This window comes from Staphylococcus sp. 231237_7MaSpsaltlick, assembly GCF_043107035.1.
Genome location: NZ_JBICNX010000018.1, coordinates 1 through 57671 on the forward strand (window position 1 = coordinate 1; position 57671 = coordinate 57671).

General features: G+C 33.0%; 59 protein-coding genes, 1 other RNA gene, 1 pseudogene and 1 other annotated feature (1 of these 62 running past the window's edge). Of the genes and pseudogenes, 4 read left to right on the top strand and 57 right to left on the bottom strand.

Features of this window, described 5'->3' with window-relative positions; genetic code table 11:
* From mtnN to sal(D), 22 genes are all read right to left on the bottom strand, one after another.
* Nucleotides 1-486, bottom strand: a 486-nt coding sequence (gene mtnN, locus ACF91D_RS23190; RefSeq protein WP_392437778.1) for a 5'-methylthioadenosine/S-adenosylhomocysteine nucleosidase, incomplete at its 3' end; no start/stop codon positions are given.
* A gap of 285 nt (nt 487-771) precedes the next feature.
* On the bottom strand, nt 772-936 hold the full coding sequence (locus ACF91D_RS23195) for a hypothetical protein (RefSeq protein ID WP_157946391.1): 165 nt from the start codon (nt 934-936) through the stop codon (nt 772-774).
* Nucleotides 937-1226: 290 nt separating this feature from the next.
* The gene (locus ACF91D_RS23200) at nt 1227-2459 is read right to left on the bottom strand and encodes an NRAMP family divalent metal transporter (RefSeq protein WP_042738534.1); all 1233 of its coding nucleotides are present in this window, start codon (nt 2457-2459) and stop codon (nt 1227-1229) included.
* Between the two features lie 5 nt (nt 2460-2464).
* Nucleotides 2465-3223, bottom strand: a complete 759-nt coding sequence (pxpA, locus tag ACF91D_RS23205; protein ID WP_042738533.1) for a 5-oxoprolinase subunit PxpA — start codon at nt 3221-3223, stop codon at nt 2465-2467.
* Nucleotides 3223-4581: an acetyl-CoA carboxylase biotin carboxylase subunit gene (locus tag ACF91D_RS23210; RefSeq protein ID WP_107527925.1), complete on the bottom strand. Its 1359-nt coding sequence runs from the start codon at nt 4579-4581 to the stop codon at nt 3223-3225. The genes pxpA and ACF91D_RS23210 overlap by 1 nt, the downstream gene beginning before the upstream one ends.
* Nucleotides 4582-4603: 22 nt before the next feature.
* Nucleotides 4604-5047 (bottom strand): acetyl-CoA carboxylase biotin carboxyl carrier protein, encoded by a 444-nt coding sequence (locus tag ACF91D_RS23215; protein WP_107589623.1) that lies wholly within the window; start codon nt 5045-5047, stop codon nt 4604-4606.
* 2 nt (nt 5048-5049) lie between these two features.
* Nucleotides 5050-6054 carry a 5-oxoprolinase subunit C family protein gene (locus ACF91D_RS23220; RefSeq protein WP_119624414.1) on the bottom strand — a complete coding sequence of 335 codons (1005 nt, stop codon included), beginning with the start codon at nt 6052-6054 and terminating at the stop codon, nt 5050-5052.
* Nucleotides 6044-6778, bottom strand: a complete 735-nt coding sequence (pxpB, locus tag ACF91D_RS23225) for a 5-oxoprolinase subunit PxpB (RefSeq protein ID WP_107528070.1) — start codon at nt 6776-6778, stop codon at nt 6044-6046. The genes ACF91D_RS23220 and pxpB overlap by 11 nt, the downstream gene beginning before the upstream one ends.
* Nucleotides 6779-7872: 1094 nt before the next feature.
* Nucleotides 7873-8349, bottom strand: a complete 477-nt coding sequence (gene greA, locus ACF91D_RS23230) for a transcription elongation factor GreA (RefSeq protein ID WP_042738529.1) — start codon at nt 8347-8349, stop codon at nt 7873-7875.
* A gap of 27 nt (nt 8350-8376) precedes the next feature.
* Complete coding sequence (gene udk, locus ACF91D_RS23235; protein WP_042738528.1) at nt 8377-9000, bottom strand: uridine kinase; 624 nt, start codon at nt 8998-9000, stop codon at nt 8377-8379.
* Nucleotides 9000-10271 carry a peptidase U32 family protein gene (locus tag ACF91D_RS23240; protein ID WP_042738527.1) on the bottom strand — a complete coding sequence of 424 codons (1272 nt, stop codon included), beginning with the start codon at nt 10269-10271 and terminating at the stop codon, nt 9000-9002. Before ACF91D_RS23240 ends, udk begins: the two co-directional genes overlap by 1 nt.
* A gap of 13 nt (nt 10272-10284) precedes the next feature.
* The gene (locus tag ACF91D_RS23245) at nt 10285-11208 is read right to left on the bottom strand and encodes a peptidase U32 family protein (RefSeq protein WP_107527868.1); all 924 of its coding nucleotides are present in this window, start codon (nt 11206-11208) and stop codon (nt 10285-10287) included.
* Nucleotides 11205-11846, bottom strand: a complete 642-nt coding sequence (locus ACF91D_RS23250; RefSeq protein ID WP_107527867.1) for an O-methyltransferase — start codon at nt 11844-11846, stop codon at nt 11205-11207. Before ACF91D_RS23250 ends, ACF91D_RS23245 begins: the two co-directional genes overlap by 4 nt.
* 586 nt (nt 11847-12432) lie before the next feature.
* A complete protein-coding gene (locus ACF91D_RS23255; RefSeq protein WP_042738524.1) occupies nt 12433-12762 on the bottom strand; it encodes a DUF1292 domain-containing protein in 330 nt (109 codons plus the stop codon).
* 17 nt (nt 12763-12779) lie between these two features.
* A complete protein-coding gene (gene ruvX, locus ACF91D_RS23260) occupies nt 12780-13208 on the bottom strand; it encodes a Holliday junction resolvase RuvX (RefSeq protein ID WP_042738523.1) in 429 nt (142 codons plus the stop codon).
* A 3-nt stretch (nt 13209-13211) separates the two neighbouring features.
* Nucleotides 13212-13472 (bottom strand): IreB family regulatory phosphoprotein, encoded by a 261-nt coding sequence (locus ACF91D_RS23265; RefSeq protein WP_107527555.1) that lies wholly within the window; start codon nt 13470-13472, stop codon nt 13212-13214.
* A gap of 72 nt (nt 13473-13544) precedes the next feature.
* A complete protein-coding gene (gene alaS / locus ACF91D_RS23270) occupies nt 13545-16175 on the bottom strand; it encodes an alanine--tRNA ligase (protein WP_119624415.1) in 2631 nt (876 codons plus the stop codon).
* A 361-nt stretch (nt 16176-16536) separates the two neighbouring features.
* Nucleotides 16537-18927, bottom strand: a complete 2391-nt coding sequence (recD2, locus tag ACF91D_RS23275) for an SF1B family DNA helicase RecD2 (protein WP_107527556.1) — start codon at nt 18925-18927, stop codon at nt 16537-16539.
* Nucleotides 18928-18929: 2 nt separating this feature from the next.
* Entirely contained in the window at nt 18930-19595 is a 666-nt protein-coding gene (locus ACF91D_RS23280; RefSeq protein ID WP_042738519.1) for a tetratricopeptide repeat protein, read from the bottom strand.
* A 138-nt stretch (nt 19596-19733) separates the two neighbouring features.
* On the bottom strand, nt 19734-20846 hold the full coding sequence (mnmA, locus tag ACF91D_RS23285) for a tRNA 2-thiouridine(34) synthase MnmA (protein ID WP_392437785.1): 1113 nt from the start codon (nt 20844-20846) through the stop codon (nt 19734-19736).
* Complete coding sequence (locus ACF91D_RS23290) at nt 20847-21989, bottom strand: cysteine desulfurase family protein (protein ID WP_042738517.1); 1143 nt, start codon at nt 21987-21989, stop codon at nt 20847-20849. It lies immediately after the preceding gene.
* A 60-nt stretch (nt 21990-22049) separates the two neighbouring features.
* Complete coding sequence (sal(D), locus tag ACF91D_RS23295; protein ID WP_107589619.1) at nt 22050-23684, bottom strand: ABC-F type ribosomal protection protein Sal(D); 1635 nt, start codon at nt 23682-23684, stop codon at nt 22050-22052.
* A 283-nt stretch (nt 23685-23967) separates the two neighbouring features.
* Between sal(D) and ACF91D_RS23300 the strand changes: the two genes are divergently transcribed.
* Entirely contained in the window at nt 23968-24981 is a 1014-nt protein-coding gene (locus ACF91D_RS23300) for an LLM class flavin-dependent oxidoreductase (RefSeq protein ID WP_042738516.1), read from the top strand.
* 137 nt (nt 24982-25118) lie between these two features.
* Here ACF91D_RS23300 and ACF91D_RS23305 read toward each other — a convergent pair whose 3' ends face one another.
* From ACF91D_RS23305 to cymR, 3 genes are all read right to left on the bottom strand, one after another.
* Complete coding sequence (locus ACF91D_RS23305) at nt 25119-25277, bottom strand: hypothetical protein (RefSeq protein ID WP_162846333.1); 159 nt, start codon at nt 25275-25277, stop codon at nt 25119-25121.
* 43 nt (nt 25278-25320) lie between these two features.
* Nucleotides 25321-25503, bottom strand: coding sequence for a CsbD family protein (locus ACF91D_RS23310; RefSeq protein ID WP_042738515.1), 183 nt, complete (start codon nt 25501-25503; stop codon nt 25321-25323).
* A 173-nt stretch (nt 25504-25676) separates the two neighbouring features.
* Nucleotides 25677-26096: a cysteine metabolism transcriptional regulator CymR gene (gene cymR, locus ACF91D_RS23315; protein WP_042738514.1), complete on the bottom strand. Its 420-nt coding sequence runs from the start codon at nt 26094-26096 to the stop codon at nt 25677-25679.
* Nucleotides 26097-26182: 86 nt separating this feature from the next.
* Here cymR and ACF91D_RS23320 point away from each other — a divergent pair, with 86 nt between their 5' ends.
* Nucleotides 26183-27466, top strand: coding sequence for a replication-associated recombination protein A (locus ACF91D_RS23320; protein ID WP_182475603.1), 1284 nt, complete (start codon nt 26183-26185; stop codon nt 27464-27466).
* An 86-nt stretch (nt 27467-27552) separates the two neighbouring features.
* Here the strand turns inward: ACF91D_RS23320 and ACF91D_RS23325 are convergent, their stop codons facing one another.
* From ACF91D_RS23325 to ACF91D_RS23440, 24 genes are all read right to left on the bottom strand, one after another.
* A complete protein-coding gene (locus ACF91D_RS23325; protein ID WP_042738512.1) occupies nt 27553-28326 on the bottom strand; it encodes a tRNA threonylcarbamoyladenosine dehydratase in 774 nt (257 codons plus the stop codon).
* Between the two features lie 155 nt (nt 28327-28481).
* A non-coding RNA gene (ssrS, locus tag ACF91D_RS23330) (6S RNA) lies at nt 28482-28672 on the bottom strand.
* 71 nt (nt 28673-28743) lie between these two features.
* Nucleotides 28744-30510: an aspartate--tRNA ligase gene (aspS, locus tag ACF91D_RS23335; protein WP_107527516.1), complete on the bottom strand. Its 1767-nt coding sequence runs from the start codon at nt 30508-30510 to the stop codon at nt 28744-28746.
* 12 nt (nt 30511-30522) lie between these two features.
* A complete protein-coding gene (hisS, locus tag ACF91D_RS23340; protein WP_107527517.1) occupies nt 30523-31785 on the bottom strand; it encodes a histidine--tRNA ligase in 1263 nt (420 codons plus the stop codon).
* Nucleotides 31786-32120: 335 nt separating this feature from the next.
* Nucleotides 32121-32996 carry an N-acetylmuramoyl-L-alanine amidase family protein gene (locus ACF91D_RS23345; RefSeq protein WP_107511909.1) on the bottom strand — a complete coding sequence of 292 codons (876 nt, stop codon included), beginning with the start codon at nt 32994-32996 and terminating at the stop codon, nt 32121-32123.
* Nucleotides 32993-33445 carry a D-aminoacyl-tRNA deacylase gene (gene dtd, locus ACF91D_RS23350; protein ID WP_042738508.1) on the bottom strand — a complete coding sequence of 151 codons (453 nt, stop codon included), beginning with the start codon at nt 33443-33445 and terminating at the stop codon, nt 32993-32995. The genes ACF91D_RS23345 and dtd overlap by 4 nt, the downstream gene beginning before the upstream one ends.
* A gap of 13 nt (nt 33446-33458) precedes the next feature.
* Nucleotides 33459-35648, bottom strand: coding sequence for a RelA/SpoT family protein (locus ACF91D_RS23355; RefSeq protein ID WP_107527518.1), 2190 nt, complete (start codon nt 35646-35648; stop codon nt 33459-33461).
* A 346-nt stretch (nt 35649-35994) separates the two neighbouring features.
* A complete protein-coding gene (locus tag ACF91D_RS23360; RefSeq protein WP_042738506.1) occupies nt 35995-36513 on the bottom strand; it encodes an adenine phosphoribosyltransferase in 519 nt (172 codons plus the stop codon).
* A 12-nt stretch (nt 36514-36525) separates the two neighbouring features.
* Nucleotides 36526-38805 carry a single-stranded-DNA-specific exonuclease RecJ gene (recJ, locus tag ACF91D_RS23365; RefSeq protein WP_119624417.1) on the bottom strand — a complete coding sequence of 760 codons (2280 nt, stop codon included), beginning with the start codon at nt 38803-38805 and terminating at the stop codon, nt 36526-36528.
* Between the two features lie 473 nt (nt 38806-39278).
* Nucleotides 39279-41555: a protein translocase subunit SecDF gene (gene secDF / locus ACF91D_RS23370; protein ID WP_107527225.1), complete on the bottom strand. Its 2277-nt coding sequence runs from the start codon at nt 41553-41555 to the stop codon at nt 39279-39281.
* 284 nt (nt 41556-41839) lie between these two features.
* A complete protein-coding gene (gene yajC / locus ACF91D_RS23375; RefSeq protein ID WP_042738503.1) occupies nt 41840-42100 on the bottom strand; it encodes a preprotein translocase subunit YajC in 261 nt (86 codons plus the stop codon).
* Between the two features lie 16 nt (nt 42101-42116).
* Nucleotides 42117-43256: a tRNA guanosine(34) transglycosylase Tgt gene (gene tgt / locus ACF91D_RS23380; RefSeq protein WP_042738502.1), complete on the bottom strand. Its 1140-nt coding sequence runs from the start codon at nt 43254-43256 to the stop codon at nt 42117-42119.
* 21 nt (nt 43257-43277) lie between these two features.
* On the bottom strand, nt 43278-44303 hold the full coding sequence (queA, locus tag ACF91D_RS23385) for a tRNA preQ1(34) S-adenosylmethionine ribosyltransferase-isomerase QueA (protein ID WP_042738501.1): 1026 nt from the start codon (nt 44301-44303) through the stop codon (nt 43278-43280).
* A 1-nt stretch (nt 44304) separates the two neighbouring features.
* Nucleotides 44305-45306: a Holliday junction branch migration DNA helicase RuvB gene (ruvB, locus tag ACF91D_RS23390; RefSeq protein WP_042738500.1), complete on the bottom strand. Its 1002-nt coding sequence runs from the start codon at nt 45304-45306 to the stop codon at nt 44305-44307.
* 32 nt (nt 45307-45338) lie between these two features.
* Entirely contained in the window at nt 45339-45941 is a 603-nt protein-coding gene (gene ruvA / locus ACF91D_RS23395) for a Holliday junction branch migration protein RuvA (protein WP_107589615.1), read from the bottom strand.
* Nucleotides 45942-45953: 12 nt separating this feature from the next.
* Complete coding sequence (locus ACF91D_RS23400; RefSeq protein WP_042738498.1) at nt 45954-46409, bottom strand: ACT domain-containing protein; 456 nt, start codon at nt 46407-46409, stop codon at nt 45954-45956.
* A gap of 11 nt (nt 46410-46420) precedes the next feature.
* Nucleotides 46421-47713 (bottom strand): GTPase ObgE, encoded by a 1293-nt coding sequence (gene obgE, locus ACF91D_RS23405; protein ID WP_042738497.1) that lies wholly within the window; start codon nt 47711-47713, stop codon nt 46421-46423.
* A 130-nt stretch (nt 47714-47843) separates the two neighbouring features.
* Nucleotides 47844-48128 carry a 50S ribosomal protein L27 gene (rpmA, locus tag ACF91D_RS23410; RefSeq protein WP_042738496.1) on the bottom strand — a complete coding sequence of 95 codons (285 nt, stop codon included), beginning with the start codon at nt 48126-48128 and terminating at the stop codon, nt 47844-47846.
* Nucleotides 48129-48139: 11 nt separating this feature from the next.
* Nucleotides 48140-48460 (bottom strand): ribosomal-processing cysteine protease Prp, encoded by a 321-nt coding sequence (locus tag ACF91D_RS23415; RefSeq protein WP_042738495.1) that lies wholly within the window; start codon nt 48458-48460, stop codon nt 48140-48142.
* A 2-nt stretch (nt 48461-48462) separates the two neighbouring features.
* Nucleotides 48463-48771, bottom strand: coding sequence for a 50S ribosomal protein L21 (gene rplU / locus ACF91D_RS23420; RefSeq protein WP_042738494.1), 309 nt, complete (start codon nt 48769-48771; stop codon nt 48463-48465).
* A gap of 12 nt (nt 48772-48783) precedes the next feature.
* Nucleotides 48784-48857: a sequence feature (ribosomal protein L21 leader region), on the bottom strand.
* A gap of 35 nt (nt 48858-48892) precedes the next feature.
* Nucleotides 48893-49411, bottom strand: a complete 519-nt coding sequence (gene mreD, locus ACF91D_RS23425; protein ID WP_042738493.1) for a rod shape-determining protein MreD — start codon at nt 49409-49411, stop codon at nt 48893-48895.
* Nucleotides 49411-50253, bottom strand: coding sequence for a rod shape-determining protein MreC (mreC, locus tag ACF91D_RS23430; RefSeq protein WP_107527228.1), 843 nt, complete (start codon nt 50251-50253; stop codon nt 49411-49413). Before mreC ends, mreD begins: the two co-directional genes overlap by 1 nt.
* 281 nt (nt 50254-50534) lie before the next feature.
* The gene (locus ACF91D_RS23435) at nt 50535-50687 is read right to left on the bottom strand and encodes a hypothetical protein (RefSeq protein WP_107527229.1); all 153 of its coding nucleotides are present in this window, start codon (nt 50685-50687) and stop codon (nt 50535-50537) included.
* A gap of 69 nt (nt 50688-50756) precedes the next feature.
* Nucleotides 50757-51218, bottom strand: a complete 462-nt coding sequence (locus ACF91D_RS23440; protein ID WP_042738491.1) for a DUF4930 family protein — start codon at nt 51216-51218, stop codon at nt 50757-50759.
* Between the two features lie 150 nt (nt 51219-51368).
* On the opposite strand from ACF91D_RS23440, the gene ACF91D_RS23445 reads away from it, so the two are divergent.
* On the top strand, nt 51369-51548 hold the full coding sequence (locus ACF91D_RS23445; RefSeq protein WP_082039180.1) for a hypothetical protein: 180 nt from the start codon (nt 51369-51371) through the stop codon (nt 51546-51548).
* A 206-nt stretch (nt 51549-51754) separates the two neighbouring features.
* Here ACF91D_RS23445 and ACF91D_RS23450 read toward each other — a convergent pair whose 3' ends face one another.
* The 6 genes and pseudogenes from ACF91D_RS23450 to ACF91D_RS23475 form a co-directional block, all read right to left on the bottom strand.
* Complete coding sequence (locus ACF91D_RS23450) at nt 51755-52036, bottom strand: hypothetical protein (RefSeq protein WP_107527230.1); 282 nt, start codon at nt 52034-52036, stop codon at nt 51755-51757.
* A gap of 204 nt (nt 52037-52240) precedes the next feature.
* Entirely contained in the window at nt 52241-52918 is a 678-nt protein-coding gene (gene radC / locus ACF91D_RS23455; RefSeq protein ID WP_042738489.1) for a RadC family protein, read from the bottom strand.
* Nucleotides 52919-53719: 801 nt separating this feature from the next.
* On the bottom strand, nt 53720-53884 hold the full coding sequence (locus tag ACF91D_RS23460; RefSeq protein ID WP_182475623.1) for a hypothetical protein: 165 nt from the start codon (nt 53882-53884) through the stop codon (nt 53720-53722).
* A 197-nt stretch (nt 53885-54081) separates the two neighbouring features.
* Nucleotides 54082-54372 carry a hypothetical protein gene (locus tag ACF91D_RS23465; RefSeq protein WP_107528128.1) on the bottom strand — a complete coding sequence of 97 codons (291 nt, stop codon included), beginning with the start codon at nt 54370-54372 and terminating at the stop codon, nt 54082-54084.
* A gap of 114 nt (nt 54373-54486) precedes the next feature.
* Entirely contained in the window at nt 54487-54735 is a 249-nt protein-coding gene (locus ACF91D_RS23470) for a hypothetical protein (RefSeq protein WP_107528127.1), read from the bottom strand.
* Between the two features lie 1044 nt (nt 54736-55779).
* Nucleotides 55780-56565, bottom strand: a pseudogene (locus ACF91D_RS23475) (SDR family NAD(P)-dependent oxidoreductase).
* Between the two features lie 110 nt (nt 56566-56675).
* On the opposite strand from ACF91D_RS23475, the gene ACF91D_RS23480 reads away from it, so the two are divergent.
* Nucleotides 56676-56771 (top strand): MerR family DNA-binding transcriptional regulator, encoded by a 96-nt coding sequence (locus ACF91D_RS23480; protein WP_220452764.1) that lies wholly within the window; start codon nt 56676-56678, stop codon nt 56769-56771.
* 472 nt (nt 56772-57243) lie between these two features.
* Here the strand turns inward: ACF91D_RS23480 and elxI1 are convergent, their stop codons facing one another.
* Together elxI1 and ACF91D_RS23490 are read right to left on the bottom strand one after the other, a co-directional pair.
* Nucleotides 57244-57486 (bottom strand): epilancin biosynthesis-related protein ElxI1, encoded by a 243-nt coding sequence (gene elxI1 / locus ACF91D_RS23485; RefSeq protein ID WP_119624533.1) that lies wholly within the window; start codon nt 57484-57486, stop codon nt 57244-57246.
* Nucleotides 57483-57671, bottom strand: the 3' portion of a protein-coding gene (locus ACF91D_RS23490) for a VraH family peptide resistance protein (protein WP_119624534.1). It continues 45 nt past the right edge of the window; the window shows 189 of its 234 coding nt (coding positions 46-234); the start codon falls outside the window, past its right edge; its stop codon occupies nt 57483-57485. Before ACF91D_RS23490 ends, elxI1 begins: the two co-directional genes overlap by 4 nt.

The window sequence follows — 57671 nt, forward strand, 5'->3', positions numbered from 1 at the left end:
CTCCTTAATAGTCGCACGTTGTTCAAATGTACCAATAAAACTATCACCACTGACAATAAGTCCAATCTTGGCAGTTAATTGCTGTTCTTTAATAGCCTCAGTTGCCTTCTGTAATAAATTACTATCACTATCGAAACTTGCTGGCATTTGTGGAATTTGTCCCAATTCATATCCAAATGCTCTAGCATCTGCATCATGATACATTACACGATCACTTACAACGACATCTCCAACATTTAACGCTTTGTCTAACGCACCTGCAGAACCAGTATTAATGATTAAATCGGGTTTAAACTGTTCGATTAATAACGTTGTAGAAATCGCAACATTAACTTTACCAATTCCACTTTGCGTTAAAACGATATCTTTACCTTCTAATTGTCCTTTATAAAAAATAACATGCGCTATTTTTATTTCTTCTAATGCATTAATTTTATTTTTTAAGATTGCTACTTCCTCTTCCATAGCACCTATGATACCTATCATTATAATTCACCTCATCTTAAAATCCTAGCCTTTGCTATTCTACCATATTTATATTCATAGCTCGATCTTAGATACAATATTTTCGCTGATTTCATGCAATTTCAGTCACATTCATCTCCATACAGTATTAATATAATCGAATTTATTTTTTACAGTAAAAAACAGATAAAAACAATTTTTTATCTGCCTCGAAAAATTTATTAATTTAAAAAGTATAGACCATCTTTGCAAACTGGTCAAATATTCATTCAAATTACATTACTTAACATTAAAAGTCCTCTAACATTAGTAGTATCTTCGAGGAAACTCATAAGACATTCTCGGTGTTTCATATACACTGTGCCATGTCATTCGTAATAATGGCATCACACTTGCCATTGCCATACAAACTAGTGATATGAGTACAATACCAATAATAAGTACAATTACAAAATCTATAATTCTTTCCATCTTAAACATCCCTTACTATTGAAAACATAGCTATAAAATATAATACATTATATTTTAGCAATACATTTTATAATATACTACATTAAATAAAATAGTTAAATGTTTGAGCTAATTATAAATGTAATTAAATAGTCGATTTTTTGCACAATCTAAATTTTCAATAATAAAAAAACTGTCAACATAGGTTTTATGTCGACAGTCTATAAGTTCTAAACAAAACCTCTGTAATCCATTTTTTGAAAGTATTGCAGAGGGTTTGTTTGATAATTAACTAATGCATTATAGAAATCTTAAGATCCCCATAATTCTGTTAAACCTTGCAGTGAGAACACCCCTGTTACAATCGTAACAATGACTGCAATAATACCAAATACGAGCATCCAAGTTGGGTGTTTATAGTCACCAACGATAGATTTACGTTTACTTGCGATAAGGATTGTTCCTAATGTTATTGGTAAGATTAAACCATTTAACGCACCTGCTACAATTAATAATGTAACGGGCTTACCTAAGAACAAGAATACGAGTGTAGATACAACAATAAACGTGATAACAATAATATTTGTTTTATTATTTACAGATTTGTGTAAAGTTTTCAAGAATGTTGCACTTGTATAAGCAGAGCCAATCACTGATGACATAGCGGCAGCAAATAATACAATACCGAATATGTTTCTACCAATCGGACCTAACACATGTTCAAATACTGATGCTGGTGGGTTCTCAGAGTTTAAAGTTACACCTGTTACCACAACACCTAATACCGCTAAGAATAACAGTGTTCTTAATACACCAGTTGTTAAAATCCCTGCCACTGCAGCTTTATTAACAAACGGCAAAAATGATTTTCCTTCTACACCTGAATCTAAGATTCTGTGTGCACCAGCAAAGGTAATGTATCCGCCTACAGTACCACCAACTAAGGTAATAATTGGTAACACTAATGCAAGTGGTTGCTCTGGCATTACCATATGTGTTGCTGCTTCTAAATAGGGTGGGTTTGCTTTAAACATAACAAACGCTACTACAGCAATCATTAATACACCTAAGAACATTGTTACAACATCCATTATTTTTTGTCCACTTTTACTAATGAAAATCGCAATTGATAGTACTGCTGTGATTGCCGCACCTATTTTAACGTCTATTCCAAAAATTGCATTTAATCCTAAACCAGCTCCAGCAATATTCCCAATATTAAAGGCAAGTCCTCCAATACCAATTAATATTGAAATGAAAGTGCCAAGGCCTCCTAAAATTTCGTTGGCAACTTCTTGACCACGTTTTCCAGTAACAACTAATATTCTCCAAATATTAATTTGAGCACCAATATCAATTAGTATTGATAATAAAATGGCGAATGCAAAACTTGCAGTGAATTGTGCTGTAAAAACTGCAGTTTGAGTTAAGAAAGCGGGTCCTATTGCAGATGTTGCCATTAAAAATACTGATCCTAACAGTAACCTTTTATGATTTTTTGTGAAACTTTCCTCTGTTGCTTTCGGCTTTAATTTATCTCCCATTTTGTTTATCCCCCTATTTTGGTAATAGAAATACCTTCTTTCGTTAAACGCTCTCTAATTTGAGATACGAATTCCAATGCATGTGCGCCATCCCCATGGACACAAATTGTATCTGCTTGTATGTCTATTTCATTTTTGTTCTTTGTAATTACTTTTTGCTCAGTTACCATTCTCAATACTTGATTGATAGCCTCTTCAGTATCTGTTATCAATGCGTCATTATCTTTCCTACTTACTAACTGACCATCATCTTCATAACGTCTGTCAGCAAATACTTCAGAAGCCGTTTTCAACCCAACTGCTTGTGCTTCTGAAATCAATAAAGTATTGGACAAACCTACATAAATCAATGTTTTATCAAAGTCATACACTGCTTGGGCAATCGCATTAGCAATTTCTTTGTTTCTAGCACCCATTTGATATAATGCGCCATGTGGTTTAACATGATTTAATTGCACATCATGAATTTTACAGAACCCATTTAATGCACCAAGTTGATACACTACGACGTCATAAACTTCATCTGGTGTTAAATCCATATTTCTTCTGCCAAAGCCTTGTAAGTCAGGTAAACCTGGATGAGCACCTATACCAATATGATTTGCTTTAGCTAGTTTAATCGTTTCATTCATTACGTGTTGATCACCTGCATGAAATCCACAAGCGATGTTAGCAGAAGTAATTAACGGTATAATATCTGTATCTCCACCGAATGAGTAATTACCAAATGCCTCTCCTAAATCACAATTTAAGTCGATTTGCATTATGATTCCCCCTTGATAATTTGATGTCTATCTAAGAATTTTATATCAACATCTCTTGCATCACCTTCAGCATATAACGGATATGAAAGCACTGCATATAAAAAGTCAGCTGTAGTTGTAAATCCATCAATAACCATTTCATCTAATGTTACTTTCAATTTATGAATTGCTAAGTCACGATTGTCAGCCTTTACAATTACCTTCGCGACCAATGAATCATAATTTGGTGACACAGTATAGCCTGGGTATAACAGACTATCTACTCTTACGTTAAACCCTTGTGGTAAATGTAATGCATTTACTTTACCTGGTGAAGGTTGGAATTGCTTTTCTGGGTTCTCTGCATTAATACGCGCTTCAATAACGTGCCCATCAAATTGCACTTCAGACTGATTAAATGGCAACTCATTATGTTGCATCAGGTAAAGTTGTGCTTGCAACAAGTCTCTATTTGCACGCATTTCTGTAACGGTATGTTCTACTTGAATACGTGCGTTCATTTCAATGAAATAATAACTATCTTCGGTCACTAAAAATTCTATTGTTCCCGCACTACGATAGTTTGATGCTTTGGCAACTTTTACTGCATCGTTACAGATTGCAGTTCTTTTTTCTTCAGTTAATGCTGCACAGGGCGATTCTTCAATTAACTTTTGATTTTTTCGCTGAACAGAACAATCGCGTTCTCCTAGATGTATATAGTTAAATTGACCATCACCTAGCACTTGTACTTCAACATGTTTCGCAACAGGTATAAATGCCTCTACATAGATACGATCGTCATCAAAGTATTTTTTCCCTTCACTTTTAGCTTCTTTAAACAGTTTTGGTAGTTCAGATGCTTCTTTCACTATGCGAATACCTTTACCACCACCACCACTCGCTGCCTTAAGCACAAGTGGATAACCAATTTCTTCAGCTATATGTTTTACTTCTTCAACAGTTTTCACATCATCTGTTGAACCAGGAATGATAGGTACTCCAGCTTGATCAACGGTTTGTCTTGCGGTGATTTTATCACCCATTAATTCCATTGTTTTATATGTTGGTCCGATAAAATAGATATCATTTTCTTCAACTTTTTTAGCGAAAGACGGACTTTCTGATAAAAATCCATAACCTGGATGAATTGCATTTGCGCCGGTTATTTCTGCAGCGCTAATAATTCGATCTTGATTTAAATAACTATCTAACGGATTTGCTTCTCCAATACAAATTGCTTGATCAGCTAAGCTGACATGCAGACTGGATTCATCCCCTTTGGCATAAATAGCAACTGTCTCGATTCCTAATTCTCTACATGCACGGATGATGCGTACAGCAATTTCACCTCTGTTTGCAATTAAACAACGATACAATGCAAACGCCCCTTTCAGAAATTTATTTTACTTTGATAATGGCTTGATCATATTCGACAGTAGTTCCGTGTGATACTAGAATTTCATCAACCACACCTTCTACATCGCTAGTCACTTCATTTAGGACTTTCATTGCTTCAATATAACCAATTGTATCGCCTTTCTTGATTTCATCTCCTACATTGACTAAAGGATTTGTAAGTTCCTTTTCATCTTGTAAGAAAAATGTACCGACCATCGGTGCTTTCACATAGTCAACGCTTTCATCTGATGCTGTTTGCTGTTGAGTTGTACTTGGTTGTGAATCTAAACTCTGCGGTTGAGTGGCCGCATTTCCCACACTTTGATTAATCTGATTGTCCGTAAAATCAAATTCAATTTCTTGCTCATAATCTTTATATTTAAATTTCTTCATGTCATTATCTTTAACAAGTTTTATTAATTGCTCTATTTTTTCAAAATTCATCATTATTCCCCTTTTAATAAATTCTTAATTCTTGAAGCTGTAGATCTTAATTGCTTCAAATCATATATTGGTTTTTGCTCTATGTTTGTTAACTCTTGAAGAAATTTATGTTCTTTCTCTTTTAATTGTTCAGTTGCTTGTTCAACAGATATCCATTCAAATTGAATTTCAGATCCAGGTTGTTTTTGTGCAAGAACTTGTAAATCCATGGCACAAACTGTTGCAATTTTTGTATATCCACCTACTGTTTGTTTATCATTAAGTAAAATAATTGGATTACCATCATTTGGTACTTGGATACTTCCTAGTGCTACAGGTTCAGAAATAATATCGGCCGACGATATTGGTGGAATACTATCACCTTGTAGTCTATAACCCATACGGTCTGACTGCTCTGATATTTTAAATACAGATGATGTAAGCGCATTTATTGATGTTTCTGAAAATGCATCGATCTGAGGCCCTTCAACGATATAAATAATCTGTTGGTCGAATATCTCTTCATTGTAATTTGCACTTAGACCAATGCGCGTTGTATAATTCTTCACTTTTTCTGTTGTTAATACGTCATCTTTTTTTAACGTTCTACCTTGATAACCACCAATTTGACTTCTTGTGTGTGTCGAATAGCTACCTGCGATTTTAGGTAATTGTAATGGATTAGCAAAATTTAAATAGCCTCGAGCACCTTTCGTTACTTGACCGATTTCTAAAACATCACCCTTTTTCACGTTAATGACTGTATTCTGATCAATATTGTCGCTATTTAAGGTAACGTTAAAACGGGCTCCCGTCATAACAATAGCATTATCTGCTAAAAATTCTATAGTAGGTCCAATTACTGTATATTCAATTGCTGGTCCTTCATGGTTCAATAACGCTTGACCTAATCGAAGTGCATTATCATCTAATGCACCCGCAGACGAAAATCCTTGATCCTGATAACCTACTCGACCTTTATCTTGGACGGTACTAAATAATCCTGGTTTTAATATTTTAATGCTCATAATCAAACTTCACCCACTTTTCAATATTAAAATCATCTTGTGTTTGTTCCTGTTCAATTTGTTGATAAGTGTCTTTATCAATTGAATAAAATTGAATCGAATCTCCTGCTTCATACAAACACATCGGTTCACGATTAATATCAAATACATTGATAGGTGTTCGACCAATAATTTGCCAACCTCCAGGTGATTGCTTCGGATATAATCCAGTCTGATTATTTGCGATACCTACCGAACCAGCTTCTATCTTTGTTCTTGGCTCTTTGCGTCTAGGTGTATGCAAATTAGCATCTAAGCCTCCTAAAAATGGGAACCCTGGCATGAAACCGAGCATATAAATTAAATATTTATTGCTGCTATGTATTTTGACAACCTCTTCTGTTGTTAAATCATTGTAAGTTGCAACTTCTTCAATATCCTGACCATATTCCCCTCCATATAGTACAGGTAAATGAATCGTCTTATTTCTTAATTGTTTCTCATTTATTGAACTTATATCCAATTGTTCCAAATCCAAGTCATTTAATACTTCGTTCAACGTTGAAATATTAGTATCAACATATAACATAATTGCTCTATAAGAAGGTATTATCTCAGTTATTGACTGAAGTTGTTTATCCTTAATATATTGAGACACATGTTGTACCTTTGCGAACGTTTTAGGATCAATTTGATTTTCAAAGTAAATCATAATTGTTTGCTCGTTAATTAATTTAAATTCCAAAAACATTCTCCCCTTTATGTTATTAACAATTCGTTTTTGTAAAATATTTAATTGTACGCTTAACATTTTAATTATATCATCAATTTAAGTTATATGTTTAATTACAAAAAATTATAATTGTTAATAACCTATCCTAATCATATAACTTAAACTTGTAATAATCTTTACTTTTAGAAAATTTAGAAAATAAAGTTTATTATTAGTAATAATTTACCAAATCGCACAGCTGTCGTATAGATATTTCTTGCTAAAGTGTAAAATCCCACCTTAAATAACCTATTCATATTTACTAAAATTCAATTTTTTAATTTATAGCACTTTAGTCATATGAGAATACTTCAATATGTAACTAAAAATATAATTGTTATTTAATCATGTCATCATGCTCAATTGAGTTCACTTTAAATGGATTAATTGTTCTATAAACAGGAGTTTGTTTTTGTGCTAACCATTATCATTCGAATGCGATCAGTTAAAGCACTTTCGATTTTGCATCTGGAGAAAATCGCTTGGATTTATATATGTAAAAAGGATGATTTTTAACAACATTTTAGGATAATAAGAAGAAACTCCATAGGAATAGTTCACTTCGTCGACTTCACTGTCTGAAATAATTTCTACTAAATGCTCTTTACAATGTGTGCGCTATCGTTTTTAATGATTAGCCTTTCTGTTTCCATAGGTAGAGTAAATTGAGACATATTCTAATTTTTATACATAAGACACCTCGTTAATTTAGTTTAGTGGAATTTATTTAATTATAAGTATATGTCTTACTTTTTTAGTAATAACATATTAGAACTTCATATTGTTTGCGAATGACTGTGAGCGTAGTATGCGTGTCGAGACGGAATTCGATCGAGCACCTTGGTAAGTGAGCAATAAAATTACAGATTATTGAAATAAATAATAAGCCCATCAAAGATTTTAGACCTTTGATGGGCTTAATGCTACGTATTTAAGTTCCAGATTCATTATAAACATGTTAGAGTCGTTCATGTTCTGAAACTATATGTTATACAATCAAATAGTGACCGGTTATGCTCATACTTTTATCAACATGAGTAATAGTTTAGACAGTATTTTGATTATTATTATTTGATATTGACGATCTTAACGTTAATTTCTCCACCATTTGGTAATGGTACACGTACTTCGTCTTCTAATTTTTTACCAATTAAACTTTTAGCCATTGGTGATTCATTAGAGATTTTACCTTTAAATGCATCTGCCTCTGCAGATCCAACGATTTGATAACTTTCTTCTTCATCACCTGGTAATTCGATAAATGTAACTGTTTTACCAAGTTGTACTTGATTATTGTCACCAGTATCTTCGATGATTAACGCATTTCTTAACATATGTTCAACACGTTGGATATCTTGTTCGATAAATCCTTGCTCGTCTTTCGCAGCATCATACTCAGAGTTCTCAGATAAATCACCGAAAGAACGCGCTACTTTAATTTTTTCAACGACTTCAGGACGTTTTACTGTTTTTAATTCTTCAAGTTCACGTTCTAATTTCTCAAATCCTTCTTGTGTCATTGGATATTGTTTTTGATTTTCCATAGTGTCATCTTCCTTTACATATACATACTATTGTTTACTTACTAATGTTTGAATCTTTGTTGTCATTATATCGATAGCTACTTTATTACTTCCACCTTCTGGAATAATAATATCTGCATATCTCTTTGTCGGTTCAATAAATTGATTATGCATTGGTCGAACCACATTTAAATATTGATTAATTACAGACTCCATCGTACGACCTCTTTCTTCTGTATCACGTAAAAGTCTTCTTAGAATACGTAAGTCTGCATCTGTATCGACATAAATCTTAACATCCATTAAGTCTCTTAATGTTTTATTTTCCAATGCAAAGATACCTTCTACGATAATAACATCTTTTGGCTCAAATGCAATCGTTTCATCACTTCTCGTATGATTTGTGTAATCATACGTAGGTACTTCAATTTGTTTACCATTACGCAAGTCATTTAAATTTTCGATTAGCAAATCGTTATCGAAAGCAAATGGATGGTCGTAATTTGTCTCCAAACGTTCTTCAAATGTTAAATGCGATTGGTCTTTATAGTAATAGTCTTGCGCTAATAATGCAACACTATGACCTTCTAAATTTTTCATAATTTCATTTGTTACAGATGTTTTACCTGAACCTGAGCCACCAGCAATACCAATAATTGTCGTACTTTTCATTATCCAATTTCCTTTCTCATCATGTTGTTCGGATAAATTGGATGATCTACTTTAATTTGCACGATTTGCAATGGATGACGTGCAGCATCAAGTTCATTACCCTCTTCATCGTATATCTTATCAACAACTTGTCTAAATGTTTCGATTTCTGGACCAAAGAATTCAATTTCTTGGCCCGGTTTAAAATTATTGCGTTGTTGAACCGTAGCAATATGTGTTGTTTCATCATAATCTAATACTAAACCACAAAAATCAAATGGCGATTTCTTTGAACCTTGCTCACCAAACATTTGTTCTTCAAAGCCAGGTGTCCCTTCAATAAAGGCTGAAGCAGTGTCTCTATTTGCACATTTATCTAATTCAATTAACCATTCAGGTTTGATTTTAAAGTTTTGTGGATCTGCGGCATATGCGTCAATAACCTTTCTATATACTGACACAACTGTCGCAATATAATGAATTGATTTCATTCTACCTTCAATTTTTAAAGAGTCAACACCAATATCCATCATATTAGGTATAGATTCAATTAATTTTAAATCTTTAGGACTCATAGCAAATGGTGTAACTTCACCCTCACCGTCATAGTAAAGATCTAATTCTCCATCTTCATCGACCTCTAACAAGTCATAATCCCAACGACAACTTTGACAACAACCACCACGGTTCGAATCACGTGCTGTCATATGGTTACTTAATGTACAACGACCTGAATAAGCTATACACATTGCACCGTGTATAAATGACTCAATTTCAATGTCAACTTTGTCTTTCATTTCTTGCATTTCCATGGCACCTGTTTCACGAGCCAACACAACACGGTCCAATCCTTCCTCTTTCCAAAATTCAACCGCTTTATAGTTCGAAAGTGATTGTTGTGTCGATAAATGAATTTCTAATTTTGGAGCAACGCGTTTACATGTTTCAATAATTAATGGATCTGCCACGATAATACCAGTTGCACCTGTTTTTTCAAGTGCTCTGAGGTATTCATCTAACCCCTCAATATTTTCATCATGTGCAATGATATTTGTCGTAACATAGATTTTTGCTCCATAACGATTCGCGAATTCAACACCCTCTTTGATTTCTTCCATCGTAAAGTTATCAGCATTTGATCTCAAGCCATATTCTTGTCCACCAAGAAACACCGCATCCGCACCATAATGAACCGCAATTTTTAACTTTTCTAAATTTCCAGCCGGGGCGAGAAGTTCAGGCTTTTTTATTTTAGGTAGTTGTTGTGCATTTTCTTTTTCTAAAACTTTCATTCTTAAGCCCTCCTTAGTAAACCGTTTGTTTAAATAAGAATCCTTCGTCAAATGGACGATGTTCCGGTTGAATTGCCTCAATAGGATCAACGAGCATAAACTTCTCATCTTCATATGCTTCAGGATCTTCATGATATAAATCGATTGCTTCTCTATATTGTTCAGTACACACGTTAATATATGTTTCAGTTTGTAAGACACCATCAATTTTCAACGAGTCAATTCCTGCTTCTAACAGTGAATCTAATTCTTCAATCAAGCAAATATCATTTGGCGACATAATATGTGTACCATTGTAATCTTCATATACGGGATATTTGTTATCTCGTTCTTCATCATATAATAAGAGTTCATTCGCCTCTTTATTTCTCTGAATCTTCATTTGACGCTCTTGAAATGTATAATAATTGCCTAATAACATACGTTTAGATTGGAACATGCACGTCATACCATGAACTTGTACTTCAACCTCAACGTTAGTATTTGCTTTAATATTTAAAATTTCTTCTAAGCTTAATTCTCTCGCAAGCTGTGCACGTTTAGCACCCTTTTGCCCCCAATAATTACATTGGAAATGGTTCGTTACAAGTGCTTCTGCGTCCCAATTTAACGGAATGGGATTCTGTTGCGCTTTAACATACATAACGACTGCTGGATCACCAAAGATAATTCTATCAACTTGAATTTCATGTAAAAATGCTATGTATGATTCTAATGCGTTTAAGTGGTAATTGTGAAAGATACCATTTACTGCGGCATATGCTTTTTTTCCATGTTTATGGATTAACTTTACAGCTTCTTCCATATCTGTTCTATTAAATTCACCTGCAAGTCTTAATCCAAATTTCTGTTCACCAATCACAAAGGCATCTGCACCCTTATCAATTAGCGTGCTTATATGTGCTACAGATTTTGGAGTAACTAATAATTCAGTCATTTTGAAGCTCCTTTAATTGATATTGCTAAACCATCATCGATATTTAAAAAGTTTGTAGTATAATTTTCATTATTCATCAACCATTCATTGTAAGACTGGACTTTCTTAACCATTTGACGTACATTGCGATTTCTAACTATGTCAATATCTGCAACGAAACCATGATATAACACATTATCTGTTATAACCATACCGCCATCTTTTAGTAATGGTGTATAAAGTTCGAAGAATTTTTGTGATTGAGCTTTAGCTGCATCGATAAAAATCATATCGTAAACTCTATCATTTACCTGTTCAAATTGTTCCAATGCATTACCCACAATTTGTCTTATTTGCGCATTAAAACCAAATGTCGTTCTGTTGTTCTTTGCTTGTGTCAACATAGCTTCATCTCGTTCTATTGTTGTAACATGAATATCAGATGAGACTGATGCAAATTGCATTGAGCTATAACCAATTGCTGTGCCAATTTCCAATATCTGTTGTGGTTGATGTATTCTAATTAATTGTTTGATCATATCTAATGTTAAACGATCAACGATTGGAACATTATTCTGTTCAGCATAAGATCTTAATGATTCTATTCTTGAATCAGTTTGTTTGTGTAATTCTAATAAATACAACTGATTTTTATCCATTGTAATAACTTCCTTTATGGCAAAATGATTCCCTTTAATTCTCAATAAAATAAATCAGTCCTATAAACTGACTGATTACTTTAAGATATCAAAATTAACATGTTTGTTTTTAATAACAATTAAACTGATTTTCATCATTTAATATTCAATTACAATCATGCATATATCATTTCCCACTTAAATTTAACTTTATATATTTTACCATAAAGTAACGAATATTATAAGTGTAAATTGTTTGAATGAGTGTTGATTAACTGACTTTTAATAGATTATTTGTGTTACCACTTTGAGTTAATGCAAACCTTGTTTTTCATCTTGCGTTTTAAAGTTCTTGAAAAATAAACAATTAAACTATATTAGTTATATTTTGACATAACATAACCGCTTTAATCTAAATGCTTCCCACCCAATGTTACACTTATCAACTAGTTATAGGAAAATGTATAACACATTATGTTTCTACAATTAAAAAGCGAGTCAACCCAATTAAGGATTGACTCGCTTGCTTTTGAGAGTAGGAATATGATTTCCAATCTCATACTAATTTAATTATCATCGTTCAGACTAAAATAAATCAGATTATCATTTAGTGTTCATGATCGTGGTCATGATCATCCATTTCTGTATTGACGATTTCTTCAATCATATCCCATTCTTCATCTGTTTCTACTGGTAAGAATTTACCACCGTCACCATTTTCATCAGCCTCATTAATCATTGGGATTAATTCTACTAAATCATCGTCATCAGATTCTGCGCCTTCTTCTGCAAGAATCACATACTCTTTCTTAAATTCTGGATGATAGAATTCTAAAACTTTACGGTATAAGACTTCATTACCTTCTTCATCGTATAAAGTTAATAATTCCTCTTCGTTGTTAATTTGTAATTCTGCATCATGATTATGTTCTGTCATTGTATAACGCTCCTTTATTATTGAATAGAATCTAAATAACCTTGCAAGATGAATACTGCTGCCATTTTGTCTATTACTTTTTTTCTTTTCTGTCTTGAAACATCTGCCTCTAGTAAAGAACGTTCAGCGGCCATCGTACTCAATCGTTCATCCCACATAATAATCTCTAATGATGGCAATGCTTCTTGTAGTTGCTCCTTGTATTGTAACGAAGCCTCGCCTCGAAATCCAATAGAATTATTCATATTCTTTGGCAATCCAATTACAACAGAGCCTACTTTTTCTTTTTCTATTATTTTCACTAATGCTGCTATACCTAAATCGCCATTTGCTTCATCTATTTGGAGTGTATCTAACCCTTGGGCTGTCCAACCCATTAAATCACTTATTGCTATACCAACAGTTTTACTTCCTACATCTAATCCTATTATTTTATGCTTTAGCATTGCTTACTTATCATTCTCAGTTAAATAATTTGAAACTAATTCTTCCATAATATCATCACGATCTATACGACGGATTTGATTTCTAGCTTCATTGTGACGCGGAATATAGGCAGGATCTCCAGATAAGAGATAACCTACAATTTGATTTACAGGATTATAGTTTTTTTCTTCTAACGTTTTGTAGACATTTTGCAATACTGTTTTGACATCTTCTTTAGGAATTTCATCATAATTGAATTTCATTGTTTTATCAAAGTTTTCCATTGTTAAACACTCCTTAAATCGCGCAAATAATTTCTATACTTTAGTTACATTCTACATGACAATGGTTTTAAGTTATAGTGATTTAATATAATTTTTAATGAAACGTAATGATTCTGTGATGTTTTCAGGTTCAGTTCCGCCACCTTGAGCCATATCTGGACGACCGCCACCTTTACCACCAACTTGTGGAGCCATATTCTTAATAATATCACCAGCTTTGATTTTTCCTGTAAGTTCTTTAGGTACAGTGGCGATAAGAGAAACCTTTCCATCAACGTTACTAATTAAGATAATTACTGTATCTTGTAACTTCGATTTGAAATCATCCATCGTTTCACGAATAGCTTTTGCATTTGCAACTTCAACTTCTGTGGCTAATACCTTAAGTCCATTAATTTCTTCAACTTGATCCGTGATATCACCCATTTTTAGTGACGTAATTTCTTTATTACGTTGTTCTAATTGCTTCGTTAGTTCTTTTTCGTCTACTTGCATTTGCTGCACTTTATCAACCACTTGATCGTCAGATTTCACTTTCACAAGATCTTTAACAGCATTGAATTTTTCTTGAACTGCTTCTAAATATTGGAACGCACCTTTACCAGTCAACGCTTCAATACGTCTAACTCCAGCACCAGTACCTGACTCACTAACAATTTTAAACAACCCAATTTCTGATGTATTGTTAACATGTGTTCCTCCACATAATTCGATAGAATACGGTGACATATCTACTACACGAACAACGTCTCCATATTTTTCTCCGAATAAAGCCATTGCACCCATTGCTTTTGCATCTGAAATTGACATTTCTTTAATGTTTACATTGATGCTATTCCAAATTTCTTCGTTAACTCGACGTTCAACTTCAGCAATTTCATTATCATTCATTGGTCCAAAATGTGAAAAGTCAAAGCGTAGTCGCTCACTTTCTACTAACGAACCTGCTTGGTTAACATGATCTCCCAATACTTCTTTCAAGGCAGCATGTAATAAATGCGTTGCGCTATGGTTTTTCTCAATAGCTAAACGTGCTTTTTGATTTACTTTAGCTTCTACAGTACTACCTTTTGTAACTTGACCAAATTGAACTTCACCTTTGTGGAGATTTTGACCATTTGGCGTTTTTGTTACTTCGTTTACAGCTATTTCAAAGTGATCGTTACCAACTGTACCTTTATCAGCAACTTGACCACCACTTACCGCATAAAACGGTGTTTCCTCTAAAATAAAGTGAATGCTTTGACCTGCTCCTACAGATTCAACTAATGCACCGTCAAATAGTATATCAGTTATTGTTGTAGCTTGCTCCATTACATCGTAACCGACAAAGTTACTTTGTGTTGTAATATTTTTCAATACTTCACTTTGTACTTGCATAGATTGCGTGTTTTGTCGTGCTTGTCTTGCTCTATCTCTTTGTTGTTGCATTTCTGCATCAAATGTTTCCATATCTACTGACAATTGTTCTTGTAGTGCAATTTCTTCAGTTAGTTCAATAGGGAAACCATAAGTATCATATAATTTAAATGCATCTTTACCGCTTATCTGATGGTTGCCTTCTTTTGCATTTGAAACTAAATTATTTAAAATTGCTAAACCTTCTTCTAATGTTTCATGGAAACGCTCTTCCTCAGATTTAATTACACGTTTAATAAAATCAGCTTTTTCAAGAACATTTGGATAATACGGTTCCATAATTTCAGCCACAATATCCACTAAACGATACATGAATGGTTCATTGATATCTAAAGTTTGACTGAATCTCACTGCACGACGTAATAGACGTCGTAATACATATCCACGACCTTCATTTGCTGGCAAAGCACCATCTGCAATGGCAAAGGCAATCGTTCTAATATGGTCAGCGATAACTTTAAATGCTACATCGTTGGCTTCAACTTCTAAATATTTTTTTCCTGAAATCTGTTCAACTTCATTAATAATTGGCATAAATAAATCTGTTTCATAATTCGTGCGAACATTTTGAGCTATTGATGCCATACGTTCTAATCCCATACCCGTATCAATATTTTTATTTGGTAACGGCGTATATGAGTGATCTTTGTTATGATTGAACTCACTAAATACTAAATTCCATACTTCAAGATAACGCTCATTTTCTCCACCTGGATACATTTCCTCTGCTGGGTCATTAGCACCAAATTGCTCTCCTCTATCATAAAAAATCTCAGTATTAGGACCTGAAGGACCTTCACCAATATCCCAGAAATTTCCTTCAATACGAATGATTCGACTTTCCTCTAAACCAATCTCTTCATTCCAAATTTTATAAGCTTCCGTATCTTCAGGATGAATCGTGACATATAGTTTTTCTGGCTCCATTGCCATCCATTTATCACTTGTTAAAAATTCCCAAGCAAATGTAATTGCTTCACGTTTAAAGTAGTCCCCAATTGAAAAATTACCAAGCATTTCAAAGAATGTATGGTGTCTTGCAGTGAAACCTACATTTTCAATATCATTTGTTCGAATTGCCTTTTGAGAATTTACAATCCTTGGTTTTTTAGGTGTTTCACGGCCATCGAAATATTTTTTTAAAGTCGCTACGCCTGAATTAATCCATAATAGCGAATCATCATCAATTGGTACTAAAGGTGCTGATGGTTCAACCATATGTCCTTTTTCAACAAAATAATCTATAAAACTTTGTCTAATTTCACTTGCTTTTAGATTTTTCATCCTTAAATATCCTCCATCTCATCTCATGTTCTGCACAATTCCAGTAATACTATAAATCAGCAAATAAAAAACGCCCATCCTCATAAAAGGGACGAACGTTTCGCGGTACCACCCTAGTTATAAGTAATTAGTAAATTAATAATATTTAGTCATGTTATCAATCGGACTACATGGCATCACATCATCAAAATCCACCAATTCTCACTTATCACTCAATTAGTTCTTATGTTTACTGACATAAAGTAGCGTTCAATTATGTTAACTGTACTTCTCAGCAACCAGTACATCTCTATAGGGTTTAACATAATTTACTCATCTTTATGCAACGTTAGTTATATTGTATTTATTTTCCGCCTTATTGTCAATCTTCTATAAAATCATAAGGCGAAATTTGGCCCATATTAATCATTGGGTCAATTTTAAACATTGTTGTTTCAGTTAAAACCGTATCGGCATCTACATATTCATTTATTTGTTGGGCTTCTGTATCCGCTTCTTCATTATTGAAATAATCCTTTAAAAATGAACAAAGTTGAGTCAAACGCACTTGTCCATGTGTGTTCAATCCTATTTCAAAGGCTTGTGGATCTCCTAAAAATACAAGCGACTGTTTAGCTCTCGTTAATCCAGTATATAATATAGGCTTTTGTAACATTCTAAAGTATTGTTTGACCATAGGCATAATGACGATTGGAAATTCAGACCCTTGTGACTTATGAATAGAAGTACAATAAGCATGTGTTAACTCCATTAAATCTTGTCTTGAAAATGTAATTTCATTTCCTTCAAAATCAACGACTAAGACGTCTTTATTCAAGGCATTTTCCTTTGCCCAAAATATACCTACAACAACACCAATATCACCATTAAAAATATTATCGCTAGGTCTATTCACAAGTTGCAATACTTTATCTCTTTTACGAAATATCACATCACCAAATTCTATTTCTCTAGAATCTTTTTGTTTAGGATTAAGTATAGATTGCAACACTGTATTGAGCTTTTTAATACCGGCTGACCCTTTATACATAGGCGCTAATACTTGAATATCACTCATGTCATAGCCTTTCTTCACTGCACTGCCCACAACCTTTTCGACTACAGTAGGAATTTGTTCAGTACTACAATTAATAAAGTTACGATCGTGATAACGTTGGGTTATATCAATAGGTTCGTTTAATTTCATACGATGTGCTAATTCAATGATACTTGAACCATCCTGCTGGCGATAAACTTCAGTTAAATTCACACGTGGCACCACTTTTGAGTCAATTAAATCTTTAAATACTTGTCCTGGACCTACTGATGGCAATTGGTCTTCATCGCCTACGAGTACAATTTGGGCATCTATTGGTACAGCATTCATAAATTGGTGAAATAGCCACGTATCAACCATTGACATTTCATCTATAATGATTAATTTGGCCGATATCTCGTTATCCAAGATATCTTCAGGTTGGGTATCTTGATTCCAACCTATCAAACGATGAATCGTCATAGCTTCAAGTCCTGTTGCATCTGCTAGACGTTTCGATGCCCTTCCAGTTGGCGCACCTAATACAACTGGATAATCATCATTTTTATAGTCGTCATAATCTAGAGATAACCCATGTATTTCAGCATATAATTCTACAATACCTTTAATTACTGTAGTCTTACCTGTACCTGGACCACCTGTTAACAACATTACCTTTGAATTAATTGCAGTTTGTAACGCTTCTCGTTGTGACTCAGCATAATTAACATCATTTCTCGTTTCAATTTCACCTATCTCTAACAATAAATCTGACTGTTCAATTTCCTTTAATTTGTTAGTATAAGTAAAATTACGATACAAGTTTTGGACACTTTTTAATTCAGAATAATACAAACTTGGTATTGCAACTTCAGTGTCTTGACGTATTAACTTATCTGCATCTACAAGTTGTTGCATGACTTCTTCTAATTGTTCGTGGTTAATTATTTCTTGTGGTTGATTCGACAACATGTCACTGGTCATATCTAACACAGTTTGTGTTGGCAAGTATGTATGTCCTTGTTTGATACATTCTTCCTCTAGAACATAAAGCACACCAGCTTTCAATCGTTCAGGATCATTGAATTGTATTCCAACGTTTCTTGCTAAAGTATCCGCCTTATTAAAACCTATTCCTTTAACATCGTAAACGAGTTGATAAGGTTTTTGTTCAACTATCGTCAATGTTTCACCAAGATAAGCTTGATAAATAGACATCGCTAATTTGGGGCCAAAGCCTAAATCATGTAGCCTGATAATGATTTGCTCTGTTTCCTGATTACTCGCAATTTGTTCAGCTATTTGCTTTTGTTTCTTTTTTGGTAAACCAGGCACATTTTCTAGAATAGTTGGATCATTCAATATATCATTGATTGCATTTTCACCTAGTTTATTAACAATACTTTGCGCTGTTTTTTTTCCGATACCTTTAAATAAATCACTCGACAAGTAACTAATTATCGCTTCTTTCGTTTGTGGTAATTCCTTTTCAAATGTTTCTGCTTTTAATTGCTTACCATACTTTGCGTGCGTCACTATTTGACCTTTAAAGGTATATACGTCTCCTTCAGCAATATCTGGAAAGAACCCTACAATTGTAGGCATCGAATCAAAATTTTCATTTGTTTCAATCGTATCGACCTTTAAGACGGTGTAGAAATTTTCTTTATTTTGAAAAAGTATAGCATCTACTGTGCCTTTAATCATTGATTGATTAAATAATGTAGGGTCCTCCATAATTACTCCTCCTCTGCAATAGCTTTAAATGTCTTTATTGCATGTTGACTCATTAAATGTTCTGGATTTACGGCAACTGCTTGTTCAAAATAAGCAATAGCCTTTGATGTATCTTCCGTTTGCATATATGTCGCCAAACCTAAATTGTATAACGCATCCGTATGTGTAGGTTCTACAGAAACAACATGCTCTAATTGCTTGATTGCAGCATCAAACATTTCTAAATGGCACAACACTAACCCATACTGAAATTGAACCTCAACATCTTGACGTTCATCTAATTCTGCAGCTGTCATTAAGAATGGCATTGCTTCTTTAAAAGCTTCTAAATGATTGAAAGACATGCCAATCATATAATTTGTATCTACCTTATCGATGTTATATTTTAACGCTTGCTGATAAAGCTTGATTGCTTCTTTAAATCTACTTTCATTGTAGTATACATTACCTAAATTGTAGTAGATAGCTCCATTTTCAGGATCAATTGTAATCGCCTTTTGGAAGAATTTTTCTGCTTTTTCAACTTCCCCTGCTTCAGCAATTAATATGCCTGCGTTAATATAATTTTCCACTTGTTGTGGATCTTGCTCAATATTGTTAAATAACGCAGCTAAGGCCTCTTCAATTTTTCCTTCTTTAATTAATTCATAAATTTGTTCTTGCTCCATTGTAACCCTCATTTCTGAGATTTTATTATAACATTACGGCATCATAAATATATTTACATTCCCAAAAAGAAATCGCTAGAAACTATCTTCTACATAGTATACTAGCGATATTAAATCATTGCCAATCTATTTGATATATTAAACTACATAACTTAACTGACCTGATTCTTTAAATACATCATCAATAGTAGCGCCGCCTAAACATACATCACCATCATAAAAGACAACGGCTTGTCCAGGTGTAATGGCTCTTACTGGTTCATCAAAGGTCACACGAATAGCATTTTCACTTTCTTTTCTTACAAAGACCTGTGTATCCTTTTGACGATATCTGAATTTTGCAGTACAAGCAAATCCTTTTTCTAAATCAACCGCATTGATAAATGATGCATCTGAAGCAATAAGATAATCACTGTATAATGCATCATGATGGAATCCTTGTTCAACATATAAAATATTGTCGTCTAAATTTTTGCCCACAACAAACCATGGATCTCCATCTCCACCAATACCTAAGCCATGACGTTGACCAATCGTATAATACATTAATCCAGCATGCATACCAACCTTTTCACCTGATAGTGTACGCATTTTGCCAGCTTGTGCAGGTAAATATTGCGATAAAAATTCTTTGAAATTACGTTCACCAATAAAACAAATTCCAGTAGAATCTTTTTTCTTAGCTGTTGCAAGCCCCGCTTCTTCAGCAATTTTACGTACTTCTTTTTTATCAATATCTCCAATAGGGAACATGACATGAGACAATTGTTCTTGAGATAATTGATTTAAGAAGTATGTTTGATCTTTGTTGTTATCTACACCGCGAAGCATTTCTACATGTCCATCTTCGTGACGGCGAATTCTAGCATAATGACCTGTAGCTACATAATCGGCACCTAATTTCAATGCATGTTCTAAAAATGCTTTGAATTTGATTTCTTTATTACACATAACATCTGGATTTGGTGTACGTCCTTTTTTATATTCATCTAAAAAGTATGTGAATACTTTATCCCAATATTCCTGTTCAAAATTCACCGCGTAATACGGTATACCAATTTGATTACATACAGCTATAACATCATTATAATCTTCTGTAGCAGTACAATAACCATTTTCGTCTGTATCGTCCCAATTCTTCATAAAAATGCCAATGACATCATAACCTTGTTCTTTTAATATGTGAGCAGTAACGGAACTATCCACGCCACCTGACATGCCGACTACAACTCGTGTATCTTTATTTGACAACTAAATTTCCTCCTTGAATTTATGGTATATTTTATGAATTTCTGTAGCTATATATTTAACTTCTTGCTCTGTAGTCAATTCATTAAAACTAAATCTCACTGAATGTTTCGCTCGTTCATCTGTATCAAACATCGCTACTAGTACATGCGATGGCGTAGTAGTTCCAGCAGTACATGCGGAACCAGAAGATACATATATATTCGATAAATCTAATAATGTAAGTAATGTTTCTACATCAATAAAAGGGAAGTATAAATTAATAATATGACCTGTCGAGTCAGTCATTGATCCATTAAATTCAAATGGTATTGACCGCTCTTGCAATGATACTAAAAATAAGTTTTTCAAATTCAACAAATGCACATTATTTGTATCACGTTGTGTATCAGCTAATGTTAAGGCCTCTGAAAAACCTACAATCTGTGGTAAATTTTCTGTGCCAGCACGTCTTTTCGCTTCTTGGTCACCGCCTAATTGTGTATATTGAATTGGTGTATTTTCTTTTAGTAATAATGCACCCACACCCTTTGGACCACCGAATTTATGTGCTGTAATACTCATAGCCGCAATATCAAACTCGTTAAACTTGATATCTAGGTGACCAATTGCTTGAACTGTATCAACATGGAGGAGTGCATTAGACTCTGCAACAATTGCATCAATATCATACATTGGTTGAACAGTACCCACTTCATTATTTACAAACATTATAGAAACGAGAATAGTTGATGGCGTCAATGCTTCCTTTAATTGATCTAATTGTACTATTCCCTCTTTATTCACATCTAGATATGTTACATCAAATCCCTCGTGCTCAAGTTGTTCAAATACATGGAGTACAGAATGGTGTTCAATTTTTGTCGTAATAATATGATTCCCTTGCTCACGTAACTGATATGCAATACCCTTTATAGCAGTATTATTAGATTCTGTTGCACCACTTGTAAATATAACTTCACTCGGTTTAGCGCCAAGTATCTTGGCTACATTTCTACGTGATTCATCTAAATACTTTCGAGCATCTCGTCCCAAACTATGAATAGATGAAGGATTTCCATAATGACCAGTATAAATATCCATCATTTTATCGATTACTTCCTGCTTTACAGGGGTTGTTGCAGCGTAGTCTGCATATACTTCCATGTTTGACACTCCTTAAATTTTTATCAATGTTCCAATGATAGCACCATCTAATTAATTTTTCTAGTTGTCTGTTTCAAAATGTCCGAATTCATCTATCGACTTATAATCATCTAATAATTTTAATGTATCATCCACCATATTGGGTGAATGCTTCTCTGATAATGTTAAATTCATTAACTTTTTATCTTTAATTGTCCAATGTGTCGCTGTAATTTGAGATTTCAAGTATTCATCATGCGTCACAATCATTACTTGTCCTGCAAATTGCTTTAGCATCTGTAATATTAAATCTTGCGTAGCAATATCGAAGTAATTGGTTGGTTCGTCGAGAATTAATAAATGTGGATTTGAGAAATATAATAATACAAACTGTAATCTACTTTTCTCTCCCATAGATAATTGAGAAATTGGAAGGTTTATTTTTTGGTTATCAAATCCAAATGACGCCAATATCGTTTGTGCTTGACTACGTTCCATACCCTCCATGTTTAATAACATAGTTAATGCTGTGCTGTCATAAGTTAAATTGTCATTTTTTTGGTCAAAATAAGCTATTTTTAGAGCAGGCGTTATATAAATATCACCCTCATCTGGTATTATTGACTGTTTGATAATTGAGATTAATAATGATTTGCCACTACCATTCGGGCCAGTAAGTATAATATTTTCATTATCTTTAATTTCGAAATTTGCATTTTGATAAATATTCTTACCATCAATAGAGATGCTAAAATCATATAATTGCATTAAATATTTTTTATTTAGCGCGTCTTGATTCTCAAAATGGAAGTGACGATCATCCGACTTAGGCTGTTGGACTTTAATCTTTTCAAGTTTTTGATTGATTTGTGATTCTTTAACCTTTGCCTTTTGAGCTAATTTACTCAAACGCTTTTGCTCTAACGGATTACGAACACTTGCAGATTGATTCGCAGTTTTATGCCAATTTTTAACTCTATCTACGGTTGCTTCCAAAGCTTTTATTTCTTTTTGCTTTTTCTCGTATACCTTTTTTTGAGTTTCTCTTTCTACATCTATAATGGATTTATATTGACTATAATTACCCGTAAATTTTCTTGTAGCTTGTGGTGTAATTTCAATAATGTGCGTTGCAGTTTCGTCGATAAAGCCTCTATGATGTGACACGTATAATATACTTTGCTTTGCTTGTTTTATATAATCCACAACAATATGAATCATTTGTTTATCTAAGTGATTTGTTGGTTCATCCAACAATATTAAATTTTTTTCTGAAATCATTGCTCGAACTAATGCTACTTTGGTTTGTTGTCCGCCGCTTAACTGCCCCATTTGTTTATCTAAATCTGACTCTTCTAAATTTAATTGCTTTGCTTGTAAAATGATTTGTTCTTCTATTTCATATCCATTAAGTTCTATATAGTCACCAATTTTTTCATAATCAGTTTGCATAGCAAGTTTAATATCTAATAATTCTGGATACCACGACATAATATAATTTATTGCCGTTTCATTTTTATACTTCGATAATTCTTGATCCATCAAATACGTTGAATCATTATATTTATTGTAAATTGCATTGAGTAATGTTGATTTACCTACCCCGTTATCACCAACAATTGCTATATGTTCACCTGGTTCAACACTTAAATTAACCTCTTCTATTAATGTCTTGCCGAACCTTTCAAATGGCTTTTCTGTAAAATAAAAAGACATACCAATTCCCCACTTTCATGGATATGACATGTCAACAGTAAAATTACATTACTTATTCTGTTATTAATAATAACGAGCCTATTTAAGACATAGACATATCCCATAATTTTATATTTGCTTTAGTTTCTAATTTGTTTATCTTATGAGTTTTATCCATTGTCCTAATTTAAGCCACCTAACGTTTTAATTTGGATATAGTATAACAGTGAGCAATATTTTACGCAAGTTTTAAAACGACTGTTATACTTCTTTATATTAGAAACACCGAGGAGGAAATAATAAAATGAAAGATGTAAGACTCTCTGCACTAAACTTAGTACCTATTCGTGAAGGTCAAGATGACAAAGATGCTATTAAAGATATGGTTAAACTAGCGCAAAACCTTGAAGCATTAGATTATGATCGATACTGGATTGCTGAGCACCATAATGCTCCTAATTTAGTGAGCTCAGCAACTGCATTATTAATACAACACACTTTAGAACATACATCTAAGATAAGAGTTGGTTCTGGAGGTATCATGCTACCAAACCATGCGCCATTAATCGTAGCTGAACAATTTGGTACTATGGAAACAGTTTTCCCCAACCGTGTTGATTTAGGATTGGGACGTGCACCTGGTACTGATATGATGACAGCAAGTGCATTAAGAAGAGATCAACACAATGGCGTTTACGAATTTCCAGATGAGGTAGAACAGTTAGCCACTTATTTCGGACCAAGTAACCAACAGTCATATGTCCGTGCATATCCAGCAGTGAATAAAAATGTTCCTCTTTATATTTTAGGTTCTTCTACTGATTCTGCACATTTAGCTGCAAGAAAAGGATTACCCTATGTATTTGCAGGACATTTTGCCCCTCAACAAATGAAAGAAGCAATGTCAATTTATAAAGAATTATTCGAACCATCAGAAGTATTGCAAGAACCTTATATGATTGTTTGTTTAAATGCAATAGTTGCAGATACAGATGAACAAGCATACTACCTTGCTTCAACTCAAGCACAAGTAATGGTTAGTATTACTAGAGGTAAAATGCAACCTGTACAACCACCAACTGATGATTTGAAAGGATTATTAACACCAAGAGAATTTGAAATGGCACAACAAAGATTAAATCAATCCTTAATTGGTTCTGAAGAGACAGTAAAGCAAAAATTAGAAGCATTTATTGAGGTTTATGGAGAAATAGATGAACTAATGGCAATTAGTTATGTATACGATCAAAATGCCCAATTAGAGTCATATAAAAAACTTAAAAATATCATCGACACGCATTTCACTGATAATAAATAAGAACTATGACCAACCAGCACATTGCTAAAAATATAATGTGCTGGTTTATTTATTAACTTGTATAAACTAAGCTATATAAGGCAAAAAAACTGTCGACAAAACAATATTGTCGACAGTTTTAAAATATAATAGCTATTTTATTTTTCGTTGTCTTTATCTTTATTATCATCACTGCCACCAGTGAATTTGTCAATTTGTTCAGACGCTTGTTTCGCCTTTTCATTATCTGAATCCTTTAATTTGTCAGAAACTGTTTTTGCAGCTTCTTTCGCTTTATCTAAGAAATTCTCAGCCATGGTAATGTTCCCCTTTCGGATTTAAACTAAAGTTATATAAATTTTATTTTTTAAATTTATCAATAGCTTCGTTTGCTTTTTGTTTTGCATTTTCAACGACTTCTTTGGCTTTGCCAGATTTTTTGTCGTCTTTTCCTTCATTTTCTAAATCTTTATTGTCAGTAACATTACCGACAGTTTCTTTTACATTGCCTTTGGCTTGTTCAATCTTGCTTTCGTCAGCCATTTAAAAAACCTCCTTAGCGATGTATATGTCTGTTATATACCACTTTTAAAATTTGATTAAACATAATAATTAAATTTTTAAAGACGCTAAATAATTTATAAGGCTGAATTTATAGAAACTATCTACTTTATAATCGATTAAAAGACAACAATCTTATCAAATCATTATATTAATTAAATATAGAACATATATCCATCTAAATTATTTGTCTCTTTATAATCAGCTAAATATTTTAATGTTGTATTATCTAATACTTCTCTTACTGCATCTCTCATACGAATCCAAAGTTGTTTTTGTGCTGGTGGTTCAGATTCAATACTTTCTACAAATGTAATTGGCCCTTCTAATAAACGAATAATATCGCCCGCTGTAATTTCTTCGGCTGATACTCTAAGTTGGTAACCACCCTTAGCACCACGAACACTTCGAATTAATCCAGCGTTTCTCAATGGACCCACCAATTGTTCTAGATACAAATCACTTAAATTATTCTCTTCCGCGATAGATTTTAAAGAAACACACCCTTGGCCTTGCTTTTTAGCTAAGGATATCATTAGTGTTAATCCATATCTTCCTTTTGTTGAAATTTTCATTATATAACCTCACTTAATTCGAATACTATATATTAACATTCTATCATTTTTTACGTTAATATAGAATTAGAAAGGTGTGAAAGATTGTGACAAACGAACCCCTCGCTTCAAGAATGAGACCTAATAATATTGACGAAATAATTTCTCAACAACATTTAGTTGGTCCAAAAGGCATTATTAGAAGGATGGTTGAAACAAAACGATTATCTTCTATGATATTTTATGGTCCACCTGGAATTGGCAAAACAAGTATCGCTAAAGCCATTTCAGGAAGTACACAATTTAAATTCAGACAGCTTAATGCTGTTACAAATACTAAAAAAGATATGCAACTTATTGTGGAAGAAGCAAAAATGTCAGGTCAAGTGATTCTGTTATTAGACGAAATTCATAGATTAGACAAAGCGAAACAAGATTTTTTATTGCCACATTTAGAAAATGGAAAGATTGTGCTCATTGGCGCCACAACTTCAAATCCATATCATGCCATCAATCCTGCCATTCGTTCGAGAGCACAAATTTTTGAATTATATCCATTAAATGACGATGATATTAAACTTTCATTAACTCGTGCACTAGAAGATAGTGAACGTGGTTTAGCACAATATCATCCAGTAGTAGATTCAGAGGCAATGACTTATTTTTCTACACAAAGTCAAGGTGATGTAAGAAGTGCACTTAACGCGCTAGAATTGGCAGTATTAAGTTCTGAGGTTAGCGAAAATAAGCAACGCATGATTACATTACAAGATGCTAAGGATTGTTTACAAAAAGGTGCATTTGTTAGTGATAAAGATGGAGATATGCACTATGATGTGATGAGCGCCTTTCAAAAATCAATTCGCGGAAGTGATGTGAATGCTGCTTTACATTATTTAGCTAGATTGATTGAAGCTGGAGACTTACCAACAATAGTTCGAAGATTACTCGTTATTGCTTATGAAGATATTGGGTTGGCATCACCAAGTGCAGGTCAACGTACTTTAGCTGCCATTGAATCAGCAGAAAGGCTAGGCTTTCCAGAAGCACGCATTCCCTTAAGCCAAGCTGTTATTGAACTCTGTCTCTCTCCAAAATCTAACTCTGGCATAACAGCCATTGATGCGGCATTATCTGATATTCGTAAAGGCAACATAGGACAAATACCTGACCATTTAAAAGATGGTCACTACGCTGGTGCAAAAGAATTAGGCCGAGCTATTGGCTATAAATACCCACATAGTTATGAAAACGGATTTGTACCTCAACAGTATTTGCCAAGCAAATTAAAGCATAGTATCTATTATCAACCTAAAACGACTTCTAAAACTGAGCAACAATTTAAAACAATATACGACAATATTTTAGACTCTCAACAAAAACTAAAATAACATGATTATAAAAATAACAGCAGACAAGAACAATAGAATCCATTTTGTTCTTGTCTGCTGTATTTTTTAACTGTAACTAAAAGATACTATTGCTTTCTATCTTTAATTCGCGTAACTGATATATCTTTTAAAATATCATTGACAACGTAGCTTGCACATATCAACCCTACGACACTAGGGACGAAGGCATTAGAGGATGGTGGCATTTGTCCCTTTCTCGTAGGGGCATTCGCATCACCAACAGTTTCCTTGACGTCTTCTCTAATAACGATAGGACTTTCATCGGAGAAAACGACTGGTATCCCCTTTTTAATACCAGCTTTTTTCAATTTTTGTCTGATAATTTTTGCCATTGGATCCATGTGTGTTTTTGAAATGTCAGCAATTTGGAAACGCGTCGGATCAGTTTTATTGGCAGCTCCCATGCTTGAAATTACTTTGATGCCTCTTGCTAGACATTCTTTCATTAAGTGAACTTTATAAATAATTGTATCACTTGCATCAACAAAATAATCGATATCATAATTATTAAATAAATCTTCATATGTTTCCTCAGTATAGAACATGTGAAGTGGCGTGACTTTACATTCTGGATTAATTAATTTGATACGCTCTTCCATTAACGTCACTTTACTTTGACCAATTGTAGATGTTAAAGCATGTAGTTGACGATTTACATTAGTAATATCCACATCATCTTTATCAATTAATATAATATGACCTATATTTGTTCTCGCTAAGGCTTCAGCTGCAAATGAACCAACACCACCTACACCTAATACTACGACCGTTTTATCCTTTAATAAATCTAGGCCTTCTTGTCCATAGGCCAATTCATTACGTGAAAATTGATGTTTCATTGTCATACTCCTCATTAAAAATTTAACTTTTACTTCACTTTTATTATATCATGCTACCACTTTTTTCAATTTACAAAAATAGTAACATCCCAATTTATAATTTAGCTTAATATTAAAATACAAAAAAATACGCAAGACCGAAGTCTTGCGTACCGATAGAGTCCGTCTGTGCCGTAGTTGTAAAGTGCTTGATCATTCGGCCTGTTCTAAACAGGTGGGTGCCCTGTTTCTTGTGTTGCAAGTCCTCCTTTAGAGGCGTGTGCGCTGCAAGAAAACCTATTGGGCTCCCTGATCAAAGAGTGTTAGGCCCAAATAAAAAGCAAACATACGAACACTACAGATGACTATCTTATGGACATATCATACCACATAATTCGAAATAAGCAAGAATAAAGACTTTTATAAATAACTTATTAATTAATGGCGGATACGTAGTGATAATTCTTCAAGTTGATTATCAGATACTTCACTTGGAGCATCTGTTAATAAACATGATGCAGATGCTGTTTTAGGGAATGCGATTGTGTCACGTAAATTTGTACGACCTGTTAATAACATAACTAATCGGTCTAAACCTAGCGCGATTCCACCATGTGGTGGTGCTCCGTAATTAAATGCATCAATTAAGAATCCAAATTGTTCTCTAGCTTGTTCTGGTGTGAATCCTAGTACTTCAAACATTTTTTCTTGTAATTCACCATTGTGAATTCTGATTGAACCACCACCTAATTCATATCCATTTAAGACAATGTCATAAGCATTGGCTTGTGCATTTTCTGGTTCAGTATCTAATTTTGCAATGTCTTCTTGTTTCGGTGCAGTAAATGGATGGTGTGCTGCTGCATAACGCTTAGCATCTTCATCATATTCTAATAATGGCCAATCTGTTACCCATAAGAAGTTTAATTTAGTTTCATCGATTAAATCTAATTCTTTTGCTAGTTTAAGTCTTAAAGCACCTAAACTTTGCGCTACTACACTTGGTTTATCAGCAACAAATAATACTAAATCTCCTGCTTCAGCTTCAGTTAATTCTTGTAATTTTGCAACATGATCTTGTTCAAAGAATTTAGCAATCGGTCCGTTCAAGCCGTCTTCAACAACTTTAACCCATGCTAAACCTTTAGCACCATAAATTCCAACAAATTCAGTTAATGCGTCAATATCTTTTCTTGTATAATGGTCTGAGGCACCTTTGGCCACTATTGCTTTAACTTGACCATCGTTGTTAACTGTATCTTTAAATACTTTGAAATCCATGATTTCGCCTAATTCTGATACATTGATTAACTCCATATCAAAACGCGTGTCTGGTTTATCCGAACCGTAACGTTCCATTGCTTCATGATAAGTCATTCTAGGGAATGGTCGTGGAACTTCAATGTTTTTAACATCCTTTACAACATTCTGTAACATTTCTTCGCCCATATCCATTACGTCTTCTTGATCTACGAAACTCATTTCAATATCAACTTGTGTAAATTCAGGTTGTCTATCTGCACGTAAATCCTCATCACGGAAACATTTAACGATTTGATAGTATTTATCAAAGCCACTAATCATTAACAATTGTTTAAATATTTGTGGTGATTGAGGTAAAGCATAAAATTCACCTTCGTGTACACGTGAAGGTACTAAATAGTCACGCGCACCTTCTGGCGTAGATTTTGTTAAGACTGGTGTTTCAATATCATAAAATCCTGCCTGATCTAAATATTGTCTAATTGAACGTGTTGTTTGGTGACGCATTTTAAATGTTTGAGCTAATTCTTGTCTTCTTAAATCTAAATATCTATATTTTAAACGGATATTTTCATCAACATTTTGATTTTCCTCATTTAAAGCAAATGGAGGTGTTTCTGATTTGTTTATAATTTGAATATCAGATACTTGTACCTCAACTTGTCCAGTTGCAATTTTAGGGTTTACTGTTTCAGGATCACGTTTTTTAACTACCCCTCTTACTTCAACAATGTACTCAGATCTTACAGTTTCCGCTACATGTAATGCTTCTTCTGAAAAATCCGGATTGAATACAATTTGTACATATCCTTCTCTATCACGTAAGTCTACGAATATTAATCCACCTAGGTCTCTACGGTTGTGTACCCAACCTTTAAGTACTACTTCTTCTTCTAAATGCGCTTCAGTAATGAGTCCGCAATATGTTGTACGCTTAGTCATTTCATCTTCTCCTTATTTTTTGAAATAATTAACAATTTCAGATAATGTAATTTCTTCAGAGTCACCTGTTTGCATATTCTTTACATTAATTTTGTCGTTTTCTAATTCTTGGTCTCCAACCACAATAGTATAATTTGCATTCAAACGATCCGCTTGTTTCATTTGACCTTTAATTTTTCTACTTAAATAATCTTTATCAGCACGGACACCTTGCTTACGTAAATCATTTAATAATTTAACCGCATATCGATCAGCTTGTTCACCCATAGTTACAATAAACAAATCGAAGTCTTTGTCTACGTCTAATTCAATGCCTTCTTCTTCAAGTGCCATTAATAAACGCTCAATACTCAAGGCAAATCCAATGCCAGTTTGATTCGGACCATCTAACAATTCAAGCAATCCATTATAACGTCCGCCACCACATAACGTAGTTATTGCTCCGTCAAAATTTGGATTATCTATCATCAACTCAAATGCTGTATGCGTATAATAATCAAGACCTCTAACAAGATTTGGATCTTCAACGTAAGGAATTTCTAGGTCATCTAAATGTTGTTTCACTTCAGCAAAGTAATTTTTTGATGTTTCATTTAAATATTCAGTAATTCTTGGCGCTGATTTGACCGCTTCTTTATCTCTATCTACTTTACAATCCAAAATTCTCATAGGATTTGTATGCAATCTAGATTGACAATCACTACAGAAAGTGTCGATGACTGGCTCAAAGTGTTTTACTAAAGCCTCATTATATTCTTTACGTGAATCGATATCACCAATACTATTGATGACTAATTTTAAATGTTTTAAACCAAATGATTCATAAATGTGCATCACCATTGCCAACACTTCAGCATCCATTGCAGGATTTTCAGCACCAATTGCTTCAACCCCGAATTGTGTGAATTGGCGATAACGTCCCTTTTGCTTTCTTTCATAACGGAACATTGGCCCATTGTAATATAACTTTACAGGTTGGTTAGGCAATCCTTGCATTTTATTTTCAATGTATGAACGTACCACGGCGGCAGTACCTTCTGGTCTAAGTGTCATACTTCTATCACCTTTATCAATAAAGGTATACATTTCCTTTTGAACGACATCTGTAGAACCACCGACACCACGTGCAAATAATTCTGTACTTTCAAAAATTGGTGTTCTAATTTCTTGATAATTATAAAATTCCATCAATTCATCTAATTTAGTTTCAATGTAACGCCATTTTTTTGTTTCTTCTGGCAGTATATCTTGAGTACCTCTAGGTATATTTATCATAGAATCTCTCCTTTTTAACAATAAAAAAGTCCCTTGCATGACATTATAGTCATACAAGGGACGATGTTCTCCGTGTTGCCACCCTAATTGGCCATAAATTTCTTATGACCCACTTTAAAACGAAATAACGTTCGTTACACGACTTTATAAAATAAAGCACCTCTTCTTGTGTTATATTACTAAGTTACTCAGCATAATCTTTCAGCCTCGAATTATGTCTCTACACATTTGTTAAAATGCTACCTCTTTCATTTAGTAATTTCAAGAATCATAACGGTTTTAATATAGAATTCATATTCAATAATAACGACTTTATTATCAATATGCAACCTTTTTTATTGAGAGAAATAAGATTTCAGTCCATCTACGACTGCTTTTTCCACAATATGACGATGCAGTTGATCTTGAATCATATCTTCGTCTGTTGGGTTGCTGATATAGCCTAATTCTAGTAATACGGCTGGTACATTGGTTTGTCTCAATACTTGGAAATTCTCTTGTCTTGCACCTTTATTAGTTAATAAAGCTCTCTTCTGCAAGCTTGCACTGATTGTTTCTGCTAAAGCTTCTTGGTTATCTTTGTACCAATATACGGTACTACCATTAGCCTTTGATGATTTTAAAGAATCATTATGTATGCTTATATATGCGTCACCTTTAATATTTCTATCGTCAAGACTTACATAAACATCGGATTCACGTGTCATATTTACTACTGCGCCTTCCTTTTCTAACAAGGCCTTTAATTCCTTTGCAGTTTTTAAAGTATACACTTTTTCCTTACTATGCTTTTTTGTATTACTTGAAGCTCCCTGATCACTACCGCCGTGACCAGGGTCAAGTACTATTGTTTTATCTTTTAAAGGTTTAGCATTCGGATTGGCATCTGCTTGAATATCTAAATTCGTATGCCAACCTGCTACCCAACCTTTCTCTTTACCATTACTGGATTCTACCTGAATCCACTTACCTGACTTATTAATTTTATGGAAGTTTTGTCCTTTGTAAATTGGATCAATCACTGGATAAATTGCGCTCGGTCCAGTTCTTAATTCCGCATCTTCTGTAACATAAATTGTACTGCTATCTTCACTATTATGATTTAAGAAAGAAATGATCATAAAAATAAAGATAATAAATGCTACTACGACAATTAGTGTGGGAATGTTTCTGAGATTATTTTTTTCTAACCAAGTATTGAATTTTTTCATATGATTTTGCCATCCTGACTTTCATATATAATTGTTACAGGGCCATCATTGGCAATATTAACGAGCATGTCTGTACCAAATTCTCCCGTCAATACATTGACTCCATAAGAACGCAATGCGTCATTAAACTTTTCATAAAATTCATTTGCTTGTTCTGGTGGCATAGAACGTGAGAATCCTGGTCTATTTCCCTTTCTCACATCTGCATATAATGTAAATTGAGAAATAGATAAAATCTCACCTTCTATTTGCTGAATATTGAGATTTAGCTTACCTTGCTCATCTTCAAACAGTCTTGCATTAACGATTTTTTTAGCTAATGCTTCAATATCCGCTTCTGTGGATTCACTACCAATACCAACTAATAAACAATAGCCCTGTTTAATCTGATTATCTATTGTTCCATTAGAAACTGAAGCTTCTTTTACTCTTTGAACCACTATTTTCATGTATGTTGCACCTCTAATTCCAAACTCTTGTAACCGTGTAAACATCACCAAGTTGTTTTATTTTTTCAACTACTTGATATACTTCGTTTACATTTTTAACCATAACACTAATATTAATTACGGCATTTTTATCTACATCTGAACGTCCGGAAACTTTAACTAAATTACTCTGTGTTGAATTTACAGCTTGTAATACTTCGTTTAAAAGCCCGTTGCGATCATATGCAGAAACTTCTAAATCTACTTGATATCTTTGTGTAGAATCTTTTGAACGTACCCATTCAACATGAATAAGACGATCATGTTCATTTTTTATATTCGGGCAATCTGTTCTATGTACTTTGATACCGTGTCCTTTAGTGATATAACCCACAATATCATCTCCAGGTATTGGATTACAACATTTTGACAGTTTGATCAAGACATTTTCAATACCTTCAACATATACACCACTATCAGTAGTTATATCATCCTTAATTGGAACAGACTTTGTGATTTCTTGTGCTTCATTTAAAGCTTTTTGCTTTTCTAATATTCTTTGCTTTTCTGTCAATTTGTTGACAATTTGCAATGCAGTTACGCCACCGAATCCTACAGCTGCAAACAAGTCCTCTTCATTAGCAAAGTTATATTTATCATTAACAATTTCGATATTGTCATCAGTCAACACATCATCTACTCTAAATCCATGATCTTTGATTTCAGCCTCAATCATAAATTTACCTTTTTCAATATTTGATGAACGGTCTTGTTTTTTAAAGAAGCTTCGAATTTTACTTTTGGCACTAGATGACTTAACAATCTTCAACCAATCACGACTTGGACCATATGAATGTTTACTCGTACGAATTTCAACAATATCACCGGTTTGTAATACATAATCAATTGGTTCAATTTTTCCGTTAACTTTCGCACCTATCATCTTGTTTCCAACTTCACTATGAATTGCATAAGCAAAATCAATTGGCACCGCACCATAAGGCAACTCAATAACATCACTTTCAGGTGTAAAGGCGTAAACTTTATCGCTTTGCAGATCAAATTTCAACGTTTCCATAAACTCTTCAGCATCAGAAGTTGTATTATCAGTCTCAGCTAATTCCTTTAACCAATTTAATTTTTTATTAAAGCTTTGTGTCTTTTCATTAACCTTTTTACCTTCTTTATAAGCCCAATGAGCTGCAACCCCGTGTTCTGCAATTTCATGCATTTCAAATGTACGAATTTGAATTTCTAATGGGTCTCCATTTGGACCAACTACCGTCGTATGTAACGATTGATACATATTTTGTTTTGGCATGGCAATATAATCTTTGAATCTTCCTGGCATTGGTTTCCATAATGTATGTACTAAACCTAGAATGGCATAACAATCATTAATAGAATTGACTATTACTCTTATAGCTAATAAATCAAAGATTTGATCAAATTGCTTTTTCTGCTTAACCATTTTTCGGTATATGCTATAAATGTGCTTTGGTCTACCACTGATATCACCTTGTATTTTCATTGATGACATATCTTGTTGAATATTTTCAATGGCATTTTGAATGTATTCTTCACGCTCACTACGTTTCTTTTTCATGAGATTAACGATTCTAAAATATTGCACACTATCAATATATCTTAAAGATGTATCTTCTAATTCCCATTTAATCGTATTGATACCTAAACGATGCGCTAAAGGTGCATATATTTCTAGCGTTTCCTTAGAAATTCTAATTTGCTTTTCTCTTTTCATTGCCTTGAGTGTTCTCATATTATGTAATCTGTCGGCTAATTTCACTAAAATAACACGAACATCTTTAGCAATGGCAATAAATAATTTTCTATGGTTTTCAGCCTGTTGTTCTTCTTTTGAACGATATTTTACTTTTTTTAACTTGGTTACACCCTCAACGATAACCGCAATTTCCTCATTAAACATACCTTTTACATCATCAAATGTATATGGCGTATCTTCAATCACGTCATGTAAAAAACCTGCAACAATCGTAGGTCCGTCTAAATGCATTTCTGTTAAGATACCAGCCACTTGAATGGGATGCATAATATAGGGTAGTCCATTTTTACGAAATTGACCTTCATGTGCCTCATAAGCAAGATGATAACTCTTTAATACATACTGATAGTCTTCCTTTGAAAGATATGATTTTGCTTTAGATAATACCTCGTCAGCACTATATGGATATTCATTATTCACATTAGACACCCCCACACGTTTGATTATTTTTTAAATTAACGTCAATTTATTTATCATTGTGAGCTATTAATAGCAACTGTTTAATTCAATCGTATTTTAACTCATTTTATACAAAATTCGAATAATAGTTATATGATACTACATGTTTTAAAATAAATAAATGAGTTCCCACTACTAATAATAAAATGTATTAAAAATTTAACTCGATTACAATTACTGTGTAACAAGAACACAAAAAATTCTGTCAAATTCTAATAAATGACTTAGGTTTTAATGCTATAAAATAAAAGCCAAATGACTACACTTACAAACTTAAATGTCTTCATCTGACTTTTATTTAAATGATTTAGTCTTCGTATGAAATTAAGCTCATTACATCGTAATCCTTAATTTTTTCAATACCATTTAAATATTTTAATTCGATGATAAATGCAATACCTACTACGATACCACCTAATTGTTCAACAAGTTTAATCGCTGCTTCAATTGTGCCACCAGTTGCCAATAAATCATCTGTTATTAAGACACGCTGTCCTGGTTTAATCGCATCTTTATGCATCGTTAAAATATTCGAACCATATTCTAAATCGTATTCATAACGTATAACTTCTCTTGGTAATTTGCCTTCTTTACGTACAGGAGCAAATCCAATCCCCATCGAATATGCTACTGGACATCCAATAATAAATCCACGAGCTTCTGGACCGACTACCACATCAACATTGCGTTCTTTCGCATAGTTTACGATTTGATCGGTAGCATAACCATATGCCTCACCATTATCCATAATCGTTGTAATATCTTTAAAGTCTACACCTGGTTTTGGCCAATCCTTAACCTCAGAGACATATTGTTTTAAATCCATACATAGTTCCTCCTAATTATCTTTCAATTCTGCCTTAATCCACTGTTTAAGATTACTAAAATCTTCATAAAGCATGAGTTTTTCAACTGCTATTCTATCGAGTCTACCTTGATAATATTTACTTGATTCAATTTCCCTTTTAGTTGAAGTTTGATTCATAGATATTATACCATTTTCATCTTTTATAAAGTCCAAGTCCATAAAAACTTTCAAGATAAACTTGAGCATTGTTGGCTCAACATTTAGAAACTGACATAGATGCATGCCATCTTTTGCTAAATTAATTTGCCCTTTCGATGCAATTGCTTTGAAGCAATTTTTAAAAGTTTCCATTTTAGGCATACCTTCAAAGTATACCGAACGCTCATGATTTAACACAAGATAAATTTGTGAAACATTGATACTTTTTAGTGTATTTTTTAAATGATTTATTGATTTCGGCAAATCTCTTAAGACATATTTATTATAATCTTGTTCTATCGTTTCACCATAAACATAATAGTTGTCAGCAACTTTGTCACTTGATTGATGGACTAAATATGCAATATCTGCTTCATCACCTTGAAATTGATTCACTTTGCTTTTACTTCTATAATCTAAAATTTGCAAACTATTATTAGCCAAATCTTGAATCATAAATTGTGGTGATTGAAAGCCATTCCATTCATTAATTTGCAATGTTCCAATCACATTAATTGGTTGACCATCACCAAGCTCTTGAACTAAATGGCCATTTTGCCAAAATATAGCTTGTAACTTCTCTTCACCCATTGTCAATTTCAAATGTTTCTTATCTTGCCCGATCGCTTTTGCTTGTTGCACGATTACATCTTCTAATTCAAAACACGGACTGGTAAAATCCGAACCAAACGGTCTCAACCTTTGTATATCTTGAATGTTTTTCAATGTAATTTCAGATTCATCAATCGTTGTATCTACATGCTTTCGTGGCTCTAATGATGTCGTTTTCTCAATTTCTGCCATAGAGGCATTTAGAGCTTGACGTAATGGTTCTACATTCTCGATTGCTAACGTCATTCCAGCAGCCATATGGTGTCCACCAAATTTGTCAATTAACGATGCATGCTCAGTCAAAATTTCAAACATTGATACTTGTTCAATACTTCTTGCAGATCCTTTAGCATGTTGTTGTGCCTCATCAATATTTAGAATTAAAGTTGGCAATGCATAAGTTTCCACTATTTTTGAAGCAACAATACCTAGTACACCTTCATGCCAATCAGCTTGTGCTAATACTAAGAACTTATTGCCATTTTGCACTTGTTCTTCGGCAACTTGTAATGCTTCTTCTGTAATTTGCGCTACGATATCTTTTCGCTCTTGATTGAAAAATTCAACCTGATCAGCATAAAATTCAGCTTCTTCTTCATTATCACACATTAATAATTCTGCAGCTAAAGTTGCATCTTCCAATCTTCCTACAGCATTCAACCTAGGTCCAATAATAAATCCAATCGTTTCTTCATTAATTTCATCGTTATAGTCAGCTTGCTTTAGAAGTGCCTTAATAGCAGGTGGACAATGATCATTTAATACATTTAAACCTTGTTTAACTAGAGTTCTATTTTCATCGGTTAATGAAACTAAATCTGCGATCGTACCAATTGCCACTAATCCTAAAAATGACACTGGAGGTTGTTCAAGTAATGATTGAGTTAATTTATACGCTACGCCCGCGCCACATAAATACTTAAATGGATAGTCAAAATCAGGATGCATTGGATGCACAATTGCAAATGCGTTAGGTAGTGTTTCACCTATTTCATGGTGATCTGTTACGATCACATCAACACCTAATTCCTGTATCATTTCAATTTCTTTATGTCCTTGGATACCATTATCTACAGTAATAATTAATGATACACCTTCGTCGTATGCATTTTTAAAGGCCATCTCATTAGGACCATAACCTTCTGTAAAGCGATTAGGTATATACCAACCTACATGGGCTCCTAACTCTCTTAATGCCGTAACTAAAATGGTCGTCGATGTTACACCGTCCGCATCATAGTCACCATATACAAGTATTTTTTGATTTTGATCGATGGCTAAATTGATACGTTCAACTGCTTTTTGCATATCACTCATTGCCATCGGATTATGTAGTACACCATCATCACTTAAAAGTGATTCTATCGTATTAGCATCTATAAGGCCTTTACTTTCTAATATCTTTTTTACAATTGGAGTTAGTTTATATTTTGATGCTATATCATCCGTAATCTTTGATTCGGGATGTTTAATATCCCAAGCATACTTCGATTTAATCATAAGATTATCCCTCATTTCCACAAGCAATTATACAAAAGAAATAACAAAATAAAAAGTACTTACATTTAATGAAGCTTATCAATTATAAAATCATTAAAGAAATGCCTATAGGACTTATATCTTAGATAATTCACTTATTAATATATTTAACAGTTTTTAACACTTATTATAATTATAGAACTTCATATTGAAGACACACTCTAGAAATGCCAGCTCAACAGTAGACCATTGACTGACATTATTGAGATATGCATTTTATTTACACAGTTCGTAAAAGTCCTGAATCCACATATTAATATAAGGTAAAATTCAAAGAATTCATTTTATGTAACATACAATTTCATTTAGCGATAAAAAACTCCCTTCATAGTCAGCATTTGTCAGCGTCAACTATGAAGGGAGTATATCGTATTCAAATAAGATTCTTCATTTCAAGCTTGGAAATCTATATTCAAAATCTTTGTCTTATTCTTTTATACTAAGATTTTTTCATCATTAGATTTCTTTTCTTTATATACAACTAATTTATGATTATCTGTTTTCTTAAGTTGTCGTTTCTTCATAATGCCCCATAACGGTACTGCAATAAATACAGATGAGAATACACCCATAATTAAACCAACAAGTAACGCTAATGAGAAGTTGAAGATGCTTGGTGCTCCAAATAATAATAATGCAACCACTACAATAACTACTGTTAATACAGTGTTAATTGAGCGAGTCATCGTCTGTCTAATTGATCTATTTACAATATCATCAATTTGCGATGTTTTTGTGATTACTTTTATTTTGTGTAAGTTCTCACGTACCCTATCAAATGTAACAATAGTGTCGTTTATAGAATAACCAACAATTGTCAACACTGCCGCAATGAATGTGATATCAACTTCGAGACGGAATAAACTAAATACTGCGACTATCATAAACGCATCATGTAACAATGCTAAGATTGAAGATAGTCCCATTCTCCATTCAAATCGGAATGAAATATAAATAATTATACCAATTGAAGCGTATAGCAATGCTAACATTGCATTTTTAGCCAATTCTTGACCGATAACCGGTGAAACCGTATTTACAGTTGGGTCATGACCATAGTTACTGTGTATGATATTTTTAATTTTTGAAACATCTTCCTTAGATAAATCTTTCTTAAATTGGACAGTAGCATTTTTACCATTTTCTCCCAATGAAACTTGATCAGGTTTGAAATCTTTAGCTGCGAGTGTCTTTTCAATTTTCGTGTCTGATACTTTATGATCAGATTCAAAGTCAACTCGTGTACCACTTGTGAAATCAATTCCTAGATTTAATCGGAAGATAAATAGAATGATTGCCCCAACAATTAGTATTAATACACTTAATGATATTAATGGTTTGGCTAATTTAACAAAGTCTATTTTTTCATAAGGTGTTTTTAAGTCATGGACATCTTTACTGTCGTTAATATCATATCTTTCTTTCCTTTTAACACCAAATAACCAATAAGATTTCTTAAAGAAGTTTGATGATACTAATAATGATAAGAGCGCTCTAGATAAGAACACTGCTGTTACAAAGATCATTAGTATACCTAATAGCAACATTGTTGCGAAACCTTTAACTGAACTTTCACCAAAGAAGAATAACACTGCCGCTGCAATTACTGTCGTTAGCTGAGCATCGACAATTGTAAGGAATGAGCTTTTATTCGCTCGTTTATAAGCCTGTTTAAGCGTCCTTCCTATCTTCAACTCATCTTTTATCCGTTCATACATAATGATGTTAGCATCGACTGCCATACCTACACCTAAAACTAATGCGGCTAAACCTGGCAGTGTTAACACACCAGAAATAAAGTTAAACGCAACAAGCGTTAAATAGATATAAGCAGTTAATGCGATAACCGCTACTAGACCTGGCAAACGATAGAAACCTAACATAAATAGATAAATAATACCGACACCAACAAATGCCGCAAGTACAGTTTTATCTAGTGCATCTTGGCCGAATTGGGCACCAACAGAATTAGAATAAATTTCTTTTAAATCAACAGGTAAAGAACCTGCATTAAGTAATTCTGAAATCTGTTTTGCTTTTTCTACACCTTTTTCGCCGTTAAAACCACCAGAAATTTCTACACTATCTGAATTGATAGGTTTATCGACTGATGCAGCAGAAACGTATTTAGGATCTTTTTTATCTTTTTCCTTATGATACGTATCTCCTTTTTGATGATCTAACCATACGACCATTACATTTTCATCTTTTTTAGAAATTTCTTCTGTTACTTTTCTAAATTTATCACTATCTTTTAATTTGAAAGTAACTGCAGGTTGGTTCGTATTTTGTTTAAATTCTTGCTTAGCAGAACCTTGTTGAATATCTTTACCTGTTAATTTAACATTGTCGTCAGCATCACGAATCGTTAAATTAGCTTGTGATGATAAAATATCTCTTGCTTGTGATTGATTCTTAATTCCAGCAAGTTGAACACGAATTCTGTTCTTATCTTCGACCTGTATTTTAGGTTCTGAAACCCCGAGAACATTGACACGGTTCTCTAGTGTCTTAGCGGTTGCTTTTACCGCTTTATCGTCTATCTTGTCACCTTTTTGCAAAGGATCAACTTGATATAAGACTTCAAAACCACCTTGGAGGTCTAAACCAAGGTTAACATCTTTAACTACATTCTTATATGTAAGTCCCATTCCTGCAAAAAGAAGGACTACAAGTAATAAGAATGCAACTATTCTACTACCTTTTTTCACTTAAACACCTCATTGTTAGCTTATGTTATAAGAATACTTGATTAAAACGTTTGTTTGCAAGTCTTATAAAGCTTTGAAATCTAACTGTATGACCTTATATATCTTAACATATTACAACCATAGGAAAAACCAACTCAACTATTTGTAAATTAAAAAACATATTGTAAGCGTTTATATAACAAACTTTTTACATCTTTATCTATTTCCATACCCGCTTATGAAACGATTAGCTATAAATCATAAAAAAAGAACCGATGTCAGACATCGGTTCTTAACAATCCAAATTATGATGGATCCACTTGTTTAATTGCTGGTTTCTCTAAAGTAATTTCAGTACCATTACTATTTAATGATAGTACTACTGTAGTTTCATCTACACTACGTACAGTCCCTTTAATACCGCCAATTGTTGTTACGTGTTGACCAGTTGTTACTTGACTAATCATTTCACGATGCTCTTTGGCTTTCTTTTGTTGTGGTCTGATTAAGAAGAACCACATTAATACTAATAATAAAATTGGTAATATCAATGAAGTAAATTGCATAGTTTATTGCTCCTCTTTAAAAGTTTTTTGGGTTCTCTACATTAAGCCCATACTGCTCAAAAAATTCTTCTTTAAAATCAAGAAGACGATCTTCACGAATAGCTTGTCGTATATTTTCCATTAATTTAAGCAGAAAATGTAAATTATGATAAGTAGTAAGACGGATACCAAAAGTTTCTTCTGCTTTGATTAAGTGTCTTATGTAAGCTCTACTATAATTCTTACATGTATAGCAGTCGCAATTCTCATCAAGTGGTCGCAAATCTTCTGCGTATTTAGCATTTTTGATAATTAATCGGCCTTCGGATGTCATACATGTCCCATTTCGTGCAATACGTGTAGGTAACACACAATCAAACATATCCATACCACGAATACTACATTCAATTAATGCATCCGGAGATCCTACTCCCATTAAATAACGCGGTTTATCTTTAGGCATGAATTGTTCTGTATGCTCAACCATATCATACATAACAGGTTTCGGTTCACCAACTGATAAACCACCGATTGCATATCCAGGGAAATTCAAAGCAACTAATTCCTCAGCACTTTGTTGTCTTAAATCTTTGTATTCCCCACCTTGAATAATACCAAATAATGCTTGATCCTCAGGTCTCTTATGTGCCTTTAAACATCTCTCAGCCCATCTTGTTGTTCGTTCAATTGAATCCTTTACATATTGGTATTCAGCTGGCATTGGTGGACATTCATCAAAAGCCATCATAATATCTGAACCTAAATCATTTTGAATTTCCATCGACTTCTCTGGACTTAAGAATAACTTAGAACCATTAGTATGATGACGAAACTCAACGCCCTTTTCAGTAATATTTCTTAAATTACTCAAACTAAACACCTGGAAACCACCAGAATCAGTCAGTATCGGACCATCCCAGTTCATGAACTGATGCAAGCCCCCACTCTTTCTGATGATATCATTTCCTGGTTGTAACCACAAATGATATGTGTTTCCTAAGATGATTTTAGCTTCCATTTGCTTTAACTCTTCAGGGCTCATTGTTTTTACCGTTGCTTTTGTTCCTACTGGCATAAACATTGGTGTTTCAAAAGAGCCATGCGGTGTGTGAACAATACCCAATCTCGCACCAGATTGCTTACAAGTCTTAATATGTTCATAAGTAACTGCTGGCATAATAATCTCCTCTCAATTCCCTTAAATAATTAACATTGCGTCTCCAAAACTAAAGAATCTATATTCTAACTCAACTGCTTTTTGATATGCATTAATAATATAATCACGTGAACTAAAAGCAGATACTAACATCACTAGTGTTGATTTAGGCAAATGGAAGTTAGTAATTAATCCATCAATTGCCTTATATTCAAAACCAGGATAAATAAAAATATCTGTCCAACCACTTTGTGCTACAAACGATTCGTTGGACTGCATGATTGTTTCCAATGTTCTAGTTGACGTTGTTCCAACTGAAATAATACGTTTACCTTGTGCTCTTGTAGCATTCAACAAGTCTGCAGTTTCTTGATTAATTTGATAATATTCACTATGCATTTCGTGATCATCTATATTATCCACACTAACAGGTCTAAACGTTCCAAGTCCTACATGTAGTGTAACAAAGGCAATGTTAACACCTTTATCTCTGATTTGTTGTAATAAGTCATCCGTAAAATGTAATCCTGCTGTTGGTGCGGCTGCAGACCCTGATTCTTTGGCATAAACAGTTTGATAACGCTCCTGATCATCTAAACGTTCTTTGATATATGGCGGTAGAGGCATTTCACCAAGTTCATCTAGACGTTCTTGCAATATACCTTCATAATGCAATCGCATTATACGTCCACCCTGGTCAAGTTCTTCCATACACTCTGCAACAATTTTCCCGTCACCAAAGGATAGCTTATTTCCTACTTTAATTCGTTTTGCAGGTTTCAATAATACTTCCCAATCATTGCCTTCTATTTGTGTCAGCATAAGCATTTCAACTTTGGCTCCAGTATCTTCTTTCAAACCAAATAATCTTGCTGGCATTACACGTGTGTCATTTAAGACTAACGTGTCTCCTTCATTTAGGTATTCAATCACATTTTTAAATTGTCTATGTTCAATGTCTCCAGAATCTTTACCCAACACTAAAAGTCTGCTCTCATCTCTATTTTTCAAAGGTGTTTGAGCAATTAGTGACTCAGGTAAATGGTAATCAAACGCTTCAATATCCAACTTAGTCCCTCTTTTCATTCTTTCCAAAATGTTCATATGCATATGCCGTTGCTTTACGACCTCTTGGTGTTCTTTCAATAAAGCCCTTTTGAATTAAAAACGGCTCATAAACATCTTCAATCGTAACTCGTTCTTCACCTATTGATACAGCAATCGTATCCAATCCAACCGGACCTCCACTATACTGTTGTAAAATACAATTCATCATTTTATGGTCAATATAATCTAATCCTTGATCATCAACTTGCAATAACTCAAGCGAATGCTTCGTTGTATCAATATGAATAATCTCATCATTATTCACTTGTTGGAAATCACGAACTCGTTTTAACAATCTATTTGCAACACGCGGTGTACCTCTACTACGCTTTGCCAATTCAATTGCACTTTCTTCATCAATGGAAGTTCCAAGTACTTCAGCAGTTCGAATAATAATTTCCTTTAATTCAGTTTCTTTATAATATTCTAATCTTAAATGTACGCCAAATCTATCTCTTAAGGGTGCAGATAAGCTACCTGCTCTTGTTGTAGCTCCAATTAATGTAAATGGTGGTAAGTCAATACGAATGCTTCTTGCTTCTTCACCTTTACCGATTACGATATCTAAAAAGAAATCCTCCATTGCAGGATATAATACTTCTTCAACAACACTGCTCAATCTATGTATTTCATCAATAAATAAAACATCGCCAGGTTGTAATCCTGATAATATTGCAGCTAAATCGCCAGGGCGCTCGATTGAAGGTCCCGAAACTGTTCTAATATTTACATCCATTTCATTTGCAATAATATGAGATAAAGTTGTTTTTCCTAAACCAGGGGGACCGAATAACAATACGTGATCTAATGGTTCCTGACGTAGTTTTGCCGCTTTGATAAACACCTCTAAATTCGACTTTATCGCTGATTGGCCTATATACTGCCTTAGTTTAGTCGGCCTTAAAGAATATTCAAATGACGTTTCATCTTCATGCATTGATTGATCTACCATTCTTTCATCCACATTTATCCCCCTCTAAATTTATAAATTCATATTTAGGAAACTAATAACTGTAAACCACGTTTGACTGCTTCATCCACTGATTCAAATGTATCTTTATTTAAAGCTTTCTCAACTTTAGTTAATTCACGCTTAGAATAACCAAGTGCCTCAAGTGCTAGTAAAGCTTCCTTTATAACTTGTGAAGCACTATCGTCTTCTACACCTAAGTCTAATTGTTGTCGTTCATCAATATCGTTAATTTGCACTTTACCTTTTAAGTCTAAAACAATCTGACGTGCAGTTTTCTTACCAATTCCTGGGAATTTAGTTAAATATGCATCATTTTCATTTTCGATAGCAATTTTAACCTCATTTGGAGAACTACTGGCAAGAATCGCCAATGCAGATTTAGGTCCAATACCTGTTACTTTGATTAGATTTAAGAACATATCTTTTTCTTCTTGATTCATAAATCCATACAATAATTGCGCATCTTCTCTAACTATTAAAGAAGTATGGATAATGACTTCTTGTTCTAAATATTTTTGAAAACGATATGAATTAGGTGTTTGAATTTCATAACCGATGCCCGCCGTTTCTAACACAACATGAGTTGGGTGCAATTCCGATAATATACCTTTAATATATGCGTACACATTTACACTTCCTTATATGGTCATACTAATTAAATCCACTTTAGAAACTTGATCAACTTTATTCAATGCCTGAATAACATCATCTACTTCTAAATTTGTACCTTTTGCATCTAATGAGAGCGTAATAGTTGCTCTACCTTCCATTGGAATACTCTGGTGTATTGTTAGCACCGACAAACTCAATTGAGAAATCGTATTCAATACACCCGCAAGCATCCCCACAATATCATTTACATATAATATCAAAGTAAACTCACGCGTTTCTTCCATTTTTTCATCAATTGGAAAAATAGTATCTCGATATTTGTAAAAAGCACTTCTAGATAAATCGAATTTCTTAACTGCTTCGAAAATGGACATAGAAGGATCATTCTTTAAAAGATCTTTAATTTTAAGAGTTTTCACGACCGATTCTGGTAGCACATCTTCCCTAATTAAATAAAACTTTTTATAATCTTTTTCGTCCATTTCAAGCACTCCTATTCAATAAATTCAAATTCTCCACCAAGAATTCTTACGATATCGCCGTTTTTACAACCACGCGCTCTTAATGCATCATCGATTCCCATAGATCTCATTTGACGTGCGAATCGTCGTACTGCAGGATCACTGTTGAAATCAGTCATCTTGAACATACGTTCAATTGCTTTACCACTTACAACATATGCCGCATCATCATCTCTAGTAATTGTGAACTTATCTTGACTTGGTGTATGTTTGTATAATACTCGGTTAACACCTAAATCTTCGTCTTCTTTATTGAAATCGACATCTTTCACTTCTTCTAGTTTATCTGCGATAGCATATAATAAATGATCTATATTCTCTCTTGTAAATGTTGAAATTGCAATGATTTCCACACTGTCATCATCGACTTGTTCTTTAAACAATTGTAAATTATCTTCAGCATCAGGCATATCCATTTTATTTGCCACAACAATTTGAGGTCTATCTTCCAAACGTTGTTCATATGCTTTCAGCTCGTCATTAATGACCTTGTAGTCTTCGAAAGGATCACGCCCTTCTGAACCACTCATATCAATCATATGTACAATTACTTTTGTACGTTCAACGTGTTTTAAAAATTGATGACCTAAGCCTACACCTTCAGCCGCACCTTCAATTAAACCTGGTAAGTCTGCTAATACAAAGCTTCTTTGGTCCTTTGTAGAAACTACACCTAAATTAGGTTTAATCGTTGTGAAATGATACGCACCAATTTTCGGTTTCGCTTTAGACACAATAGATAATAATGTAGATTTACCAACACTTGGGAACCCAACTAAACCGACATCTGCTAATAATTTCAACTCTAGCGTTACTTCGATCTCTTCACCCGGTTCACCATTTTCACTAAAGTCCGGTGCTGGGTTTCTTGGAGAAGCGAAACGTGAATTACCACGTCCGCCGCGGCCACCTTTAGCCACAACAGCTTGTTGGCCATCTTCTACCAAATCTGCTAATACCTCTTCAGTTTCAACACTTTTAACAATTGTACCTGGTGGAACCTTTAATACTAAATGCTCAGCATTTTTACCATGCATGTTACTACTTTGGCCACCTTCGCCACGTTTAGCTTTAAAATGCGTTTGATATCTAAAATCTAATAAAGTTCTTAAACCTTCATCTACCTCAAATATTATTGAAGCACCATCACCGCCGTCACCGCCTGCTGGTCCACCAAACGGAACATATTTCTCTCTACGGTATGCAGTTATACCGTTACCACCATCACCTGCTTTAAGTGATATCTTAACCTGATCGACAAACATGATTTCACCTCTTTTTCATTCATTTTATTTTTTTAATTCTTATATATTATAGCATTATCTCAAAAAACTAGAAATAAAGACAAAAAATAAACACCAGAAGTAATCACTTCTGGTGTTAACGTTGACAAAATTACTCAGCTGCTGCGTATACAGAAACTTGTTTTTTGTCGCGACCTTTGCGTTCGAATTTAACAACGCCGTCGATTTTAGCGAATAATGTATCGTCGCCACCACGACCTACATTTTCACCAGGGTAGATTTTAGTACCACGTTGACGGAATAAGATTGAACCGCCAGTAACGTATTGACCGTCAGCACGTTTAGCACCTAAACGTTTTGATTCAGAGTCACGTCCGTTTTTTGTAGAACTTACCCCTTTTTTAGATGCGAAGAATTGTAAGTTTAATTTTAACATTTGGTTGCACCTCACTTATAATTTAGTCTAATGTTTTCTTTATATTCCTCTTCAATTGTTTGTAAAGATACTAACATTGCTTGAAGAATTAATTGCGCTTGTTCATTATTGGTATCGACACTTCTAATATGAAAATGCCCGCCATCGTCATTATAATTGATATCTGGTTTCTCAGATGTCAATCCCATAATAGCATTCACACTACCAAATAGCACTGCAGATGCTCCGGCACAAACAATATCATGACCATAGTCACCATGATCAGCATGACCATCCATAACTACGTCAGTAACTTGACCTGCATCATTCAGTGTAACATCAACTGAAATCATTATTATGCGTTGATTTTGTTGATTGTTAATTTAGTGTAAGGTTGACGATGACCTTTTTTACGTTTAGAGTCTTTACGACGTTTGTAAGTGAATACAGTGATTTTCTTACCACGACCGTGTTTTTCAACTGTAGCAGTAACAGTAGCACCTTCAACTGTTGGCGCACCAACTTTAACTGCGTCTCCACCTACGAATAAGACTTTATCAAAAGTAAATGAATCTCCTTCATTTGCTTCTAATTTCTCAACGAAGATTTCTTGACCTTCTTCAACTTTAACTTGTTTTCCACCTGTTTCAATAATAGCAAACATACTTTGCACCTCCTATAATTTAAGTCACGCCAAAGACAGGTGACAATCTTGTACTTGAACCTGAATCTGAGCGGTTGTATGTAGCTATAAACTACTCAACTACTGCATTTTAGCATCACAACTATTTACTGTCAATCTTGATTTGAACTTTTCTCAAAAATTTTGTGATTAATGGAAATACAATTAATAATAATAAAAAGTTTAATAATAATGTTGGTAAAATTCTAAATAATACAAAATCTACTAAATTAAAATGTATCAATCCTAAAGTTGCATATATAATAGCGACATAAATTTCTAGCACTAGTATTGAAGCCCAAGTAGCTATAAATAACATGACTTTGTCTCGATAAAATGATCTAAAGAAAAAATCCATCAACACAACTAGTAATATATAACCAAATAAATACAAGCCATAGAAACTTCCAAAATAAATATCCGTAATCAAACCGAGTACAGCACCTAATATCATAGCAACATTAAAACTTCTGTATACACAGATGATTAATATATACATCAATGTAAGATGTGGAACAAAAATAATATCCTTTTGTCCAATTTGCATCGGAATTACTAATCCGATTACAGTATCGATGTAAAATAGCACAATACCAATTAGAAAATAATACAGTGAACGCATTAATTACCACCGCTTTCATTATCTGGTATTGTGGAAGGATTTCTCTTAGCAACGTATACATGATTTAAATCAGTCAAATTTGTTGCAGTTTTCACTTTGACCTCTTTAGATAAACCATATTCGTCTTTTTGAACTTTTTCCACTTCACCTATGTAAATACCGCTAGGAAGCTGATCAGCTAATCCACTTGTAACTACTTTATCTCCTTTTTTAACACTATCTTTATTATCGATATCCGTAATCACAAGTTCGTCTGTTTTTTCATCATAATTGTCTATGAGTCCAAATACATTTTTACCTTTATGTTGGATATTAACAGACAATCGGTTAGATCGTGTGTTCGTGGATATCAAATCGACCTGAGATGAAAATTGATTTACTTTAGAGATGCGCCCTACTAAACCTTCAGAAGTTAATACAGCCATGTTCTTTTCTATTCCATCTTTCGAACCTTGATTGATAACTAAGGTATTCATCCATTGATCTGGATTCCTAGATAAAACGGTGCTTGAAATGGGATCAAATTTAGAAATATCATCAATATCTAATTCCTTTTTGTATTTCTTATTCTCCCCTTTAAGCCTTTCGTTCTCCGCTTCCAATTTCTTAATTTTACTACTTTGCTCCTCGGAACTATTGCCAGAGAACAAATTTCCAATAGATCCTGTTACAAATTGAACAGGATAACTTACTACTCTTTGCCCAAATGAGACCGAATCACCCACATATTGTTCTACAGGTGATTGCGATTGAGAGCGCAAAGATACGCCAATCAAGGCTATAAACACTATGATTGCACATAAAATAACAATCGCTTTGTTATTTTTAAAGAACTTTGACAACCTAAACACCTCTATTAACCTACTATTTTATGTTCTGATATCATTTTATATTACAAATAGCCTGAAATAAAGCGCGAACCCTAATATTGTAGAATAAAAATTTATTCCAGTTTCTATTAAACAATAAATAACATTTCAAACAACAATATCTATTAAATAGTGCCCTGAAACATTCAATATAAAACATGACTATATTCAATAGACTAATAATGAGACCACCTTTAATTTTATGCATAAAAAATACGCCTCTAACCATAGAGACGTATCAATTTATTTTGAAATTAAGCTTTATCATCAGAATCTTCAGTTTCAGCTGATGCTTTTTCTTCTTTTTCATCTTCTTTATACAGTGTTTCCTCTTTACGCCAACGTGCAAACAAGTTTTGTGCTTTCGCTTGTTCGTCTGCTTTCTTTTCTTTAGATTGTTCACTCATAATTTATACACCAACCTTTAACTATTTTCATAATAAGGCTAACGCATTTCATGACAGAATTCAAACGTGTTACTCGAAACTTGACGGTGGACGTAACTCAATATGTTGTCCAAGTTTATTTAAATCTTGTTGCATCTCGATTTCTGTTTTATAAACTCTTATACTATCAGAGCCAAATTTATAAATAATAAATTGGTCACCACGTTGACCAGCTAAATATTTATCATTATATCCCATTCTGCCAATACCAGATACAGACATAAACTCCTTCTTATTAATCCAATTAAACATATTTTTAGTTTGACTAAGCGGCACGTTATTTAATAAATCATTTTCCTCTAACGTATACCTTTGCCCACCATTTAATTGACCTTCAGGTGGTGCGTTTTCACTCATAGGAGGTCTATTATTATGGACAGGATTCCATTCTTGATCCTTTAAAAAAGGGGCATATTTCAATGCGAAAAACACAATTATAATTATTGCAATGACAGCTATAATATTTTTTATCAGACTAAATATAAACCGCATGAACCATCCTCCTACTTCAACATTTACATTATAAATCCATCTAACACCTTTAAACATCAGTCTATAGGTGTATTTAAAACTTTACTATAGACCGATGCAACACGCATATATTATGTAGTACAATGAGTTACAAAGGGAGTGAATATATCTATGAGTCTTATTTCAATTATTTTATTAGCGCTCTTAGTAATTCTACTATTTAGAGTTGGATTATCCTTACTAAGATTTATCATATATGTCGGTATCATCATCTTATGTATATACTTAGGCTATCAAGGTATCCTTTGGTTGATGGATAACTTTAATATGTATTTTAATTTCATAAAATAAAATTTTAGCGCTTAGTTTGACAATGGTCAATTAAGCGCTATTTTTCTTTGAAATTGTTGTTATATGTTTAGTGAAAAAGAAATACTAACAAAATTAGTCTTAATATCATCTTGAACTTCATGCTAAACGCTGAAACATGTGTGCTACTAATGCCATTACTATAGATATACTGTTTACAAAAGGTTTATATACAGCTATATTTAACACTATTTATTAATACTATTTGACAATATTTGATATGCTGCATAACTCCCACATAAGAGCAATGCCCATACAATGGCAACTATAATAGAACTACCGAGTGCCAACCATATATTAACACCAGATTGTTGTATAAGCTGATATATCAATGTAACGATTAAATTACCTATGACAGCTAATATAATAGCTACACCCGTCTTTTTCCAAGTAATTTGTTGCTTATTTTTAGTTAATTGCATTACATAAATCATCGGTAATAATAAACCTATGATTAAAATTATCCCCATATTTGCAATCCTCCTCACAATTCAATACAAGTATACCTTAATCTTTAATAACGAGAAAGATTTATCATACATACGTACATTCGATTAACAGTAAATAAAATTACATATGAATCAATCTCTTAATAAAACTTCAAATCACAAGCGAGGAACGATTAAAATTGAACAATACGCATCAAAAATAAAAATACTCAAACTAAAAATCAATTACTCAAAGTAGCCCGCTTCCACCATACTTAAATAACAATGATCACCAATAATTAAATGGTCTAATACATCGATACCAATAATATCACCACACTCACGCAAACGCTCAGTCGTAATTAAGTCCTCACGAGATGGTGTGACATCCCCCGAAGGATGGTTATGCAATAATATGATTGCATTAGCGGCAATCTTAACTGCCTCAGAAAATACTTCCCGTGGATGAACAATGGATGAATTTAAGGTACCAATAAAAATCACCTGTTGCTTAAATACGATATTTTTAGAATCTAGAAACAGTACTACAAATTGCTCTTGCTTTAAATGTTCCATTTTTGCCATCATATAATTTGCAACATCCTTAGGTGAATTAATTTGAATCTTCTCTTCCACACTACCAGAATGCATACGTTCTCCCAATTCGAACGCCGCTTTTAATATCAGCGATTTATAAATACCCATTCCTTTGACCTTCTTCAAATCATTTATAGATAATGACTTTAATTCCTTTAAATTACTGACCGATTTCAATAATTCATTGGCAATATCAAGACTAGACGCACCCTTTCTTCCTGTATTAATCAATATGGCCAGTAACTCTGCATGAGATAAGTAAGCAGCCCCCGCACTTAACATGCGTTCTCTAGGCTTTTGTGTAGTAGCTAATTCATTAAGTTTCAAATAATTAGACCTCCATTAGGAAAATAGATGATATATAGAAGTGATGTGTAAACAGACTAGATATTATAATAAGGATAAATTTGATTAACGATGTACGATCTTTTTATGAGGAATATTATAAATTTAAAGAAATTAAAGGAGATGAAAATCAAATGCCTATCAACGCGTGATTATAAAATAAATACATTGTAAAATTTTATTGCTGTATAAACTAATTATAACAAGTGCACAACAAATTTAAGAGAAAAATATCACTTTTAAACTTTTAACACAGTGGTAAAAGTGATTATTTTAAATTCAGATAACTATTAATTTAAAATTTCATGCATTAAAAATATGAATAACGCTATTCTATTTATGCAAAACATTGATTTAAAATTATATACTATATGTTTATAGAATCTATACTATAATGGTTAATATAAAAGCGTTTTAAAAAAACAAACACCTAGGAGGTTAAACGGACGATCTTAATTAGTGCATGTTTAATAGGTCAAAAAATATTGTTAAGCTAAAAAATAGCTGCATAAATAAACACTGGTGCAAAACGCATAATATAAACCAATTCTTCATATTCTAAATCATTTAAACATATATATCCCAATTCAATAATCGTAACTCCTCAGATACAATAAATCTTAAACATTGTTTATGTTTTTATATTATCGCATAACAAAAAAGACTTAATCGTTGTGATTAAGTCTTTCAAAATTTGTTATTACAACAAATATTTCATTAACTCAGTTTAAAATAATTTTATTAAAACAATACAGTTCACAAAAGTTAAAAATAGTCCTACTCTTATTTAACGTTTCTCAACTTTCTTTTTTTATCCATATCAACAGTTGTTCCTATTAAAGATCCAACCACAACTGAAATTGCAATACCAGTAATTAATCCGTGAGAGTAACAAAATCCTAACGATAAAATCAACATATATGGAATCCAACTAATATACTTTTCCATTTCATCCCTCCCTTATGTATAAGTAAAGTTATTTTGCTTTCTTTGATTGCAATTTATAGTAACTGAGTACACCACATATTAATATAAATAAAAATATCTTCATTTGATTCATTCCATAAAACCATTTATGATTATTTGCTTTAATTGAAAAATATTATCTAAAAAACCAAATACACCACAACATAAAACAATATGTATCAATGTATCAGCGCATTTATAATTATAAAAACACTGACGATGAGCATCATTATCTGTATAGAAATAATGACGAAGTGGTCTTGATAATTATTCGTAACTTTTCCGTGTTCCACTTTAGGTAACAAACATAATATGTAAACTATGACTGCGATGATTATACAAAATATTGCTGCTATTTGTTTTGGTAGCGTGTATGAAATACTACCATCACTCTTCTTTTGCATAACGATATCATTTGGCAAAAAGAAGAGCATAACTATCCAAATAAGCGCATGCGTTAATACAATCATTGATGCAACTTTTTCTTCTAATAATCTGTATTTTAAATTGATGCTAATTCTCCTGTCATTTAAGAAACTTTAAACTACATATGTACCAAATATAAGTATTACTATCTTATATAATTAATTCTTGTTACTTGGATAATTGTATCCAAATGCAAAGGATAAGATAATTAAAATAAGCCCTAAAATAATTAGACCATTTAATTCCTTATTCACAAAAATATTAATTAAACCTAAATCTCCTAAGTTGTTCCATATCCTATGTTGATCTATATCAACACCGATATAATTTAAAATTAGTACTACTAGAATCACACAAAGTAGTACTGTTAACCCTACTTTAAGCCCACTTAATACACGTTTATTCAAGATTAAAACCCCTTGTAGAATACCTCATTGATGAAATTAAATTCAAAGCAATATGAATTAAGCAAATTAACTTCCTACAATATAAAAAGCAAAGATATTATAATTCTTCATATTCATATAAGGAAGTAAGACTTTCACTCGGTTTTATTTTTATAATTTTCAGATATTTCACTTCAAAAAGCCATTTCCAATTCCAAATCAATATGTATATTCTATTTTATATTGCTTAAGAGTGAATAATTAATTTCTTTTGTTTGGAAAGTCAGAAAATGTGCTATTTTGTCGGCTTTTAGCCTTTTTAATTATAATTGGATAAAATATGATTAAAAGTACAATTAATATTTTGGGTGACATACAAACACCTCCTGTATTTTCGTAAGCAAATGCAATATGTTAACAAACTAACTTAATTATATAATAAATATATGTTATTTCCAATTAATTTTTAATTTTTATAAATATACTCTTTATTTATTCATAACATTTTAAAGTGCGACAATTAATATTTTTTAATGCTCACAAATTATTTTAATAATCGTAACCCACTACTTACTCCCATTTTTAATGAAAGTGATGTTATTTCAGTATCACCTATAGTTTCATTTGTCTCAAGCCAATAATAAATCATACCCAAATTTCCAGAAACAACATATTCAACGATAAATTCTAAATGTTCATGTTTCCCTGCTCCAAGGTAGGAGCTTTTATCTAATACCTGATTAATTTATCTTGGACACGGACATACACAGGGATTAGAACATTTAATGCGAATGCAAAAAATTAATGATCTAATTATTAGCAGTCTCGAATAGTTAAAAAGATAGGTTATTAGCATCAAAATATATTTATGACTTTCTGTCCTTGAACACTAATATAAACACTGAAATAGGCAATTACTAAGATTTATTAATCTAGTAGTTGCCTATCTTTATAATATCCTTGTTTATTGTTAAACATTACCAAACTATAATTTATGTCAAAATACATCATTAATCTTACATGTGATTTCATTTTTTTAGCTACTCAATTAATAACCCTAAATTTTTATTCGGGTTTCGCTTTTTGTGCATGTCTTGCTGCTTTTACTGCCTCTGGTGTTGTTCGATTTTCTTTAGCTTCTTGTATTGTTTTTTCATCTCCACAGATTACATGATCTAGTTTATTTTTGAGTGCTTCATAACCTTGTATAGCTACAATTGTTTTATCATTTTTATTCTTTTCATCACCAAAAAATGTGTTATCCATGCCTGCATTATGATGGAATTCTGTATTGGTTGCTCCTGGTAACATTGCTGTTATATTTACATTCTTCGTCTTTAATTCCTCCCTTAAAGCTTCAGCAAACATAAATCCAAACGCTTTCGAAGGACCGTAGACTGTTTCATATGGTGTTGGCAGTGTAGCAGAAAGTGATGAAACAAGTAATATATCCCCCGACTTGTTTTTTGCCATATGATGTGCAACTCTTTTAGCCATATGAACAGTACCTGAAATATTAATATCTATTAAGCGTAATTCATCTTCCAATTTATTTTCTAAAAATGCACCACCTAAACTAATTCCAACATTTAATACTGCAGCATCAATTTTTCGATTTTTTTCTTCGACAAAATTCCAATATCCTTATCCCCCATCAAATTTGGATGCATCAACTTTATATGGATATGCCTCAACACCTAATTGCTCTATAAGCTTTGCAGATTCAAATATTCAGTCGCTTGACCCCGACATCGCAACATCATATCCATCTTTAGCAAAAAGTTTTGCAAGTTCAAAACCTAACCCTGAACTCGCGCCTGTTATTAGTACAAATTTATTATTCGCATTCATAATATAACTTCCTTTCAACGTGATATATTGCTACTATACACATTGAAGTCAACTTTAAGGCAAGTAAAAACCAGAAATTTTATCTTATTGTTTAGAAAGGGTGTGTCACTATGGCATATACGATTAAAGAAGCATCTGAAAAAATGAAAATTCCTGCGCATACTATTAGATATTATGAAAAAGAATACAAGAATCGAAAGAAATAAGCAGTTCACGGACAAAACGAAACGTCAATTTCTAGATAATTCCAATAGAAATTGACGTTTCATTTTAAATTATTCTGAAGTTCATTTAGTAAAATTTACATATCATATATATCTTATTTTGGATTAAAAAGGGTCTAAGTGTAATAACGTAAAAATAGCATACATAAAGTTAAAATTGATGCCATTAACAATAATAAACGCGTTCTTAATTTATCTTTGTTTCCTTTTTTATATTCCATTATTACCAATATCCAAGTAACAATTACCAACAAACTGACTATGATGCCTAAAACATTCATAACAAACAATCCTTATTTATATTAAAATTTTATTGTATTGATCAATCTGTACTTTAATCGTACCCTAATCTATAAATTTCAATTATTAAAATCTCTCTAAATTAATTTATAAAAATAAACAGATTATATTTAACACTTAATCTGCTTAAATAATATGTATTCAATTTTCAATGTTAATTTATTTCCTTACTGTTATCATTTTTCTCTTTTTGCTTATCTTTTATCATTTCAGAAGGAATAGCAAATATGAACATTAAGATAAATAGAATTAGTGCTAAATATGGTATATTCTCTAAGAAATACCATCGTAAATGCCAATCAAACATCAAATTTGCCCAATGAATCGCATATTTAGAAAAGAGTAAAGCCACACAAACCCACGCCATTCCATCCAATAGTTTAGTTAATTGAGTCAATTTTTTTCAGTCCTTTTTTTATCTATTTGTTGATTCATTGTTTCAATCTCATCAGTAATATCATCTTCATCATCTAAAAATAGCAATAAATAAACAATAATACCTATTGGCACACCCAAAATTGGTGTCAGAAAAGTACAAGCCAATACAATAAATAGCAATAGAAAAATTAAATCCGTTATATC

What these genes read in the sequence shown, in the direction of transcription:
- ACF91D_RS23195 (WP_157946391.1), bottom strand. Translation starts at nt 936, where the DNA reads ATGGAAAGAATTATAGATTTTGTAATTGTACTTATTATTGGTATTGTA.
- ACF91D_RS23200 (WP_042738534.1), bottom strand. Translation starts at nt 2,459, where the DNA reads ATGGGAGATAAATTAAAGCCGAAAGCAACAGAGGAAAGTTTCACAAAA.
- pxpA (WP_042738533.1), bottom strand. Translation starts at nt 3,223, where the DNA reads ATGCAAATCGACTTAAATTGTGATTTAGGAGAGGCATTTGGTAATTAC.
- ACF91D_RS23215 (WP_107589623.1), bottom strand. Translation starts at nt 5,047, where the DNA reads ATGAATTTTGAAAAAATAGAGCAATTAATAAAACTTGTTAAAGATAAT.
- ACF91D_RS23220 (WP_119624414.1), bottom strand. Translation starts at nt 6,054, where the DNA reads ATGAGCATTAAAATATTAAAACCAGGATTATTTAGTACCGTCCAAGAT.
- greA (WP_042738529.1), bottom strand. Translation starts at nt 8,349, where the DNA reads ATGGAAAATCAAAAACAATATCCAATGACACAAGAAGGATTTGAGAAA.
- udk (WP_042738528.1), bottom strand. Translation starts at nt 9,000, where the DNA reads ATGAAAAGTACGACAATTATTGGTATTGCTGGTGGCTCAGGTTCAGGT.
- ACF91D_RS23240 (WP_042738527.1), bottom strand. Translation starts at nt 10,271, where the DNA reads ATGAAAGTTTTAGAAAAAGAAAATGCACAACAACTACCTAAAATAAAA.
- ACF91D_RS23245 (WP_107527868.1), bottom strand. Translation starts at nt 11,208, where the DNA reads ATGACTGAATTATTAGTTACTCCAAAATCTGTAGCACATATAAGCACG.
- ACF91D_RS23250 (WP_107527867.1), bottom strand. Translation starts at nt 11,846, where the DNA reads ATGGATAAAAATCAGTTGTATTTATTAGAATTACACAAACAAACTGAT.
- ACF91D_RS23255 (WP_042738524.1), bottom strand. Translation starts at nt 12,762, where the DNA reads ATGACAGAACATAATCATGATGCAGAATTACAAATTAACAACGAAGAG.
- ruvX (WP_042738523.1), bottom strand. Translation starts at nt 13,208, where the DNA reads ATGCTAAAGCATAAAATAATAGGATTAGATGTAGGAAGTAAAACTGTT.
- ACF91D_RS23265 (WP_107527555.1), bottom strand. Translation starts at nt 13,472, where the DNA reads ATGGAAAACTTTGATAAAACAATGAAATTCAATTATGATGAAATTCCT.
- alaS (WP_119624415.1), bottom strand. Translation starts at nt 16,175, where the DNA reads ATGAAAAATCTAAAAGCAAGTGAAATTAGACAAAGTTTTATAGATTAT.
- recD2 (WP_107527556.1), bottom strand. Translation starts at nt 18,927, where the DNA reads ATGGAGGACCCTACATTATTTAATCAATCAATGATTAAAGGCACAGTA.
- ACF91D_RS23280 (WP_042738519.1), bottom strand. Translation starts at nt 19,595, where the DNA reads ATGGAGCAAGAACAAATTTATGAATTAATTAAAGAAGGAAAAATTGAA.
- ACF91D_RS23290 (WP_042738517.1), bottom strand. Translation starts at nt 21,989, where the DNA reads ATGGAAGTATATGCAGACTACGCTGCAACAACCCCTGTAAAGCAGGAA.
- ACF91D_RS23300 (WP_042738516.1), top strand. Translation starts at nt 23,968, where the DNA reads ATGAAAGATGTAAGACTCTCTGCACTAAACTTAGTACCTATTCGTGAA.
- ACF91D_RS23305 (WP_162846333.1), bottom strand. Translation starts at nt 25,277, where the DNA reads ATGGCTGAGAATTTCTTAGATAAAGCGAAAGAAGCTGCAAAAACAGTT.
- ACF91D_RS23310 (WP_042738515.1), bottom strand. Translation starts at nt 25,503, where the DNA reads ATGGCTGACGAAAGCAAGATTGAACAAGCCAAAGGCAATGTAAAAGAA.
- cymR (WP_042738514.1), bottom strand. Translation starts at nt 26,096, where the DNA reads ATGAAAATTTCAACAAAAGGAAGATATGGATTAACACTAATGATATCC.
- ACF91D_RS23325 (WP_042738512.1), bottom strand. Translation starts at nt 28,326, where the DNA reads ATGAAACATCAATTTTCACGTAATGAATTGGCCTATGGACAAGAAGGC.
- aspS (WP_107527516.1), bottom strand. Translation starts at nt 30,510, where the DNA reads ATGACTAAGCGTACAACATATTGCGGACTCATTACTGAAGCGCATTTA.
- hisS (WP_107527517.1), bottom strand. Translation starts at nt 31,785, where the DNA reads ATGATAAATATACCTAGAGGTACTCAAGATATACTGCCAGAAGAAACA.
- ACF91D_RS23345 (WP_107511909.1), bottom strand. Translation starts at nt 32,996, where the DNA reads ATGAAAAAATTCAATACTTGGTTAGAAAAAAATAATCTCAGAAACATT.
- dtd (WP_042738508.1), bottom strand. Translation starts at nt 33,445, where the DNA reads ATGAAAATAGTGGTTCAAAGAGTAAAAGAAGCTTCAGTTTCTAATGGA.
- ACF91D_RS23360 (WP_042738506.1), bottom strand. Translation starts at nt 36,513, where the DNA reads ATGGATTTAAAACAATATGTCTCTGAGGTTAAGGATTGGCCAAAACCA.
- recJ (WP_119624417.1), bottom strand. Translation starts at nt 38,805, where the DNA reads ATGATTAAATCGAAGTATGCTTGGGATATTAAACATCCCGAATCAAAG.
- yajC (WP_042738503.1), bottom strand. Translation starts at nt 42,100, where the DNA reads ATGCAATTTACTTCATTGATATTACCAATTTTATTATTAGTATTAATG.
- tgt (WP_042738502.1), bottom strand. Translation starts at nt 43,256, where the DNA reads ATGCCAGCAGTTACTTATGAACATATTAAGACTTGTAAGCAATCTGGT.
- ACF91D_RS23400 (WP_042738498.1), bottom strand. Translation starts at nt 46,409, where the DNA reads ATGGACGAAAAAGATTATAAAAAGTTTTATTTAATTAGGGAAGATGTG.
- obgE (WP_042738497.1), bottom strand. Translation starts at nt 47,713, where the DNA reads ATGTTTGTCGATCAGGTTAAGATATCACTTAAAGCAGGTGATGGTGGT.
- rpmA (WP_042738496.1), bottom strand. Translation starts at nt 48,128, where the DNA reads ATGTTAAAATTAAACTTACAATTCTTCGCATCTAAAAAAGGGGTAAGT.
- ACF91D_RS23415 (WP_042738495.1), bottom strand. Translation starts at nt 48,460, where the DNA reads ATGATTTCAGTTGATGTTACACTGAATGATGCAGGTCAAGTTACTGAC.
- rplU (WP_042738494.1), bottom strand. Translation starts at nt 48,771, where the DNA reads ATGTTTGCTATTATTGAAACAGGTGGAAAACAAGTTAAAGTTGAAGAA.
- mreD (WP_042738493.1), bottom strand. Translation starts at nt 49,411, where the DNA reads ATGCGTTCACTGTATTATTTTCTAATTGGTATTGTGCTATTTTACATC.
- ACF91D_RS23435 (WP_107527229.1), bottom strand. Translation starts at nt 50,687, where the DNA reads ATGAGTGAACAATCTAAAGAAAAGAAAGCAGACGAACAAGCGAAAGCA.
- ACF91D_RS23440 (WP_042738491.1), bottom strand. Translation starts at nt 51,218, where the DNA reads ATGCGGTTTATATTTAGTCTGATAAAAAATATTATAGCTGTCATTGCA.
- ACF91D_RS23445 (WP_082039180.1), top strand. Translation starts at nt 51,369, where the DNA reads ATGAGTCTTATTTCAATTATTTTATTAGCGCTCTTAGTAATTCTACTA.
- ACF91D_RS23450 (WP_107527230.1), bottom strand. Translation starts at nt 52,036, where the DNA reads ATGGGGATAATTTTAATCATAGGTTTATTATTACCGATGATTTATGTA.
- ACF91D_RS23460 (WP_182475623.1), bottom strand. Translation starts at nt 53,884, where the DNA reads ATGGAAAAGTATATTAGTTGGATTCCATATATGTTGATTTTATCGTTA.
- ACF91D_RS23465 (WP_107528128.1), bottom strand. Translation starts at nt 54,372, where the DNA reads ATGATTGTATTAACGCATGCGCTTATTTGGATAGTTATGCTCTTCTTT.
- ACF91D_RS23480 (WP_220452764.1), top strand. Translation starts at nt 56,676, where the DNA reads ATGGCATATACGATTAAAGAAGCATCTGAAAAAATGAAAATTCCTGCG.